The 57,671-nt window shown below is 39.9% G+C and carries 49 protein-coding genes (1 of these 49 running past the window's edge); 39 read left to right on the forward strand and 10 right to left on the reverse strand.

Annotated features, from left to right (window positions below; translation table 11 throughout):
- Positions 1-135: 135 nt before the first annotated feature.
- The 4 genes from HDF25_RS23615 to HDF25_RS23630 all read right to left on the reverse strand — a co-directional run bounded on the left by HDF25_RS23615 (position 136) and on the right by HDF25_RS23630 (position 4,497).
- Positions 136-1,200 (reverse strand): branched-chain amino acid aminotransferase, encoded by a 1,065-nt coding sequence (locus HDF25_RS23615; protein WP_184628878.1) that lies wholly within the window; start codon positions 1,198-1,200, stop codon positions 136-138.
- 63 nt (positions 1,201-1,263) lie between these two features.
- Positions 1,264-2,220, reverse strand: a complete 957-nt coding sequence (locus tag HDF25_RS23620) for a tryptophan 2,3-dioxygenase family protein (RefSeq protein ID WP_184628879.1) — start codon at positions 2,218-2,220, stop codon at positions 1,264-1,266.
- A gap of 8 nt (positions 2,221-2,228) precedes the next feature.
- Positions 2,229-3,527, reverse strand: coding sequence for an HAD-IB family phosphatase (locus tag HDF25_RS23625; protein WP_184628880.1), 1,299 nt, complete (start codon positions 3,525-3,527; stop codon positions 2,229-2,231).
- A gap of 1 nt (position 3,528) precedes the next feature.
- Entirely contained in the window at positions 3,529-4,497 is a 969-nt protein-coding gene (locus tag HDF25_RS23630) for an NAD-dependent epimerase/dehydratase family protein (RefSeq protein ID WP_184628881.1), read from the reverse strand.
- 115 nt (positions 4,498-4,612) lie between these two features.
- Here HDF25_RS23630 and HDF25_RS23635 point away from each other — a divergent pair, with 115 nt between their 5' ends.
- The 25 genes from HDF25_RS23635 to HDF25_RS23755 all read left to right on the forward strand — a co-directional run bounded on the left by HDF25_RS23635 (position 4,613) and on the right by HDF25_RS23755 (position 33,061).
- Positions 4,613-5,797, forward strand: a complete 1,185-nt coding sequence (locus HDF25_RS23635) for a formimidoylglutamase (protein WP_184628882.1) — start codon at positions 4,613-4,615, stop codon at positions 5,795-5,797.
- A 292-nt stretch (positions 5,798-6,089) separates the two neighbouring features.
- The gene (locus tag HDF25_RS23640; protein ID WP_184628883.1) at positions 6,090-6,959 is read left to right on the forward strand and encodes an endonuclease/exonuclease/phosphatase family protein; all 870 of its coding nucleotides are present in this window, start codon (positions 6,090-6,092) and stop codon (positions 6,957-6,959) included.
- Between the two features lie 330 nt (positions 6,960-7,289).
- Positions 7,290-10,739, forward strand: coding sequence for a hypothetical protein (locus HDF25_RS23645; protein ID WP_184628884.1), 3,450 nt, complete (start codon positions 7,290-7,292; stop codon positions 10,737-10,739).
- A gap of 6 nt (positions 10,740-10,745) precedes the next feature.
- Complete coding sequence (locus tag HDF25_RS23650) at positions 10,746-14,207, forward strand: DUF6443 domain-containing protein (protein WP_184628885.1); 3,462 nt, start codon at positions 10,746-10,748, stop codon at positions 14,205-14,207.
- 1 nt (position 14,208) lies between these two features.
- Positions 14,209-14,466, forward strand: a complete 258-nt coding sequence (locus tag HDF25_RS23655; protein ID WP_184628886.1) for a hypothetical protein — start codon at positions 14,209-14,211, stop codon at positions 14,464-14,466.
- Between the two features lie 190 nt (positions 14,467-14,656).
- Positions 14,657-15,073: a type IV pilin protein gene (locus HDF25_RS23660; RefSeq protein WP_184628887.1), complete on the forward strand. Its 417-nt coding sequence runs from the start codon at positions 14,657-14,659 to the stop codon at positions 15,071-15,073.
- Positions 15,073-15,594, forward strand: coding sequence for a prepilin peptidase (locus HDF25_RS23665; protein WP_184628888.1), 522 nt, complete (start codon positions 15,073-15,075; stop codon positions 15,592-15,594). The genes HDF25_RS23660 and HDF25_RS23665 overlap by 1 nt, the downstream gene beginning before the upstream one ends.
- Before the next feature lie 48 nt (positions 15,595-15,642).
- Entirely contained in the window at positions 15,643-16,566 is a 924-nt protein-coding gene (locus tag HDF25_RS23670) for a hypothetical protein (protein WP_184628889.1), read from the forward strand.
- A gap of 26 nt (positions 16,567-16,592) precedes the next feature.
- Positions 16,593-17,543, forward strand: coding sequence for a hypothetical protein (locus tag HDF25_RS23675; RefSeq protein WP_184628890.1), 951 nt, complete (start codon positions 16,593-16,595; stop codon positions 17,541-17,543).
- Positions 17,544-17,561: 18 nt separating this feature from the next.
- Positions 17,562-18,998 carry a GspE/PulE family protein gene (locus HDF25_RS23680; protein ID WP_184628891.1) on the forward strand — a complete coding sequence of 479 codons (1,437 nt, stop codon included), beginning with the start codon at positions 17,562-17,564 and terminating at the stop codon, positions 18,996-18,998.
- Complete coding sequence (locus tag HDF25_RS23685; protein ID WP_184628892.1) at positions 18,999-20,960, forward strand: type II secretion system protein GspD; 1,962 nt, start codon at positions 18,999-19,001, stop codon at positions 20,958-20,960.
- 1 nt (position 20,961) lies between these two features.
- A complete protein-coding gene (locus tag HDF25_RS23690) occupies positions 20,962-22,155 on the forward strand; it encodes a hypothetical protein (protein WP_184628893.1) in 1,194 nt (397 codons plus the stop codon).
- A gap of 3 nt (positions 22,156-22,158) precedes the next feature.
- Entirely contained in the window at positions 22,159-22,701 is a 543-nt protein-coding gene (locus tag HDF25_RS23695; protein ID WP_184628894.1) for a hypothetical protein, read from the forward strand.
- 18 nt (positions 22,702-22,719) lie between these two features.
- Entirely contained in the window at positions 22,720-23,631 is a 912-nt protein-coding gene (locus HDF25_RS23700) for a hypothetical protein (protein ID WP_184628895.1), read from the forward strand.
- A gap of 102 nt (positions 23,632-23,733) precedes the next feature.
- A complete protein-coding gene (locus HDF25_RS23705) occupies positions 23,734-24,666 on the forward strand; it encodes a hypothetical protein (protein WP_184628896.1) in 933 nt (310 codons plus the stop codon).
- 6 nt (positions 24,667-24,672) lie between these two features.
- Positions 24,673-25,173: a hypothetical protein gene (locus HDF25_RS23710; RefSeq protein WP_184628897.1), complete on the forward strand. Its 501-nt coding sequence runs from the start codon at positions 24,673-24,675 to the stop codon at positions 25,171-25,173.
- Positions 25,174-25,198: 25 nt separating this feature from the next.
- Positions 25,199-25,945 (forward strand): toxin-antitoxin system YwqK family antitoxin, encoded by a 747-nt coding sequence (locus HDF25_RS23715; RefSeq protein ID WP_184628898.1) that lies wholly within the window; start codon positions 25,199-25,201, stop codon positions 25,943-25,945.
- Positions 25,946-25,951: 6 nt separating this feature from the next.
- The gene (locus tag HDF25_RS23720) at positions 25,952-26,947 is read left to right on the forward strand and encodes a hypothetical protein (RefSeq protein ID WP_184628899.1); all 996 of its coding nucleotides are present in this window, start codon (positions 25,952-25,954) and stop codon (positions 26,945-26,947) included.
- A gap of 1 nt (position 26,948) precedes the next feature.
- Positions 26,949-28,052, forward strand: coding sequence for a hypothetical protein (locus HDF25_RS23725; RefSeq protein WP_184628900.1), 1,104 nt, complete (start codon positions 26,949-26,951; stop codon positions 28,050-28,052).
- A 6-nt stretch (positions 28,053-28,058) separates the two neighbouring features.
- Complete coding sequence (locus tag HDF25_RS23730; RefSeq protein ID WP_184628901.1) at positions 28,059-28,982, forward strand: hypothetical protein; 924 nt, start codon at positions 28,059-28,061, stop codon at positions 28,980-28,982.
- Positions 28,983-28,991: 9 nt separating this feature from the next.
- A complete protein-coding gene (locus HDF25_RS23735; protein WP_184628902.1) occupies positions 28,992-30,230 on the forward strand; it encodes a hypothetical protein in 1,239 nt (412 codons plus the stop codon).
- The gene (locus tag HDF25_RS23740; RefSeq protein ID WP_184628903.1) at positions 30,218-30,568 is read left to right on the forward strand and encodes a type II secretion system protein; all 351 of its coding nucleotides are present in this window, start codon (positions 30,218-30,220) and stop codon (positions 30,566-30,568) included. The genes HDF25_RS23735 and HDF25_RS23740 overlap by 13 nt, the downstream gene beginning before the upstream one ends.
- A complete protein-coding gene (locus HDF25_RS23745) occupies positions 30,558-31,031 on the forward strand; it encodes a type II secretion system protein J (RefSeq protein ID WP_184628904.1) in 474 nt (157 codons plus the stop codon). The genes HDF25_RS23740 and HDF25_RS23745 overlap by 11 nt, the downstream gene beginning before the upstream one ends.
- Before the next feature lie 2 nt (positions 31,032-31,033).
- A complete protein-coding gene (locus HDF25_RS23750) occupies positions 31,034-32,173 on the forward strand; it encodes a type II secretion system F family protein (protein WP_184628905.1) in 1,140 nt (379 codons plus the stop codon).
- 21 nt (positions 32,174-32,194) lie between these two features.
- Positions 32,195-33,061: a hypothetical protein gene (locus HDF25_RS23755; protein ID WP_184628906.1), complete on the forward strand. Its 867-nt coding sequence runs from the start codon at positions 32,195-32,197 to the stop codon at positions 33,059-33,061.
- Between the two features lie 375 nt (positions 33,062-33,436).
- On the opposite strand, the gene purD is transcribed toward HDF25_RS23755, so the two are convergent.
- Positions 33,437-34,711 (reverse strand): phosphoribosylamine--glycine ligase, encoded by a 1,275-nt coding sequence (gene purD, locus HDF25_RS23760; protein WP_184628907.1) that lies wholly within the window; start codon positions 34,709-34,711, stop codon positions 33,437-33,439.
- Positions 34,712-34,954: 243 nt separating this feature from the next.
- Between purD and secA the strand changes: the two genes are divergently transcribed.
- From secA to HDF25_RS23795, 7 genes are all read left to right on the forward strand, one after another.
- A complete protein-coding gene (secA, locus tag HDF25_RS23765) occupies positions 34,955-38,266 on the forward strand; it encodes a preprotein translocase subunit SecA (RefSeq protein WP_184628908.1) in 3,312 nt (1,103 codons plus the stop codon).
- A gap of 69 nt (positions 38,267-38,335) precedes the next feature.
- Entirely contained in the window at positions 38,336-38,758 is a 423-nt protein-coding gene (locus HDF25_RS23770) for an SPOR domain-containing protein (RefSeq protein WP_260409453.1), read from the forward strand.
- Positions 38,759-38,767: 9 nt separating this feature from the next.
- A complete protein-coding gene (locus tag HDF25_RS23775; RefSeq protein ID WP_184628909.1) occupies positions 38,768-39,955 on the forward strand; it encodes a M20 family metallopeptidase in 1,188 nt (395 codons plus the stop codon).
- A 9-nt stretch (positions 39,956-39,964) separates the two neighbouring features.
- Complete coding sequence (locus HDF25_RS23780; protein ID WP_184628910.1) at positions 39,965-40,906, forward strand: hypothetical protein; 942 nt, start codon at positions 39,965-39,967, stop codon at positions 40,904-40,906.
- 75 nt (positions 40,907-40,981) lie between these two features.
- Positions 40,982-42,964 (forward strand): DNA primase, encoded by a 1,983-nt coding sequence (dnaG, locus tag HDF25_RS23785; RefSeq protein ID WP_184628911.1) that lies wholly within the window; start codon positions 40,982-40,984, stop codon positions 42,962-42,964.
- Positions 42,964-43,326 carry a YraN family protein gene (locus HDF25_RS23790; RefSeq protein WP_184628912.1) on the forward strand — a complete coding sequence of 121 codons (363 nt, stop codon included), beginning with the start codon at positions 42,964-42,966 and terminating at the stop codon, positions 43,324-43,326. The genes dnaG and HDF25_RS23790 overlap by 1 nt, the downstream gene beginning before the upstream one ends.
- A complete protein-coding gene (locus HDF25_RS23795) occupies positions 43,307-44,404 on the forward strand; it encodes a glutaminyl-peptide cyclotransferase (RefSeq protein ID WP_260409454.1) in 1,098 nt (365 codons plus the stop codon). Before HDF25_RS23790 ends, HDF25_RS23795 begins: the two co-directional genes overlap by 20 nt.
- Positions 44,405-44,446: 42 nt before the next feature.
- On the opposite strand, the gene HDF25_RS23800 is transcribed toward HDF25_RS23795, so the two are convergent.
- Positions 44,447-44,983 carry a DUF4251 domain-containing protein gene (locus tag HDF25_RS23800; RefSeq protein ID WP_184628913.1) on the reverse strand — a complete coding sequence of 179 codons (537 nt, stop codon included), beginning with the start codon at positions 44,981-44,983 and terminating at the stop codon, positions 44,447-44,449.
- Between the two features lie 87 nt (positions 44,984-45,070).
- A complete protein-coding gene (gene pgi, locus HDF25_RS23805) occupies positions 45,071-46,717 on the reverse strand; it encodes a glucose-6-phosphate isomerase (protein ID WP_184628914.1) in 1,647 nt (548 codons plus the stop codon).
- A 266-nt stretch (positions 46,718-46,983) separates the two neighbouring features.
- Here pgi and HDF25_RS23810 point away from each other — a divergent pair, with 266 nt between their 5' ends.
- The 3 genes from HDF25_RS23810 to HDF25_RS23820 all read left to right on the forward strand — a co-directional run bounded on the left by HDF25_RS23810 (position 46,984) and on the right by HDF25_RS23820 (position 49,593).
- Positions 46,984-47,496, forward strand: coding sequence for a DUF937 domain-containing protein (locus tag HDF25_RS23810; protein ID WP_184628915.1), 513 nt, complete (start codon positions 46,984-46,986; stop codon positions 47,494-47,496).
- Between the two features lie 96 nt (positions 47,497-47,592).
- Positions 47,593-48,670, forward strand: a protein-coding gene (gene prfB / locus HDF25_RS23815) for a peptide chain release factor 2 (protein WP_184628916.1) whose coding sequence is annotated in 2 segments (ribosomal slippage) — positions 47,593-47,652 and positions 47,654-48,670 — 1,077 coding nt in all. Because the reading frame shifts where the segments join, the coding sequence is not laid out codon by codon here.
- Positions 48,670-49,593, forward strand: a complete 924-nt coding sequence (locus tag HDF25_RS23820) for an alpha/beta hydrolase (RefSeq protein WP_317618248.1) — start codon at positions 48,670-48,672, stop codon at positions 49,591-49,593. The genes prfB and HDF25_RS23820 overlap by 1 nt, the downstream gene beginning before the upstream one ends.
- Positions 49,594-49,598: 5 nt before the next feature.
- On the opposite strand, the gene HDF25_RS23825 is transcribed toward HDF25_RS23820, so the two are convergent.
- Positions 49,599-50,471: a transglutaminase-like domain-containing protein gene (locus HDF25_RS23825; protein WP_184628917.1), complete on the reverse strand. Its 873-nt coding sequence runs from the start codon at positions 50,469-50,471 to the stop codon at positions 49,599-49,601.
- 189 nt (positions 50,472-50,660) lie between these two features.
- Between HDF25_RS23825 and HDF25_RS23830 the strand changes: the two genes are divergently transcribed.
- On the forward strand, positions 50,661-51,443 hold the full coding sequence (locus tag HDF25_RS23830) for an O-methyltransferase (RefSeq protein ID WP_184628918.1): 783 nt from the start codon (positions 50,661-50,663) through the stop codon (positions 51,441-51,443).
- Here the strand turns inward: HDF25_RS23830 and HDF25_RS23835 are convergent.
- Complete coding sequence (locus HDF25_RS23835; protein WP_184628919.1) at positions 51,440-52,570, reverse strand: BamA/TamA family outer membrane protein; 1,131 nt, start codon at positions 52,568-52,570, stop codon at positions 51,440-51,442. The two genes, HDF25_RS23830 and HDF25_RS23835, sit on opposite strands and share 4 nt — an antisense overlap.
- Positions 52,571-52,673: 103 nt before the next feature.
- On the reverse strand, positions 52,674-53,009 hold the full coding sequence (locus HDF25_RS23840) for a DUF6686 family protein (RefSeq protein WP_221451014.1): 336 nt from the start codon (positions 53,007-53,009) through the stop codon (positions 52,674-52,676).
- Positions 53,010-53,246: 237 nt separating this feature from the next.
- Here HDF25_RS23840 and HDF25_RS23845 point away from each other — a divergent pair, with 237 nt between their 5' ends.
- The 3 genes from HDF25_RS23845 to HDF25_RS23855 all read left to right on the forward strand — a co-directional run.
- Positions 53,247-54,227, forward strand: a complete 981-nt coding sequence (locus HDF25_RS23845; protein WP_184628920.1) for a deoxyhypusine synthase family protein — start codon at positions 53,247-53,249, stop codon at positions 54,225-54,227.
- 251 nt (positions 54,228-54,478) lie between these two features.
- Positions 54,479-55,774: a c-type cytochrome gene (locus tag HDF25_RS23850; RefSeq protein WP_184628921.1), complete on the forward strand. Its 1,296-nt coding sequence runs from the start codon at positions 54,479-54,481 to the stop codon at positions 55,772-55,774.
- A gap of 45 nt (positions 55,775-55,819) precedes the next feature.
- Positions 55,820-57,671: the 5' portion of a TAT-variant-translocated molybdopterin oxidoreductase gene (locus HDF25_RS23855; protein WP_184628922.1), read on the forward strand. Its footprint extends 1,181 nt past the window's final position; only the first 1,852 of its 3,033 coding nucleotides appear in the window; it begins with the start codon at positions 55,820-55,822; its stop codon lies off the right edge, out of view.

Below are 57,671 nucleotides of genomic sequence, written 5' to 3' on the forward strand. Positions count from 1 at the left end.
TTACGCAATGAAGCTTGAAATCAAAACTGTGTTTCTTTTTTTTTGTCATAAAAATGCCCCCAGAAAGTGTCTAACTTTTTGGGGGCATTGCAAAAACTATGAACATCCCTTTTTTATTTATTTTGTTAAATGGTATTATACCAGCCAGTTCCAACCAAATTCATCAGCTGTAACCCCGTAACGGATATCATTTAATTTTTTTGCAATTCCTATAGAAACAGTACGTGTTGCCGGATCAGTAAGTTTATAGGTTTTACCCTCATAAGTGATCTCACTGATTTGTGTAACCGTAGCGGCGGTACCTACTGCGAAAGCTTCTGTTAAAGTACCGTTTTCGATATTTTCCAGTACTTCCAGTATTGTAACTCTTCTTTCTTCTACTTCAGTACCCATGCTTTTAGCTAACAGGATAATTGTATCCCTTGTTACACCATCCAGGATAGTTTCACGGACTTCAGGGGTTAAGATTTTTCCGTTTACCACAAACATCAGATTGGCAGCACCAGATTCTTCCAGGTATTTGTGCTCTTTGGCATCCGTCCAGATTAACTGGTCAAAACCTTCAGCCTGTGCTTCGGCAGTAGGAAGCATAGCTCTTGAGTAATTACCCGCTGTTTTTGCAGCACCTACACCACCATCAGCAGAACGTGTATAATGCGTTTCTACTTTAACCTTTAACGGTTTGCTGTAATAGGGTGCACTTGGATTAGCCAGGATAACGAATTTATATGTAGAAGATGGTCTCACGCCCAAAACAGGGTCTGTAGCAAACATCACTGGTCTCAGATATAAAGAATAATTTTCTTCGGATGGAACCCATGCCTTGTCGATATCAATCAGGGCAGCGATACCCTGCATAAATACTTCTTCAGGAATAGTTGCCATCGCCATGCGGGTAGCAGATTTGTTGAAACGTGCAAAGTTTTTGTCAGCTCTGAACACGCTTACGCTTCCATCAGCCTGTTTGTAGGCCTTCAGCCCTTCAAAAATTGCCTGTCCATAGTGTAAAGCAGAAATTGCCGGACTCATAGGAATAGGGCCATAAGGAAGGATTTCGAAGTTCTTCCATTCTCCGTTTTCATAATCTGCCACAAACATATGGTCTGTAAAAACTTTTCCAAAAGGCAAATCAGTATTGTCTGTTTCAGCTAATCTGGAATGACCAGCTTTTGTGGTTTTTATAGTTAATGTATCTATCACGATTTCTAGTTTTTATCAGTACAAAATTACGAATTTTTCGGTTCGTGTAATATTTTATTTTATTTAATGTAATGTTTTCAATACGTTAAGTACCCAGGCCTTTCCCCATTCTTCCAGTTGTTCTGCAGTCCATAAAAATGGATAGAAGATCCTTTTCTGGAAACGCGGAGGCAGATATTTCTGCCAGTTTGTTCCTCCGGTAGCAGCAATATCGACCGGATCTTTTTCCAGGTATCTGACTGCTGATTTATAGTGCGATAGAGGCCACTCCACATTGACAAACAGATCCAGTTTTCTCAATTCTGCAGCAAGTAAACTCACATCCTGTCCTTCATTGAGAAACTTGTTGTACAGGGCTGAAAAATTAGTCAGTTCCCGGTCTTTAGCCAGCTGCAAAAACTGTGCTGCATATTTAGAGATAAATTGTTTTAAAGTCAGGGTTTGTTTTCCGCTGGATAATTCGGTTGCGCCAAATTTCCAGTAGATATGCTCAAACTTTTCAGCTATAGTTGCACTGGCGAGTTCCTCTCTTTTACTTTTATCAACCAGCCTGGTGAAATCTGTGGCACAGATCTCTATCATTCTATACTGACCCGACTGAAAACCGCTGGCAGGCAGCAGGGACATCCGGAATTTAAGAAACTGTTCTTTCTCCATTCCTTCGACCATGACATCAAAAGAACTTGTCAGTGCAGTAAAGTAGGCATTTATACGTTTTACCCTGTCAGTGAAAAACTTCACGGTCAGGTCGGGGTGTTCTGCAATCTGTTTACATTCATGCAGACAAAGCTTAAAGTACAGCTCGGTAATCTGATGATACATGATGAAGATTTCCTCATCAGGAAAAGGTGTTTTCGGACTCTGTAAGCTAAGCAGGGTGTCTAAATGGATATAATCCCAGTAGGTCAGGAAATCAGCATAAAGTAAGCCGTCGAGATAGGCAGCCATATCCTGGCCCATCGCTTCATACTTTTCCTGTAATTTATCCAGCTTGCTTTTTATTTCCGGTGTAAGTTCCATGGTAATAATTAATAAAGTACTCTGAATTTTATCGTTTGTTCAATTTTCTTTAAGGATTTAAACAGGTCCTTATCATATTCTGCATTAATATCTGTAATGGCATAACCGATGGTCGCGTTGGTCATCAGGAACTGACCGACAATATTGATGCTATGTTTGGCAAAAATAGTGTTGATTTGCGCCATGATACCTGGTACGTTACGATGGACGTGAATTAAACGGTGCGAAGATTCAATTCTTGGTAATTGCAGGTTAGGGAAGTTGCTGCTCAGGTAGGTGGTACCTTTGTTCATAAAGTCGAGCATTCTTTTAGGAATGAAATTGGCATTTCTCGGATTGTTCTTAGGATCTTCGAAAACCACAATACCCATATCGGTACAGGTCTGTAAATCGAGTTTACCGGTAGTCTGTCCAAGATAACCTATGGTTTTTAACTTCAGGGCACCTTTTAGTTTTTCGGGGTCCATTTTTTCTCCCTTTGCCAGTAAGATCATATGCACATCTTTCACGTATTTATCTTCAAAAGAAGATTTGTGACGCACAGACATCCCGTCTTTTTTAAGCAGGGTCAGGCATTCTTCGGGAATATCGCCAATGGCCAGGCATAAAATCCTGTTTTTAGGGTAGGAAATAGCTCTTGGTAAATTGTTGACGTATAAAAATTCATCAAAACTAGGCGTAACATGATCGGCACGGCTGACAATACTTTCTCTCGAGATATTTTCTGTGAAGGCATAGAATTTTTTGATCATTCCGCTTTCTCTGAGCTGGAAATCAGAATAGCCATCTCCAATGCCATATAAATCTCCTTCCAGGTTCAGGTGCTGCATCAGTTTTACTTTGCCACCTTCTTCGCTTAGCGGATTGGCGTGATCGTAATCAATGATTTTGCCATCGCCTGTGGTTACAAATGTATTGGCGTAAATGTTTTCTTTTTTAATATGGTACTGGCTGACTACCGGAGTGATAAATTCTTTAAATCCGCCCGATACAATCAGTACCTGGTCAGCGTGTTTTTTAAAGAAAGCAGCATTACGGGAAAAAGATCTGGATACTTTCTTTTTTAAACGGGTGATCAGTTGTTTCAGGTGATCTTCTGAAGCTTCCAGGAGTTTTACTCTTTGTGCAAGGCTCTCGCCGAAGGATAGTTTTCCTTCCATCGCCATGTTGGTCAGGTCTTCAATTTTTTTGAAGATGGCCTCCTTTTCAGGATGTTTTTTAAGAGAAATACGGGCTAGCTCATCTAAAGCTTCCACCTGGGTGAAGGTACTGTCGAAATCAATAATATAAATACTCTTTTGCTTCATTTTAAAGTTTTTTTAACCCTGCACATACTTCCTGAATACTTTGATGCAGGGGCTTGAAAGTGATACCTGTACTGTTCCTTATTTTATCGTTACTGTATAAACTGATATTTAAACTGCTTTTGGCGGCATCGCTGGTTAATGCAGCTGCTTTTCCTGTAAACACAGAGGCTAGTTTTGCTGCCCGCCAGGCCAGACCAAGCATCCAGGGCTTAGCTTCCCTGGCCGGGGCCTTGACGCCCATACCTTTGGCAATTTCCGAAAAAAACTGCTTATAATGATAATTCTCTGCGGATATGGTAAATCTCTCGCCGGTAATTTCACTGTCCATCAAAAGGATCATACTTTTGGCTACATCCTCTACATCTACAATCCCGGTTGCTCCTCTGGTATAATAGGAAAGTCCTTCTTTGACGAGTTTGAAAATGGCACCACTGCCAGTATATCCGGCGTTACTACCTATAATTACCGAAGGGTTAACGATAACAGCATCTAAACCTTCGGCCATGCTGCGCCATACTTCCATTTCGCCTTCGTATTTGGAAATGGCATAAGAATGAACGTTTGCATCGTATTCCCAGAAATCGTCTTCGGTAATCTGTTTTCCTTTTTTAGGTTCGCCCATTGCGGCTACCGAGCTGACATGGAGTAACCGGGCATGATGGTGTACGCATAAATTGGCGACATTACTGGTACCTTCGATGTTGACTTTCAACAAGAGTGCTTTATCCTTTGGATCGAAAGAGACGACGGCTGCGCAATGATATACATGGGTAACTTCCTCAAAAGCATCTTCAAGTGAGGAGAAGTCGTTAATGTCAGCAATGACCCATTCAACCAGCGGGTTGTTTGCCAGTAATGCCGGAATAGCAGAATTTTCCCTTTTCAGGGCGCGTATTTTTTTTCCTTGTCCAGTTAACTGGTTAATGAGCTCAGATCCTAAAAATCCTGTAGCACCGGTAACTAAAATCATGTCATTTTTTTTAGGATGTCCAGGGCCGGAATCAAATTAATTGATAAATTTAAACCAGCTCTTATTAATATATGATCTCAAAAATAGATATTTGATGGCATAGATACCATTAATTATGTCCTTATCCGATTTTTTCTCCCCGCTTGTCCTCGAAAAATTCATGCCTAAACAGGGCTTTTATACCAGCCAGCTGGGAATGAAGACCAGTTTTTACACGGAAAAATTCCCGGAACTGAACGAGAAACTATACGATATCGCTATTGTTGGTGTTAAAGATGACCGTGCTGCGGTGAATAATAGTGGCTGTTCTTTAGGCCCTGATTATTTCAGGGAACAATTTTATCTGTTACATGAAGGTGCATTCAATTGCAGGATCGTGGATCTGGGTAATATCACTGCGGGCGCATCTATTTCAGATACTTATATCGCACTGAAAATGGTAGTCAGTGACCTGATCAGACTGGATATAGTTCCGGTTATCATTGGTGGCGGACAGGATCTGACTTATGCGCAGTACATGGCTTATGAAGCATTGGAGCAGAAAGTAGATCTGGTTGTAGTAGATAATAAATTTGATCTGGATGAGGATGGAAATGACAATATCGCTACACGGTCTGATGCTTATCTGAACAGAATTTTTATGCATCAGCCAAATTACCTGTTCAATTTCAGTAATATAGGTTATCAGACTTATCTGGTTAATCAGGATAGTTTAAAGGTAATGAACAAGTTGTATTTCGACGTTCATCGTTTGGGTGAATTCCTGAATGATGTGAGTTCTGCTGAACCAGTCATCCGGAATGCGAATATGATGAGTTTTGATCTTTCCTCGATCCGTTCTTCGGATTCTTCGGCTAATGGGAATGCTTGTCCGAATGGTTTCTACGGGGAACAGGCTTGTAAAATCGCGCATTATGCGGGATTAAATGATAAGCTGTCTTCTATAGGTTTTTATGAATTCAACCCGGCTTTTGATCAGAGCAGCCAATCGGCTATGCTTCTTGCACAAATGGTATGGTATTTTGTAGATGGCTATTATAACCGGAAAAAAGATTTTCCTTTAAATCCAAAGTCTCAGTATCTGATTTACAGGGCTAGCATCAGTGATGGTTCCGGAGAAATGCTTTTTGTGAAAAGTAAAAAATCAGATCGCTGGTGGATGCAGGTACCTTATCCTAGCGGGGTATCTAAAAATGAGCGTTATCATCTGGTCCCTTGTCGGTATGAAGATTATACCATGGCGGTGAATGGTGAAATGCCTGATCTTTGGTGGCGTACTTATCAGAAGCTACTTTCATAACTATTTCATTTGATTGGATCTGCTGGTCGGGTTGTGCTCAGGCACTAGTCGTAGTGAAGCCAGGATCAACGTAGTACTGGTCTATGCTGAGGCCACGTTTTTCCTAGGGTAAAAGGTGGCCTGAAGGTGGGGTAATGGTGGCCTTATGGTGGCCTCATGTCGAACAGTACCCGGAGATTGTCTTATCCGTCTATACATTATGGTAATGGAAAGATAACGTAAATTTTGGATTGAAAAGAGGGCAGTTTTGAATAAATAATTAGATTTGGCAGTCAATCTAACCGAAATAAATATGTTCAAACAATACATCTGCCGGATCTCAATTATAGCTATCCTGGTTTTACTGAGTGGTAAGGCAGCTATGGCGCAAACACCCGTTAAGATAATTTCCTATAACGTTTACAATTATTTTGAGGGAGAGAAGGATAGAAAACAAAAGTTCATTAACTGGGCAAAATTGCAGCAGGCAGATGTTATCGCTTACCAGGAACTATTGAATATCAGTGCTGCGGAGTTGGAGAGCCTGGGTAAAGCTATTGGCCATCCTTACACGGAGCTGGCTAAGGAACAGGGCTATTCGGTGGGGATTACATCCAGGTTTCCGATCAAAAATGTAAAGAAGATTATCAAAGGAATGCATCATGGTTTTATGTTGGCACAGATTGGTAACCTGCAATTTGCAGTAGTACATTTTTCTCCGTTCAGCTATCAGAAAAGACAACAGGAGGTTGCTATGGTTGTGGATAGTTTGGGAGGATCGTCTAAAAAGACGATAGTTCTGGGAGATATGAACAGTTATGCTGCTTCTGATAGTGCTTATTATAAAAGAAATGACCGTCTGAATCAGCTACTGAAGGGTGATGAATCCAGTCATATTACGAACGTGAATAATGGTAAGCTGGATTACAGTGTGACGGGTTATCTGATGAATAAAGGATTTGTGGATAGCTGGAGGTTGAAACGGATCAATTTTGATAACAGTTATCCTTCAAGGGTATCCGGAACGGTACTTAATTCGGCGCGGGAACGAATTGATTTTATTTTCATTTCTCCGGATCTGCAGGCCAAAGTAGTTAAATCGCTGGTGATTAAGGATCAGATAACTGCTGAACTTTCCGATCATTATCCGGTTAGTATCTGGTTGGATCTGCCAGGTTTATAAGGCTTGTATACCTGATTTTTTCTGGATTTAATTTCACTGTTTTGGTTGACAGGAGGCATTTCTGTGTCTTATTGTTAATGATAAAAACTTGCAAGGTAAGTATAGGCTATTTGTGGTAGAAAATATTTACTTTCGTGCCCTGTCAGTTTTATATAAATGAATATATTTAACTTTTATAGGTGTTTGACAGACTGCCGCTGTTAAATGATTATAAAAATTGATTCTCTCTTGCCCTTTTTGCAACCTGCCATCTTGCTTTTATGGGATTTCATCACAACAAATATTATCACCTAAGCCCCACAGTAAAATCTCTGTGAAAAACCAATGATTATGAAAAAAACATTACTATTCTTTCTATTTTTTTACTGTTGTTTATTTAAGCTATATGCTCAGGTATTACCACAAACGCCAAATGCGGCTGAACTTGGCAGATACGGACAGGTTCCTACTGAGCTTTTTAACGGATTGCCTCAGATTACAATACCGATACACACTGTTAAGGTGAAGGATATTGTAGTACCAATTCAGATGAGCTATTATGCGAGTGGTATTAAGGTGCAGCAGCATCCTACATGGGTTGGTTTGGGCTGGAGCCTTTCTTGCGGAGGATCTATTACAAGGGTAATTCACGGCGCAAAAGATGAAAAAAACAGTGAAGATGTAAAACGCGAGTCCAACTATGGATTTAATGTTTATGGGTTTGGATATTTTTACCGGTCAAATAATTTAGACAGAACCGATTGGTTAAGTTTAGCGAGCTTTACGAATTTTTTTCCTTCAGGGGCAACAACTCAGTCAAATTATGCTGATGGCGAACCTGATGAATTTATTGTCAATGCGCCAGGAGTCAATGCAAGTTTTTATCTGTACCGTGATGTCAATGACTCCATACAGGTAAAGGTGAAATCAAAAGACGGAAGAAAGATAAGGGTGAAAACTGAGATCGCTAACCTTAATGTGGATTTCTTTTCTCCTTCGGGACAAACTAATAACGAGACTAAGGAGACGCTTTACGGGCCTTTCTATAAATTCACTGTCACAGCTGAAGATGGAAAGATCTACACCTTCGGAGGGGCTGTCGATGCAATTGAGTTTAACAGTGCTGTTAACGATAGCTACAGAAATACAATTCCTGTAACCTGGTATCTAACCAGTATTAAGGGGATTTCGGGCGGCCAGGTTAATTTTACTTATCAGCGCGATGGGAATCCTATTGTCTCCAATAGTGTCAAATCGCAGCTTTGTGTCAGTATGAAAGATAAACCGGAGACTTATGCGTGCTCCTTTTCTGGACAAGGAACTTCTATTTCCGTTCAATATCCGATTTATCTGGCTGGTGTGTCCGGATCAGATGGTACACAGATAGATTTTACGAAAAGTCAGACTGTGGAGTTAAAAGACGATACAGACACTATAGCATTTTATCGCTTAACACACATCAACCCTAAAACGTACATGCCCCAGAATCACTGGATGAAACTGGATGGAATACTGATTAACAATAGTAAAAGCGTAAAATTTAATTACACATCAAATGCGAGTGAACGATTAAAACTGAATAGTTTATCGATTAGTGATCTTTATAATAATAATCCAGGGAGCTATAAATTTAGCTATAACCCTACTTTATTGCCAGGATATAATTCGAAAATGGCAGATAACTGGGGTTATTATAATGGGAAAAGTTATGATGGAATAACCGGCGATAAATTATATCAATATAGATCTGCAGATACTTCATTAATGAAGGCAGAAGTGCTTAGGGCAATTAGTTATCCAACTGGAGGTAAAACATTTTTTGAATATGAAGCACATGATTATAGCAAAATTGCTTCCCAGTTACCGGATTTCAACCTGCAGACAGCTAGTGGGATTGCGGGGGGATTACGTATCAGAAGGGTTATTTCAAGGCCTGATGCAAATTCGGCAGAGGGTGCGTTGATTAAAGAGTACTCCTATCTTAATGAGGATAATACTTCCAGCGGTATGCTTTCAGGTATACCTTTGTATTCAGCTACCGGGCATGCACGCGTTGAGTATCATACCGGTGGTTGGTCTGGGCTGACCTATTACAGTACTTCGGCTAAGTATGAACAGAATTATACCATGACATCCGAGAATTTCATGAATTTGCTGGGTAATACAAACGGTAATCATATTACCTATTCAAGGGTTATAGAAAAAACAAGTGGAAATGGGAAAGTAATATATAAATATACCAACCATGATCAGTTTCCGGATCAGGCGCCTTTGTATACGAATACAAATGTCGATCAAAGAACATTGACTGATGACTTTACATCAAGAGAGCTGGAAAGGGGATTATTACTTTCACAGCAAACTTATGATGAGAATAATAAGTTATTGGAGACAGTAACTAATGAGTATAATTCTTCGCCTGATAGATATAATGATTTTGTAAAATCAATATCAAAAATGGTTGTTCCTGGCTTAGGGTCAATGCCATTTATCAGAATGAATGCAAATGTGATTTATACCTTTTACCCTTACTTGCAGAAAAAAACAATAACCAGTTATACCGGATTGTCAATTTCAAAGACGGAACAATATTCCTATGATAGTAAAGACAATACTTTGAGTAGCCTTGTGGCTGTCGATAGTAAAGGGCAGACTTCAACTACTACTTATAGTTATCCTGGTAATATGCGGGATTCTGCTGCTGTCTATAAGGCGATGTATGATGTTAAGCATATAACTTCTCCTGTGATCAAAGAGATTAAAACTATCACTAAAGCTGGAGCAAATACGGTTATACCTTCTTATTTCAAACGCACAAATTATTCCGAAGTTGGGGCCGGAGTATTTATGCCGGGTTCTGTGGATCAGAGTATAGGAAGTTATCCTGTTGAAACTCTTACCAGTTATACATATGACAACAAAGGGAATCTTTCTACTAAATCTACAGGGAATGGGCCGTTTACCAGCTATGTATGGGGATATGCAGACCAGTTTCCGGTTGCGATAATAGAAAATGCAAATGGAGCCAGTTCGGGTGCCGTAACGTCTACAAAATATTTTAATTATGTGCTTCCGGAAAGCAATGGTTCCGGTTCCAGTGGATTTACATCGAATGTATTATCGGATATGAAACTGGATATTAATGCACAGCCAGGATTCACTTATACTTTGCAGTATACTTTATCAGGGGCTGGTGTTTATAAGTCGGGTAACCTATGTATCAGCAGAACTTCAAAGGGATGTAATTTTCCTTCAACTGCTGTATTTAATAATATGCCTCCAGGCAGTTATACGCTTTCTATAGGAACTGTGGGGCCAGATCCAAGCGGGACATACAGGAGTATAACATTGCAATACATGGATAAACAGATTGCAGCAAAAGGTACCAATGAATTCTTTTATGACGGATTTGAGGAAACCGGGAATGTCAATGTAGTTAATGGAAAAGGGCATACAGGTTATAAATACTGGGATGCGAATTATCCCGTAAAGTTCAGTCCTCCGGCTGGCCGTAATTACATCATACAATGGTGGAATTATGCGAATAGTAAGTGGAATTTTAATCAACAGGCATATTCAGCAAACCTTACTTTGACGGGGCCTGTCGATGATGTCCGGATATTTCCGGAAGATGCTAAGATGACCACTTATACTTATGACCCTCAGGTAGGAATGACAAGTCATACTGATGAAAAAGGCCAATCTTTCTATTATGAATACGATGGAATTCAGAGACTTATAAAGGTGAAAGATCAGAATGGAGATCTCATTAGAAGTAACAGTTATCACTTTAAAAACTAAGTCCCGATGAAAAAGTATATCAATCAATCTCTTTATATAATTACTTGTTTAACCTCATTGCTGACGCTTTTATTTCCGGGATCAGGTTATAGCCAATACATTGAACTTTCCGGACCAGCAACTGGAGAATACTCTTCTAATTATACTATTGTATTAAAGCCAGGCTTTAGTACCAGTGGACCTTTTCATGCTTTTATTACCAAAAACTTAAATGCAAAATTAGGATCTGCACCTAGTCAGGATCAGAATTATGTGATTACGAATATATTTAAGAATCCCGGGGTCACAGATCTTAACAGTGCAACTGTCAATGATGTGAGTCAGACTGTTAAATATTTTGATGGCCTGGGTCGCCCTTTGCAAGCTGTCCAGACTAAAGGTAGCCCATTTGGGAATGATATTGTCCAGCCGTTTATATACGATATTTTTGACAGGGAACCTCTGAAATATCTTCCTTATACAGACCAAAGCGGAGATGGGACATATAAGACTAAAGCATTGAGTAATCAGCTGCAATTTTATTCTTCCACCGGGTGGGATGGAGCAGTTACGAAGACTGACGCTGCATATAGCCAGACTGTTTATGAATCTTCACCTTTGAACAGAATTACTGAACTGGGGGCTCCTGGAACCGTATGGCAGCCAGCTGCTGATGGCCAGAGAACTAATGACAGGGGTAGAACTGTTGTAATCGGTTATGGTTCAAATAATAGCTCAGTTAGTTATACCAGTGATGGTTATGCAGTGCGTGTGTGGAACGCGTTATCAGTTACTGGGGAGGTGTATAAGAGGAGTTTAAGTACCGGTGGGTATTATGAAGATGGACAACTTTCCTTAAGGATAAAAAAAGATGAAAACTGGGTAAGTGCGGACGGGAAGGCGGGGACTACGGAAGAGTATGTGGATAAAGAAGGTAATATTATATTAAAACGTGGTTTTAACCGTAAAGATGGTAATATAGAAGTCCTGTCTACTTATTATGTCTACGATGATTTGGGTAACTTGAGTTTTGTGCTTCCTCCGGGATCAAATCCTGATGGTACAGCGATTGAACAAGCGACTTTGGACCTTTATGGTTATCAATATCGTTATGATGGACGAAAAAGACAGATTGAAAAACGTGTTCCCGGAAAAGACTGGGAGTGGCTGGTGTACAATAATCTGAACCAGGTAGTTCTGAGTCAGGATGGTGTTCAACGGAAAAACGGGCAATGGGTTTTTAATAAATACGACGCTCTTGGAAGACCAATAATTACAGGAATATATAATGATTCATCTTTGCGTCCAGCGATGCAGATTACTGTTAGCAAAGAAGATCCTGCGAAGTTATGGGAGATTTTAGCTGCCGGAGATATAGGTTATAGCAATACTGCTTTCCCTCGGAACATTGCTTACTATCATAATATTAATTATTATGATGCTTATAACTTCACTGGTGCAACCACTTATCCCTATTCTGGTAGTATAAAGACGCAGGGTTTGCTTACCGGGAGCAGGATTACCGTATTGGGAACTGGAGATATGCTCACAAATGTCAACTATTATGATGATGAAGGCCGGGTATCAAAAGTATATAAACAACATTATCAGTCGGGTGCAATTGATAACAAAAACTATGATGAGATCAGTTATGGTTATAATTTTGAAGGAGTACTCAAAGTCAGTAACCGGACACATTACAATAAGAAAACAGGGAATACAACTATTACTAACCGTTATGAATATGATCATGTCGGCAGAAGATTAAGAAGTTACGTTCAGATCAATACCGATGCAGAAGTACTATTGGCAGAAAACCAATATAATGAGGTTGGGCAGGTCAAAACGAGAGAGCTGAACGATGGTCAACAAAAAACCACTTATGCTTATAACGAACGTGGCTGGTTAAAAAGCAGTGCTTCTGATCAGTTCAGTCAACAGTTGAAATATCAGGATGGTACGAACCCACAGTTTAACGGGAATATCTCTGATCAATGGTGGGGGGCAGGGAGTACACTGAACAATAATTTTGTATACAGTTATGATAAATTAAACCGATTAAGTAGTGGGATTGGTACAGGAATGAGTGAGACTGTAACTTATGATGTAATGGGTAACATTCAAAGTTTAAAACGTGATGAGGTGACCCGGAATTATTCTTACAATGGCAATCAGCTGAACCAGATAACCGGAGGTACCGAAAAGAGTGCCTATACCTATGATGAAAATGGAAATGCGACAGTGGATGGAAAGAATGGACAGACCATCACCTACAATAATTTAAGCCTCCCGGTTAAAATAGAAGGATTAAAACTTTCTTATTTATATGATGCTTCCGGAAACAAACTGAAGAAAACCAGTGGTGATGTAATTACAGATTATATTAGGGGTATTCAATATAGAGACGGAAACATAGAATTTATACAGACAGAAACCGGGGTTGCCCGTAAAATTGGGACAAGCTTTAGTTATGAATATAACCTAACTGATCATTTAGGGAACGTACGTTATAGTTTCCACAAAAACCCTGTCACGGGGCTGTTGGAGAGATTGCAGAGTGATGATTATTATCCATTAGGGTTACGCAAATCATCTGGAAGTCCTGTATCTTTAGATAATAAATACTTGTATAATGGGAAGGAACTGCAGGATGAGTTAGGCCAATATGATTACGGGGCAAGGTTCTATGATCCAGTGATCGGACGTTGGAACGTAGTAGATCCATTGGCCGAAATGAATAGGAGATGGTCACCTTATAACTATGCATTAAATAATCCAGTCAGATTTATCGATCCTGATGGTATGGCTGTCGAAGAAGTTAATGGCATGACTACTTATACCGAAGAAGATGCCCGAACTAAGTTCAGTGAGATAAAAAGTGAATATTTGTCAAATAAAGGTGTCGATGATGACTGGTTGCAGAAACTTCTTGCGGCATTAGGTGTTGGGCCTAAAAATAGTCCCAGGAGTAGAGAGCAGGCACAAAAGACTTCAGAAAATTGGGAGCCGTTCGATCAGCTTAGTAAGACGGCAGACGAAGCCGATGAAAGGATAACAGAAGTTCCGGTGCTTGGAGGGTTGTATCAGGCCATGAAATATGGAACCGGTACTTTTTCAACTGGTCCGAACTATTTTGCAGCAGGTATGGGATTGCTGTCTGCGGGTTCCGATATAATTGGTGGTATAGAAATTGCCGGTGCTTACAAATCGTTGGCTAAACTTGGGTTAAAAGATGGAGCTAAGCGATCTGCTAGTGAAGTTTTGGAATTAGGGCAGGAGTTCTTAGGTAAAGGGTATAAAGAGACTGTCCCAGGTAGCGGCAGGTTTATATCTTCAGATGGGAAAAGAGTTTTTAGGATGGGAACGAGTGATATAACGGGAGCACATGGGGGAGGACCTCATGTTAATTTTGAGACGCTGGTACCTAATCCTGCTAAGCCTGGTAAGATGATGGTTAAGGATAATTATCACATTTTTTTACATAATTAACATGGAAATAAAACTAACAATACCGGAATACTCGGATAAAGGACTTCAGTATGAATGGGAAAACGGTTTTGAAATTAAGACCAGAATCAATAATGGAGAGATTATAATCTCCGCTAACAAAGCGGGGTTAATCTCTTTAGCAAAGCAGATGTTGACATTAGCTCAGGATAGTGTTCCAATAGGTTATCATATGCATTTTGACGAGTACAATTCTTTAGAAGAGGAATCCGTCGAACTTATAATTGAGAAAAGAGAATAATTTGTTAGCTGCGGATATAATTCGACTGAATTATAGCGTAAAGCCTGGCATTTTATGTCGGGCTTTACTGTTTATCAGGGAGATTCTGCTGAGGTCCAGCCTCATTTCAATTAACACGGACGTAAAAAAACGATTCTGTTATTTCTAATCCGGAAAGGTTTTAGTAATTTTGAGCAATAAAAGGACGCTCATGAAATTACGCCTGAATAGTAAGGTAAAAGCTTATACTCTGACTGAGATACTTGTGGTACTGGTAATTATAGGAATTCTGGTTCTGCTGGCTTTGCCGAACCTGATGCCTTTGATCACTAAAGCAAAAACTACAGAAGCGAAATTGCAGCTTGAGCACCTGACCAAACTCGAACAAACCTATTTTTACGAGCATTCCAAATATACTACCGATCTGAAAGAACTTGGATTTATCCAGGAGAAGTTATCTACAGACGGAAAAGATGGTAAGGCAAATTATAAAATAGAGGTTACTGCAGCGACTAATAACACCTTTACTGCTAAAGCTACAGCTGTAGCTGATTTTAACGGAAATGGGGTTTTTAATGTTTGGCAGATTGACCAGGATAAGAATTTAAAAGAAGTTACCCCTGACTAATGATTTTACTATCAGGGGCTGTACTGATTGTCCTGGCGATTATTGCTTACCAGGATTTTAAATACAGAGCAGTCTACTGGATTTGTTTTCCCGTACTTGCAGTTTTGCTGGGGATACACAAGACAATAGATAACGGATTTCAAAGTTTGTTAACTGAGAGCCTGTTCACTGTAGGGTTTTTATTGATTCAATTCCTGGTTCTATGGCTGTATTTCACCATTAAATATAGAAAGCCAATCAACCTGACCAATGGATATCTGGGCTGGGGGGACATCCTGTTTTTACTGGCGGTCTGTTTTTATTTGTCTCCGCTAAATTATGTGGTGTTTTATGTAGGGAGCTTAATGGCCTCTATTATTTACGCATTGGCTAACAGGTTAATTTCTAAAAAAGATACGCTAACAATTCCGTTGGCTGGAATACAAGCGCTGTTGTTTGCATTGTTGCTGATCATAGCACATATGATGCACCTGAATTTTGATCAGGATAGCTATACGTTGTATAAATTATTGCCCCTATAACGAAGAAATAATACTCTAAATATATAAAAATCTCAAACCAATTTAAAAATGAAAAAAACGTTACTCATCTGCCTTCTTTTTCTCACTAAACTAAGTTTTGGACAGAACAACTCAGAATGGAATGGAACAGTTACCTTTCCTGCTGATTATAAAGTAGGGGACTATATAGAATTTCTACATGTCCAACCCATAAATGTTTCTGCTTCAGGAAATTATGAGGTTTCTATATCCTATACAAGGGGAAATTTAGCAGCTGGTGCTACCTATTTGGCCAGTATTTCACATGGTAATCCAAATATATGGCGGGAAGTAGGCCGGGTTAACAGTAACGGTTATGCTTGGACTAGTTCTGATGGACATGCTTTTACGCTTGATTGTAATACACAATACGGGGATCCTCGTCTCAGAATAAGAGCTATCAGGGTATTAGGTGTTACGAATGAGGTAGTTACAGTCAGCATTAAAGTGAGGTCAATTAGTCAGAATAGTGGTTGGAGGGCTGTGAATGATGTCGGGACTGACCTTACAGTAGACAAGTTTCTGGCGATGACTAATGATTGGAGTTTGTATGTAGGAAATAACTTTGATGCTGTTGATGCCAAACTTGCTATTAAAGCAACTGTAGATGGAAATGTCGGAATTGGTACAGCGAATCCTAAAGAAAGACTTTCAGTTAATGGAAATATCCGCGCCAAGGCTATAAAAGTGGAGACAGCTAATTGGCCGGATTATGTATTCCATCAGGATTATCAGGGTATGAGCCTCCCTCAACTGGAAGAATATATTAAAGTCAATAAACATTTGCCAGAAATGCCATCTGCACAAAAAGCCGAAAAAGAAGGGGTAGATCTCGGAGAAATGAACAAGCTGCTGCTGAAAAAGATTGAGGAAATGACACTTCAGATGATAGAATTGAATAGAAAAGTTGATCAGCAAAATCAAAGGATTAATCAATTATCTCAGAAAGGATAAAGGAAGAGACTATTTATAAATAAAAAATGAAAAAAACGTTACTCATCTGCCTTATCCTTCTTACTAAATTGAGCTTTGGACAGAACAACTCAGAATGGAATGGATCAGTTACCTTTCCGGCAGATTATAAAGTCGGGGATTGTATAGAATTTCTAAATGTCCAGCCTATGAATGCAATGGCTTCAGGGAATTATGAGGTGTCGATCTCTTACGTCAGGGGAAATATAGCGGCTGGCGCAACCTATCTGGCAAGTATTTCACATGCTAATCCGACTATCTGGCGTGAAGTTGGCAGGGTTAACAGTAATGGTTATGCTGGTGGTGGTTCAGATGGACATGCTTTTACACTTGACTGTAATACACAATATGGGTATCCCCGTCTCAGAATAAGAGCTATCAGGGTATTAGGCGTTACCAGTGATATGATTATAGTCAATATTAAAGTAAGGGCAATCAGTCAGAATAGTGGCTGGAACGTTATGAATAATGTTGGGACTGACCTCACGATTCTTCCATTTCTGGCGATGACTAACGACTGGAGCCTGTATGTTGGAGATAATTTTGGGGCTTTGGGAGCTAATCTTGCTATTAAAGCAACTGCAAACGGGAATGTCGGAATTGGTACAACAACTCCCGCAGAAAAACTTTCAGTTAATGGAAATATCCGCGCCAAGGCAATAAAAGTAGAAGCTGCCAATTGGCCGGATTATGTATTTCACCAAGGTTATCAGTTACCCTTGCTACCTGAAATAGAACAATATATTAAACTGCATAATCATTTGCCTGAAGCACCTGCTGCCGCAGAGGTAGAAAAAGATGGATTAAATCTGGGTCAGCACAGTGCCTTGCTCCTGAAAAAAGTAGAAGAACTGACACTCATTTTAATTGAGAAGGATAAACAGCTGCAGAAACAGGGAGAGGAAATTGATCTTTTGAAATTACAGATGCAAAAAATCACCGAAAGGTTGAATAAATAATTTGATAAACATGACGTGATGAGCTCAAACCAGTTAGTAATTAATCCAGTATTTATTCATGCAATAGCGAAGGAACACGCATGGAATTATCGTATCATCCCATTTGAGGTAAATACTTCTGCGATGTCTTTTTATTACGATGAGGCAGACCAGCAGGGGGCATTAAAAGATGAACTGGAAGTAATCTTTGGTAAAGAGATTGTATTAAGCGGTATTAAAGGAGCAGAAATAGACAGGCTTTTATCGACCCATTATTTCGCAGAAGATAATAAACCAGGAGAGGTTGCAAAACAACAGGTTATTTCTGCGAATGAAGACTTTCTGACAGCTTTAATCACGGAGGCCAGACGCTTAAAAAGCAGTGATATACATATTGAATCCTATGAGCAGAAGTGCCGCGTGAGGGTACGTATTGACGGGATGATGGTGGAACGTTATCAGATAGAGCGGGAAGATTATCCAGCACTGATTAATAAGATTAAAATTATGGCCAATCTGGATATCGCTGAGAAAAGGCTGCCTCAGGATGGACGTATTCATTATAAATCCCAGAAAGCGGAAGCCTTCGACATCCGTGTTTCTGTATTACCAACGCTTCATGGTGAAAAAATTGTACTGCGTTTACTCAATAATAGCAGCACGGATATAGACTTAAATAAAATGGGCCTGTCTGAAATCGACATGCATCATTATATGCAGGGAATTCAGCGGCCAAATGGTATTATCCTGATCAGCGGGCCAACAGGTTCAGGTAAAACGACAACGCTTTATGCGACGCTGAAACTGTTAAATAAATCAACCCGTAACATCCTGACTATTGAAGATCCTATTGAATATACTCTGGAAGGGATTAACCAGGTACAGCTTAAAGAGAGTATAGGTCTGGGTTTTGCTTCTGCTTTAAGGACTTTCTTAAGACAGGATCCGGATGTGATTATGGTCGGGGAGATCCGTGATCCTGAAACGGCTAATATGGCCATCAGGGCTGCGCTTACCGGTCACCTGGTCTTGTCAACTATCCACACCAATTCGGCCTGGGGAACAGTGTCACGTTTGATGGATATGGGAATTCCTGGCTTCCTGGTTGCCAACACTTTAAATACTACAGTTGCTCAGCGTCTGGTACGTTTACTTTGTCCACATTGTAAGGCGGAAGAGGATTTTGACGCTAAAAGTTACCCGACTCAGTTTAAACCGACCCATCATGTTGCCAGACATTTTGTGGCTAAAGGCTGTGGAGAATGCTATTATACAGGTTACAAGGGTCGTAAAGCCGTTTATGAGGTAATCCCTGTGGATGCGGAATTAGCCTTTGAAATCAAACAAGGGAATTTGTATATTGACCCCCTATTGAAAACAAGGAAAATTAAGACACTTTCGGAAAACGCTTTTTCTTTGTTTGTCTCTGGGGAAACGTCACTGGAAGAAATTTTTCCTTTATTGCTATCTATCTAAATGAAAAATAACTTTTCTAAACATCACCTCTTTTCTATTCTATTATTGTGTCTTTTTGTCGCCTATAGCGGCCTTGTCAGCGCACAGACTACCAGTGAAGAACGGTTGAAACAAATTGATGAACGCCTTCGTACAGTGTCTGTCACGGTACCTGGTTTAACTCAAAAAGTGCAACTGTCCATGTCCGGGGCTACTGCTCAGGAATTTCTGAGAGCACTCGCGCAGGCCAATAATTTAAATATCAATGTAGATCCGCAACTCAATTTTAAAGTCTATAATAACTTTAGAAACGAAACTGCAATGAATATATTGTTATTCCTTTCGAAAGAATATGATCTGGACATCAATATCATTGGTTCTATTATGTCTGTGACCAAAGCAGTATCACCGCGTGTTGTGATACCACCGAAAGAAATCCGTGTTACTTATAATCCTGCAAATGATAATCTTGGCTTTGAACTGAACGGTGATAGCCTGAGTCTGGTTGCTAAGAAAATCAGCCAGTTATCACAAAAAAATGTGGTAGTACCTGTCAATCTTCTAGGGAAAAAAGTCACTGCTTTTATCGCCGCGGCCCCATTTGAAACGGCACTGGAAAAAATGGCTTATGCGAATGAACTTAAGCTGAATAAGACAAATGATAATGTATTTATTTTTCAGCCATTAGGCGATGGAGAAGAATTATATATCAGTGGTGATAATGCGACCTCAGTGAAGAGAAATAATAAGCCTACTGCAACGGGAAGTGGGGTTGCACAGGGTGGAAACTTTAATCTTTCAGGAAAAAAGGATGCAGGCGGTCAGAAACTGGTTAGCGTTGATGCTTTAAATACACCGATACTGGACCTGATTAAATCGGCATCTACAGAAGCAGGTGTTAATTATTTTATCTATTCAGATATCAAAGGGACTGTAACGACGCATTTAACCAATATCACCTATGATAGCTTTTTAACCGCTCTTTTACAGGGAACTGAGTATACTTTTAAAAAGGATAACGGAATTTATCTGCTCGGTGAACGTAAACTGGAAGGACTGCGTACCACACGTATCTTACAGTTACAGCACCGTTCTATTGATACAGTTGTAGTTATGATTCCTAATGAATGGAAACGCGGTGTGGAGATTAAAGAGTTCAGGGAGCAGAATACACTATTAATGTCAGGTTCGGCGCCGCAGATCAATGAGATCGAAAACTACATTAAACAGATTGATAAAGTTGTACCGATGATCCTGATCGAGGTGACATTAGTCGATGTGCGTAAAAGTAAAACGATTAGTACAGGTATCTCTGCAGGTGTTTCGGATACTTTAAGAAGAACGGGAGGAAGTGTCTTTCCAGGGCTGAATTATACTTTTGGAGCTAAATCGATTAACAGTTTTCTCTCTAGTCTCGGAAGTAATAACTCAGTAAATCTGGGCCGGGTAACCCCTAATTTTTACGTGACACTGAAGGCATTAGAAGCTAACAGTAATGTGGAAATCCGTTCTGTACCGAAACTGTCTACTTTAAATGGACATAAAGCTAATTTAAGTATTGGTAGTTCACGGTATTATAGCCAGAGTACACAAAATGTGATCCCTTCTTTGAATGCGCAGACTGTGGTTACACAACAATTTACAGAAGTGAATGCAAACCTGGAAATTGAGATCAAGCCTATAGTTTCTGGGGATGATCAGGTTACATTGAATATCGGGGTTAACATTTCTGACTTTATTGGAAACCCGCCGTTAAATGCACCGCCGCCAAAATCTACCAGTAAGTTTACGTCAATTATACGGGCGAAAAATGAAGATATGATCGTACTTGGTGGATTGGAGCGAACTGAAAACAGTGAATCAGGATCGGGTGTCCCCATCTTATCCAGAATACCTATACTGAAATGGTTATTCAGTAGCCGTGAAAAAACAAATGCCAAGGTAGTTACGCTGGTCTTTATCAAACCTACAATCATGTATTAAGATGTTGTCAGCTGAATTAACAACCTGCTTAGGTGTAGAACTAAAATGGCTGACTGATACCACCTTCAGTTGCCGCTTTTGTTTATTGACTAAAAACAAGAATGAGATTACAATTACTTCTAAAAAGGTAATTGAGGGTTCTTTGTCAACGGTAATCGAATCCCTGCCAAGAAACTATCCGGTAGCCTTAACCTTATCAGGAAAGGGGACACTGCACAAGATTATCAGTGCAGAAGGAAATACTGATAACGGACAGTTAATCAAACAGGCTTTCCCCGCAGTGGAAGAGAATGATTTTTATAGCCAGGTATTTACGGAAACTAATATAGCTTTCGTCAGTATCATTCGTAAAAGTCAGGCAGACCCGCTTCTGGAAAAACTGGACCGTGCCGGAATAAAAGTATATAATCTGTCTATCGGAGCTGCGGTAACCTCACAGATATGGCCGTTATTAAACATCTCCCAGCTGGAACTTCGGTTTGATGGCCACCTGTTTAGTTTATCGGCAGGTAAAACATTGGTAAACTATAGTTATCAGACTGAAATTAAGAGTGAGCTTCAGCTTAAAATCGGAGATGAAATTATAGCGGAGCATATGATTGTGGCTTATGCTACCGCATTTCAGCTGTTACTTCATGAAAGACTGGTCCTGGTGACGGCAAATGCCGAAAGGATCCATACAGCATTTGAAAAATTTCTCGAACAGGCTAAGCTTAAAAAGCAGTTATTGGCAGTGGTCTTTAGTCTGTTTTTTCTGCTGTTGCTAAGTTTTATATTATTCTCTTATTACAGCAATGAGAACTCCCGCCTTTTGCGTGTGGTGGGTAGTCAGACTGCATCTGTCGATCGTTCTGAGCAGTTGAAGCAGCATATTTCTGAAAATGAATATCTCATGAAACAGATGGGATGGAACGGAGGATATAATTATGGTTATCTGTTAAATGAACTGGGCTCGAGTGCACCAAACAGACTTGTTTTACAAAGTACCTCAATGAATGATTATAAAACCGATGAGGAGAAAAAAAATATGGTGCCGAATATCAGGATTATAGGAACAACGGATAACCTTGCGGCAGTGAATAACTGGATCTTTATTCTAAAGGAGAAATCATGGGTAAAAACAGTTAAGCTGGTACAATATCAGCAGGAAGCGGAAAGTGAACTTTATCAGTTTAATCTATTATTAACTTATTAGGGGATGTTGGATAAATTGGATTTCAAAAAGAAACAAATGCTGCTAATTGCGTTAGCTGTTTTACTGCTTTATATAGCTTATCAGTTTTCTTTTAAACATGCTTTTGAAGCAATGCAGCTTAATGGGCAGTTACAGAAGGATAACAGAGCCGAATCAGGACAAACAGCCTCTTACCCTCAGATTGAAAAAAAGGACGAATTCTGTGCGGCTATTGTTAAAAAATATAAGGTCAGAAAAGAAGACCGGGAAAATCATTTGTGGCAATGTCTCTCGGGAATGGCCATGGCGAATAAGGTAGAAATCAGTTTTGGCCAGGGACCGGCAATACAGGCTGATACAGCTGCATTGTCAAAGGGAACAGTAACAGATCAGTTTACTTTCAGGGGAAAGTATGCAAATATTGTACATCTCCTGGATACGGTAAGTAAAAGTCCGGGGATAGGCAAGATTTATAAGTTTAAACTGGAGAGTCCTAAGAAAATGGATAAGAAAGCGAATGATGATAAACTGACTTTGGTATTGGGATTAAAGGGGTTGGAAGGATAAATTAATAAATCTATTAGAATGAATAAATTTTTTGTGGTTTTATGCCTGACTTTTCTCGGATTTTCATTGAAGAATGATTGCCATAGTCAGGTCTTCAAATTAGGAAATACAGGATTTCAATACGGATGGTATAAACTGGGGAATCTGTATCTGCCGCAATCTGGCTCTGATGCAAAGTTTCGGATTGTTGCTGGTGTTGGTTATAATGCAGTCAAAGAACAATTGTCGGAGTGTTTTATACATTTCCGCACAAGTAATGGTGATTCTCAGAATGGCGGGTTTTATGGTGCAGGAATGTTTTCCAATACCGGCAGAGCTAAAGTAGTCAGCAATATCAGGGTTGTGCAGCTAAGCCCTTCTTCATGGGACTTTTACGCTTTATTACCCGCGTTTACGGGAGACGGAGCTTTCATGACTGTTGAAACAATCCTTGGGACTTGGACAAGCGGGATAGTAAATGGATTGGTCTTAACAGGGCCACCGTCAACCGGAATCTTTAATGACCTGACTGAAGAGCTGGCTTTTCTGAGTCCTGTTTATTTTGATAGTAATGTAGGAATTGGTACTACTACCCCAAAAGAGAAACTTTCGGTAAATGGTAAGATCAGGGCAACTGAGATTAAAGTGGAAACGGCGAACTGGCCGGACTATGTTTTTGACGATAAATACGAAAACAGGTCTTTAACTGAACTTGCTGCCTATATCAAGGAGCATAAACATCTTCCGGAAATTCCCTCAGCGAAAGAGGTGGAAATGAATGGTATTGAGTTGGGTGAAATGAATAAACAATTACTGAAGAAAGTTGAGGAGCTGACTTTGCATGTGATTAGTCAGAATGAAAAAATTATGAAGCAGGAATTGGAACAGGCAGAATTGAAGCGATTGATTCTGGAACTGTCCAAAGAAATCAAAAAGGACGGGAAGCCGTAGTATATCGAGCTTCTGCGAATGATTATAAATGTTTTTTTTCTTTGTTATAAATGATAATCAGTTTTTAACATTGATCGGTTTAAAATAATAATATATTTAACTATGAATAAATTACTGACGTTATTGGTGATTTCTTTTTTTGCGTTAACAGGGTGCAGAGAGTTTATAGAACCTTCTCTGGGAGGGAAAACGGTTGCGCTGTTAGCTCCAGGCGATAAACTGGAAAGTACTATTTATCAACAGACTTTCTGGTGGGAAACCCATGAAGATGCATTGCGTTATCGTGTACAGATTGTGACACCAAAATTTGATAGTGTTGCAAAACTCATTGCAGACAGTGTTGTAGTAGGTAATAAGCTTCTTTATTCGCTTGATCCGGGTAAATATGAATGGCGTGTAAGACCTGAGAACGGGAGCAGTAAGGGAGAATATACGACCAGAAGTTTTACGATTTACCCCTCTTCTATCAAAGATCAGACGGTACTGGTTAATGCACCTGCTACAGGTCTGGTTACCGGAGCTGGAAATATCAGCTTTGAATGGCTTAAATTATTTGGGACACAGAATTACCGTTTGCAAATAGATGATAATAATTTTGCAGATGAGACCAAACTGACTTTAAATGCAGTTACGGCTAATCTGACTTATCTTTTAAAGGCACCGGCAGAAGGGACTTATCAATGGCGTGTACGTGCAGAAGCAGGTGCTGATAATTCTAAATGGTCAACAGTGCGAACCTTCACTTATGATATTACACCGCCCGCCAAGGTTGTATTGACTGCACCAGGCAATAAACAGAGTGTGGCAAAACCGGTTAAAATGTTATGGAATTCGATTACAGATGCGGACAGATATGAGTTAAATGTATTCAAAGGAGATTCTACTATTGCGCCTGTTGTGCAAAGCCTGGCGACCAATACTTACACCTATAATGACGGGGATAGTACTGTGAAAATTTACTGGAAGGTAAGGGCAATTGATAAGGCTGGGAACAAAGGGGCATTCAGTGATCTTTTTAGTTTTATTATTCAATAAACGGTAATGAAAGGAAAGAAGTTCACCTATCTTTTGATTGTCTGCGTTGCAGGGGTCTGGGGTATTATCTTTTATCGTATTTATGCCGGGCTTGACCAGGATGAGGAGATACCTGTCAGTGTAGTAAGTACAGGGAAACCGGAGTACTTTAAACTGGTTAACCATGAAACAGACCGGGTGATACTAAACTTAAATTATCGTGATCCTTTTGCTGAGCTTTCAGTGGGATTGAAAGATGTTGTTCCTAATCCTGTAGTCCCTAATCCAGTTAAATTGCCGGCAATGTCCCCTATGCCAAAACCAATGGTTAACTGGTCTGCTGTTCAGTATACCGGATATATCAATAATCCCACAACCAAAAGCCGGATTGCAATTATCCAGGTTAATGGTAAAGAAGGGATGCTCACAGAAGGGCAAAGTCTGAACGGTCTGAAACTACTCAAACATGCCGGAGACTCTGTTAAAGTTCAGTATCAAAATAGTATAAAATATATTAGCTTAAAATAATATGCGCATTTACCTGCTCACTCTAATGTTTATTTCTCTGTTTGTTCTGCCAGCCGGTGCACAGAAGAAATTTTCAGCCTACCTGGAAAATTATCAGCATACCATTACTTATCCTGATCATAAAGTTACACTGCATGTACAGCCTGATGACAAGACGTTGAGTTATACGGATCTGACGAAGTCTTATTATTGGTATAGTAATAACCAGATTAAAATTACACAGGGTGGTTTTAGTGGGAAATTACTGCATGGGCTTTATAGCAGTTATTACGAAAACAGGAATCTTCAGGAACAGGGCAATTTTAAAATGGGGCTGAAAAACGGAGAATGGAAGAGCTGGGCTGCAGATGGGCTTTTAAAAAATGCGGTTCACTATCAGGATGGCATTTATGATGGAAGTTTCTATCAGTATAATGAACAAGGTAAACTTATCGAACAGGGTAGTTATAAAACAGGTTTGAAAAGTGGAGAATGGAAGAGCTGGGCGGAGGATGGACATTTGAAAAATGCAACCAATTTTCAGAATGGGATACCTGAAGGTGATTTTTATAAATATAATGAGCAAGGTAAGCTGATTGAAAAAGGCTGGAACCATGAGGGTAAACTGAATAGAGAGTTGATCAGATATCAGAGCGATAGTACACTCAAGACTAAATATAAAGATGGGGTTATAGTTCCGCCAAAGGTTAAAACTAAGACTAGCTGGAAGTGGATCGACTGGATCTTTAAGAATAAAACAAAAGAAGGAAATAATACAAAACCAGTTAAATAATATTATATGATTAAGAAAATTATCACACTCAGTTTATGGATTTTACTCTTTTCCTTTCAGGGATTTGCTCAGAATCCAGATGGGAATTTCAATAATTTGACTTTCAGCCAGCTTATTAAAGGAAATGGAGCGAGTGATTACAGTGGCTGGGGATTAAATTATAATAATGCGTTGGATGTTCGTCCGAATCCAGCCTCTCCTGCCATGGTTATTAATCATCATTATGGATTAACTTTTTCTGCTCATTCACAATATGGAGGTATCCGGTTTTACAATCAGGGATATCCCGGTGGGCCTTTCGATGTTGCCAGCGGAGCAGTAATGGTGATGAGTATCAACAATAATGCGGTAGGGGTAGGGACTGTTAGTCCAAGAGTGCCATTAGACGTTGGTGTTAATCTTACTGGAGGAAAACTGGGAACCGTTCTGGGGCGACTTCCAGAAGGAGATGGCATTGGCGAAGGTACATTTTTGGGTGTAAGGGGATACAATACAACAACCGACTACGGATTCAAAAGTTTTGCATTGGAACATAGTTTTTATGGTGTAACCAACAGTTCGATAAATTTTTTTAGAGGTGGATCCACAGTTGGGGGATATATTGTTTTTAATACGGGCCAGAATGTAGAAAGAATGAGGTTGGAGAATAATGGGGATATAAGTATTGTCACGCCAAATGCTAAATTTCTGGTCAATGGTAATATACTGGCAACTTCAATTAAAGTACAAAATCAGGTATGGCCTGATTATGTTTTTGAGCCAGCTTATGAAAAACTAACCTTGCCGGAACTTGAGAAATTCATTCAGACGAACAAACATTTACCTGAAATACCATCAGCCAAAGTAGTTGCTAAGGACGGTGTAGATCTGGGTGATATGAATGCGAAGTTGTTGAAGAAAATAGAAGAGTTGACTTTATATATGATCGAACAGCAGAAGATGATTCAGTCTTTGAAAGACCGTGTTGAAGTAATTGAGAATCCCACAAATAAGAATAATTAACATGATTAAAAAGCTAATGTTACTCGGGATAGGTGGTTTATTTATCTGTTCACAAAGTTATGGTCAGATATTGACCGGTTATAGTTCAATCGGTTTAGGAACAACCAACCCGAGAGCCCTGCTGGATGTCGGCAGTGATATCAGTAATGGAAAATTAGGGTCTGTTTTTGGGAGATTAGTTGAAGGGGATGCTATTTCGGAGGGGACATTTCTGGGCGTAAGAGGGTTCAGTTCTTCACTCGTTCCCGGGACATATGCTATTAAAAGTTTTGCATTGGAGCATAGTTTTTACGGCGTAACCAACAGTTCTATAAATTTTTTTAGAGGTGGCGCTAGTGAAGATGGGTTCTTAGCCTTTAATACAGGTAAAAATGTAGAAAGATTCAGAATTGACAACAAAGGTAATATAGGTTTAGGAACAACTAGCCCAAGGGCCATATTTGATATTGGTGCGGACATTAGCAATGGAAAATTAGGCCCTGTGTTTGGGAGAATGGTTGAAGGTGATGGCACTTTAGAGGGGACATTTCTGGGCGTAAGGGGGTATAGTACTTCACTTGTTCCTGGGACATACGCTGTTAAAAGTTTTGCATTGGAGCATAGTTTCTACGGGGTTACCAATAGCTCAATAAATTTCTTTAGAGGTGGAGGTAGTGAGGATGGGTTTATCGCTTTTAATACAGGCAAGAATGTAGAACGGATGAGGCTGGAGAATAATGGGAATGTAAGTATTGTCACACCAAATGCTAAATTCCTGGTCAATGGTAATATCCTGGCAACTTCGATCAAAGTCCAGAATCAGGTATGGCCAGATTATGTCTTTGAACCTTCCTATGAAAAACTAACCTTGCCGGAACTGGAGAAATTTATTCAGACGAATAAACACTTACCTGAAATACCATCAGCCAAAACGGTGGCTAAAGACGGCATAGACCTGAGTGATATGAACGCGAAATTGTTAAAGAAAATAGAAGAATTGACTTTATATACTATTGATCAGGATAAAAGATTAAACAGGAAAGACAAAGATTTTAGTGAATTAAAGGAAAAGATGGACGGGCTTGAAGCTAAGCTGGAGAAACTGATATCAGCGCAAAAGAACTAACCTTATATGAAAAAAATTACGCTCATTATTTGTTGTTTACTATTTACTGGGTTTGAGTCTGAAGCTCAGTGGCAATTGCCGGTTATGTTGGATGACTTAAATTCATGGTCATCTAAATCGGGATTTATTAGTTATTATAACCATGATAAAAATATTCCGCCTGGAGCCGGTGTTTATGGAAACGGGATACAAATGGTTTTGGGTGGGGATGAAAGATTTGGTACTCAGTTGTTAGCCTCTACCTTCGCTGACGAAATGTACTTTAGAAGGAAGGTCGATGTCAAATGGAGTGACTGGAATAAGCTCTGGCATTCGGGGAATTTAAATCCTGCTGATTTCATGCAAAAGAAAGGAAGTTTTATACAGGATGCAGGAACCGTAAATTCTTTTAGAAATGGATATACATTCGCTTATGCTACCTCTGGTGCGCCCTGGAATGGTGCATTGATGAGTTTTGGTGGGTTGCTCGAACGCTATGATTGTCAGTTTAGTACTGACTATGGGCCAAATGGTGGAGGACATATTTCTTTCCGGACAATGAATGGCGATGCTAACCCTAATGTCTGGAATCCATGGAAGGAGATTTATCATGACGGCAATATTAACAAAGCTGATGTCAGTTTTACCTGTAAAGATCTGCGTGCAGCTGGTAATCTATGGGCTACGGAAATTAAAGTAGCTATGACTAATCCCTGGCCAGATTATGTTTTTGAGCCTTCATATGAGAAGTTATCATTGCCGGAACTGGAGAAATTCATTCAGACAAACAAACATTTGCCTGAAGTACCATCAGCTAAAACAGTTGCTAAAGACGGTGTAGATCTGGGAGATATGAATGCGAAGTTGTTGAAAAAAATAGAGGAATTAACCCTTTATGTTATCGAGTTGAAACATGAAGTGGATAATCTCAAAAAAGATAAAAGTCAGTAAAAATTCGAGATGCTAAAAGCCGGAGCCTTATATTTTGCTATTGTGATGGCTTTTTTTATTGCCATCATTACGGCTTCGCTGATTATGCTGGCTGCACATTTCAGAACTTCTTATCTAAAAGAGGTACGTTATGCCCGGCTTTTGAATAATTTAAATTCGGGTATCGGCTATGTGCTGGCTGATCAGGATACTTCTAAACCGAAACTGGCAGTTGATTTATTTAAAAATCAATCGGATAGTGTTTTGTTAGAACGGAAAAACTGGGGTGTTTATAATCTTGCAGTTGTTAAATCACACATACTCGGGGATACAATAAGTAAGGTTTTTTTTACTGGTATTAAGACGGATAAAGATCCTGATGTATTGTACCTGAGTGATGAAGACCGGCCACTTTCAGTAAGTGGAAATACGCGGTTAACAGGGGATGCGGCTTTACCAAAGGCAGGTATCAAGCAATCTTATGCTGAAGGGAAGCCTTATACTGGGGATAAGAAACTGATCGACGGGAAAAATACCTCTAGTAAACGGACATTGAAAGGCTTAAATAGCAATATGGTTAAGGAAATTCAGGCCAGGTTTAAGCCAGCAGTTAAACCTTTGCAGGTGTTAAATGTATCGAAATTAAGTGTTTCTTTTAAAGACTCAACAAGAACTTTTAAACTGCTTCCTGGTTCAAAAATAGATAGTGAACTGGAAGGTAATATTATCCTGGTATCAGATACTTCGGTTACCATTTCGGCTACGGCCAAGTTGAATCACATACAAATTTATGCACATTCAGTTGCCGTAGAATCGGGTTTCAAAGGTAACTGCCAGATTTTTGCAAGGGATTCTGTAGTCGTTGGTGAAAATGTCCGTTTTGATTATCCTTCTGTGGTAGGGGTGTTACGTACAATCGGAACTGCTAATCAGCCATCGGTTACTTTTGGAAAAGGATTGCAGTTTAATGGCATTGTGTTTACTTATGAGGAGAAACGCAGCGCGATGCAAACGTTAATAAGTTTGAGCAAGGAGAGCCATCTGAATGGCGAAGTGTATAGTACAGGACTGATCAAGGTCCAAAAGGGTGTATCTATTGCGGGGAAGGTATCCTGTAACCGTTTTATTATGCAGACACCGGTCACTCTGTACGAGAATTTTCTGATCGATGTTGTGTTTAACCGTAAAGCCAGAAGTAAATATTATCTGAGTGCTGGTTTATTTGAAGGTCAGGCTAAGGAAAAGGAGGTACTGCAGTGGTTAAGATAAAAGTACAGGCTTCTACACTGATTGAGGTGTTAATCGCAATGGTTATCATTATGATCGTTTTTACGCTTGGCATCAGGATTTTTAATAATGTTTTATACAGTAGTCCTGCTTCAAAGAAAATACAGGTACAGCAGCAGCTGGATGTCTTTTCCAAAGCTGTACAGCAAAAGGGATATCTGGAACAACCGGAGATGGTTGTAGACAGTGTACATTATAAGTTTACTGTTGACAGCAATAGTGCCAGTGGATTAAAGCACATAGAGATTATAGCCAGTCAACATGATCAGCAGTTGGGGCATACGGATGTTTTATATAAGAGTAAAAGCCATGAAGAGTAAGGTATCTGCATTTACACTGATGGAGATTACAGTGGCTATGTTAATTTCGGCTATCTGTATTACGATCTGTTATTCGGCATATGGTCTGATACAGAGCTATTATATTCGGTTTGAGGAGAAAAATAAAACATCTTCACTGGTGATGGATTTAAAGCATGTGCTGGAGAGGGACTTTTTGAAAGCAATACACATTATCAGAACAGAGAATGGACTTGAAGTACAGCAGGATAGTTTAAATATTGATTATTCATTCCAGGATAAACAGATCCTGAGACAAATCAAAAGCTTGCATACCGATACGTTTTCGATGCCAGCACAAAAGATTGATTTTTATTTTGAAGGGCGTGAGGCTCATGTTGCCGATACAGTTGACCAGCTGAACCTGATTTTGCAAATGAATAAAGACGTGCAGGTACCTGTACAAATTAATAAGTATTATAGTTCTGCTGATTTATTTAAGTAATTATGGCATCCATCGATATATCCAATTATAAACAAAAACCAAAGCCATCGGCAGGAAGTTCAAAGTCAGGAATACTGGATTTTCTGAACAAGGATATCTCTTTTGGGAATGGTCAGTTACCTGATAAAAAAAAGGAAGCTTTTTACAATGAACTGGGAACATTGACCAGATCGGGTATTGATATTAAAACGGCACTGGAATTAACCAGTAGCTCTTATACGAAAGCGAAAGATATAGAACTGTTTAAAAGTATTCAGGAGGCAGTTGTTTCGGGACAGTCTTTATCTGAGACTTTACAAAGTCAGGAGAAATTCAGTAGCTATGAGTATTATAGTGTACGTATCGGCGAGGAGACAGGCAGACTGGGCGAAGTACTGAATGAACTGGCTAAGTATTATAAAAGTAAGATCTCGCAGCGACGTAAAATTATCGGGGCTATTACTTATCCACTACTGGTACTGAATACATCCTTCGCGGCTATCTTTTTCATGATCAAGTTTGTGGTACCGATGTTTGCCGACGTGTTTAAACGTTTCGGTGGCAAGCTTCCCTATCTGACGGCTTTAATTGTTAGTTTCTCAGACTGGTTTGACCGTTATATTTATGTTTTACTGTTTGCCATTGTGGCTCTGGTTGTTTTTTACCTGGTTAGTCGCAGGCAGGCCTGGTTTCAGCGTTTTTCGGCAATAGCAGTTCTGAAAATACCACTGGCGGGAGATATTGTCAAGAAAATCTATCTCGCCCGTTTTGCGAATACGATGCGGCTGCTGACAGGTACGAATACACCATTATTGCAGGCTCTGGGGATGGTCAAGCAAATGATCGCTTTTTATCCGATCGTAGAGTCGTTGACTATGGCTGAAAAGGATATCCTGCATGGTAGCAGTTTATCGGAAACACTGGCAAAACATGATTTTTACCCGGTGAAATTTATACAGATGATCAAGATTGCAGAAGAGGTGAATAAACTGGAATATTTCTTTGAGCAGCTGTCAACCCAGTACACAGAAGAAGTAGAGTATAAAACCAACGCGATCAGCGGATTGCTGGAACCTTTGATTATCATCTTCCTGGGAATGGCAGTCGGAATTATTCTGATTGCGATGTACCTGCCGATGTTCCAGATGAGCAATAGTTTTTAAATTAACACAATCCATATAATTATGAAAAAAATAGTACTCTTTTTCCTTTTTTTAGCTGGAGCAATGGCTTCGCAGGCTCAGACACCAACGCAGGTCGTAACCTTTCCGGGTGTCAACTATGTTTATTTGGGGAGCTTAACTCAGTCCGTGGGAAGTACATATAACTCTCAGAAAATAATTGTTAAAATACTGGGAGGATCCTGGTTTGGAGACTCTAATGGAGAAACAGCTTTTTATATCTCAAATAGAAATGGATTAACGATTAATGAAACTAGTTTAGGAAGTAATATGACTAGTAGAGTAACTCTAAAAGTGTACCAGAATGGTGCAAATATCGATTTTTATCTTATGCCTAGTTTAGATGATTATACTTCCTTTGCAGTTAATTCTTATTCTTTTGGCTATCAATTGACCCCTCAATTTGTAAATATTGTGGTACAACAAGCTGTGCCCAATGGAACAGATATAACCTCATCAGTGATCATAAATCCCACTATAATGACGGATGGAGGTGGAAACATCGGAATAGGTACAACAACTCCAAATGGATATAAACTGGCTGTTAATGGAGGAGTTCATGCGAAGAGTGTTAAAGTAGACACCGATAACTGGCCAGATTATGTCTTCCATAAGGATCATGTTTTAATGCCGCTGACTGAAGTCAAAACGTATATAGACGAGAATCATCATTTGCCAGAAATACCTTCTGCAAAAGAAGTAACTGAAAAAGGATTGGACCTGGGTGAGATGAATAAACTCCTGACTAAAAAGGTGGAGGAATTAACACTTTATCTGATCGAAGTAAAAAGTGAAAAAGATAAAGAGAAGAGAGATCAGGAGGATCGTATTAACAGACTCGAGGAACAACTGAAAAAAATAACCCGATGATATCTTGCCTTATCAGTGGGGCATGGGATCGTCAAGGCACCTTGGTAAGCGGGCAGTAGTAAATAAAACAAGAATAATGGGTGAAGATTTTTTTTCTAAGATTTTAGGGGGGACGGCGAGTTTGATGTTAGGAATTACAGTGCTTTTCTATGTGATAGAGGACAGAAAGACTGGCTATAGAGGTACATGGGTAAATAACTTTAGATTATATATTGGATCGATAGGGGGAATAATACTTGGATGTGTTTTAATTTATAAAGCTATTTTCGGATAAACTGGTCCCCTGGGGACAGACAGAAGCAAATGAAGTTTTAATAAAAAGGCAGTATACGGTTTATGGTATACTGCCTTTTTGTTAAAAGATCTTTCTTCAATCTACATCAGGTCGAAACCTATATCTTCTCTAAAATATTTTCCGTCAAAGTAAATCCTGGCTGCATCCGCCGTTGCTGATTGTAAAGCTTCAAACATGTCGTCCTGTAAACTGGTTACGGCTAATACGCGTCCGCCATTGCTTTTAATCACTCCGCCTTCAGCAATAGTGCCGGCGTGGAAAGCTGTTGATTTGCGGATATTATCAATACCTGTCATAACCTTACCTTTTTCATATTCGCCGGGATAACCTCCTGCTACGATCATGACTGTGGCTGCGCTTTTAGGGCTGATCTTTAGTTTAACGTCTTTTAGTTTTTTCTTTGAAGTTGCGATGAACAATTCTACCAGGTCATTCTCAATTCTTGGTAAAACACTTTCCGTTTCAGGGTCTCCCATTCTGCAGTTATATTCAATGATCATTGGTTTGTCACCAACTTTAAATAAACCGAAGAAAATAAAGCCTGTATAATCTATTTTATCTTTCTTTAATCCGTTGATTGTAGGGATGATAATACTGTTTTCCACTTCTTTCAGGAATTTCTCATCAGCAAAAGGAACCGGGGATACTGAACCCATTCCGCCTGTATTTAATCCTGTGTCTCCCTGTCCGATACGTTTGTAATCCTTCGCCTCTGGCAGAATTACATAGTTATCTCCATCGGTCAGTACAAACACAGACAATTCAATACCTGTTAAAAATTCTTCGATGACAACGATCGCTCCGGCATTACCAAATTTGCCCTCACTTAACATCGATTTCAGCTCGGCCTGGGCATCAGCTTTGGTTTCACAGATCAGTACGCCTTTACCAGCGGCTAATCCGTCTGCTTTTAACACAACAGGCAGACTGTGGTTTTCGAGGTAAGCTAAACCAGCTTCCAGCGTATCTTCTGTGAAAGATCTGGACCCAGGATGAGGAATACCATGGCGTGCCATAAATTCTTTAGAGAAATCCTTGCTGCCTTCCAGTATCGCACCTTCTTTTTTAGGGCCGATTACAGGAATTCCTGCCAGTTTTTCATCTTCCAGGAAAAAATCATGAATACCATTTACCAGAGGCTCTTCGGGACCAACTACAACCAGCTCAATTTTCTCCGTTAATACCAGTGTTTTGATAGCTTCAAAATCATTTGGATTAAGGTTTACATTTTTACCATATGCTGCCGTTCCACCGTTACCCGGTGCAATAAATAGTTTGGAGCACTGTTCAGACTGACTCATCTTCCAGGCGAAAGCGCTTTCTCTTCCACCAGAACCTAATAATAAGATATTCATATCAGCAAAGATAACGGCTTTGGTCAAGAGGCTGTTTAAAAATTATCAAATAAATTTCACCCATTATTACCCCAGGATGACAATTTGTACCGATCTGGCTAAATAAAGCCTTGGATCGGCAAGAAATGCGGAGATATTTTGTATTTTTATCGCTCGAAAACTGCCAAAGTGACCTGTCTGCTGATATGGCTTGGTTGTTGTAAAATGATGATTTTAAAACAAATAAAACACTAATTAGAAACGATGCTAGGATTTTTAACCAAAGTTTTTGGAAGCAAATCAGAAAGAGATATTAAGGCAATTCAACCACTTGTCATTAAGATAAATGAAGAGTACGCTAAACTTTCGGCTTTAAGCAATGATGAATTGCGTAACAAAACAGTCTATTTTAAGGACATTATCGCCAAATCTTTAGGTGAAATCGATAATAAAATAAGCACACTGAAAACTGATGCTGAAGCTCAGGATTTGTCATTAGCAGAGAAAACTGCCATTTATGAGCAGATTGATGTGCTGATTAAAGACAGAGATAAAGAACTGGAAGTGGTATTGATGGAAATTTTGCCTGCTGCTTTTGCAGTAGTGAAAGAAACCTCACGCCGTTTCTCTGAAAATACAACACTGGAAGTAACTGCTTCTGCTCATGACAGGGATTATGCTGCACGCAGAAGTAATGTGAAAATTGAAGGAGATAAAGCTTTCTGGGCAAATTCATGGGATGCTGCCGGAAGTACTGTCGTATGGAACATGGTTCACTATGATGTACAGTTAATCGGTGGTATCGTTTTACATAACGGTAAAATTGCTGAGATGGCTACGGGTGAGGGTAAAACATTGGTAAGTACATTACCAGCTTACCTGAATTCACTGGCTGGTCAGGGGGTACACATCGTAACGGTGAATGATTACCTGGCACGACGTGACTCGGAGTGGAATGGTCCTTTGTTTGAATTCCATGGTATTAAGGTTGATTGTATCGATAAACATGAGCCTAACTCTCAGGAACGTAGAAATGCTTACCTGGCGGATATCACTTATGGAACCAATAATGAATTTGGTTTTGATTACCTGCGTGACAATATGGCGCAGGAGCCGGGACAGCTGGTTCAGCGTAAGCTGCACTTTGCGATGGTGGATGAGGTCGATTCAGTATTAATTGATGATGCCCGTACTCCATTGATTATCTCAGGTCCGGTTCCTTTCGGAGATCAGCACGAATTCCATGAGCTGAAACCTAGGATTGAACGTTTGGTGAATGCACAGCGCGAGTATGTGACCAAAGCTTTACAAGAAGCTAAAAAATTAATCAATGATGGTAATACCGGAACCGAAGAAGGTGAAGGTGGTCTGGCTTTATTAAGAGCACACCGTGGTTTACCAAAAAATAAAGCACTGATCAAATTTTTAAGTGAAGGAAATAACAAAAATATCCTGCTTAAAACTGAAAACAGCTATATGGCTGATCAGTCTAAAAATATGCCTAAGGTAGATTCTCATTTGTATTTCTACATTGATGAGAAAAACAACCAGGTAGAATTAACTGAAAAAGGAATTGAGCTGATCACCAAATCTGGTGAGGATGAGCATTTCTTTGTATTGCCGGATGTAGGTACTGAAATTGCTGAAATTGAGAAGTCAGCTCTGGAAAGTGAAGAGAAAATTGCGAAGAAAGATGAACTGATGCGCGATTACTCTATCAAAGCTGAACGTGTTCACTCTGTGAACCAGTTGCTGAAAGCTTATACCTTATTTGAAATGGATGTGGAATATATCATCGATGAAGGTAAGATCAAAATTGTAGATGAGCAGACAGGTCGTATCATGGATGGTCGTCGTTATTCTGACGGATTACACCAGGCGATTGAAGCTAAAGAAAATGTGAAAGTAGAAGATGCTTCACAGACTTATGCGACAGTTACTTTACAGAACTTCTTCAGAATGTACCACAAGTTATGCGGTATGACTGGTACAGCGACAACTGAATCAGGTGAGTTCTGGTCAATTTACAAACTGGATGTGGTAGAAATTCCTACGAACAGAGTATTGTCAAGATTAGATGAGCAGGATTACGTTTACCGTACTGTTCGTGAAAAATATAATGCAGTTGCAGAAGAGATCGTGAAACTGACTGAAGCAGGAAGACCTGTACTGGTGGGTACTACCTCTGTAGAGATCTCCGAGCTGTTAAGCCGTATGCTGAAATTGCGTGGTATTAAACACAACGTACTGAACGCGAAGATGCACCAGAAGGAAGCTGATATTGTAGCTGAAGCTGGTCAGGCAGGTACAGTAACGATTGCGACGAATATGGCGGGTCGTGGTACGGATATTAAACTAGGTGCTGGTGTTAAAGAAGCAGGTGGTTTAGCTATCGTCGGTACAGAGCGTCATGAGTCACGCCGTGTTGACAGACAGTTACGTGGTCGTGCAGGTCGTCAGGGAGATCCGGGTTCATCTCAGTTCTTCGTTTCACTGGAAGATAACTTAATGCGTCTGTTCGGTTCTGAGCGTATTTCTAATATCATGGTTAAAATGGGAATTGAAGATGGTGAAGTGATTCAGCATTCTATGATTACCAAATCTATTGAGCGCGCACAGAAGAAAGTAGAAGAGAACAACTTTGGTATCCGTAAGCGTTTACTGGAATATGATGATGTGATGAACTCTCAACGTTCTGTAATCTATTCAAAACGTAGAAATGCTTTGTTTGGTGACCGTCTGGATGTAGACATGAGCAACATGGTATTTGATGTGGCTGAAGATGTTGTTTCTGAGTATAAGGAAGCGGGTAATTATGAAGGTTTCAAACTGGAAGTCATTAAAAACTTCTCTCTGGATACTGATATTACTGAAGCAGAATTCAGCTCGAGAAGCATTCATATTTTAACTGATAAGTTGTTTGAAGAAGCTACTGTTTTCTATGCCAGAAAATCTGAGAATATTATTCTTCAGGCTATGCCGGTATTAACACAGGTTTATGAAGAACGCGGAGATCATATCGAACAGATTGTAGTTCCTTTCACTGATGGAATCAGAAGCATCCAGGTTCCTGTAGAATTGAAAAAAGCGATTGCCAATCATGGACGTGAAGTAACGAAGTCATTTGAAAAAACTATCGTTCTTGCTTTAATCGATGAGTCATGGAAAGAGCATTTGCGCGAAATGGACGAGTTGAAACAGTCTGTACAGAATGCGGTTTATGAGCAGAAAGATCCATTGATTATTTATAAAATGGAAGCTTTCAATCTGTTCAAAAACATGTTGAACGCAGTCAATAAAGAAGTAGTAAGTTTCTTATATAAAGGCGGTATACCGATGCAGCAGGAAGCTGATGACATCAGGGAAGCACAGGCACCTAAACCTGCTCCAAGCAGATTGAAAATGTCAAAACCTGAATTTGCCTCATCTACAAGTACTGGTGATGTAGAATTCGGTGATACCCGTGAAGCGGTACCACAACAACCTATTCGCAAAGAGGTAACTATTGGCAGAAATGATCCTTGTCCTTGTGGAAGTGGCAAGAAATACAAAAACTGTCATGGTGCCGGATTGTAATTTGTAATACACATAAAGAATGCCGATTTTTGTAAAAAGAAATCGGCATTCTTTTTTTAAGGCCCACCTATGAAATCATTTTTTACATTTATTATCTGTTGTTTCTCTTTAGCTGTCTCGGCACAGAAAAGAGGGGAAGTAATCATTGTCAGAGATCCTATGGTGGACAGCCTGATCGAAAGAAGGATTGCTTTAAGCAAAAAAACAGCACCGGTAACCACGCGCAGAAACGGAGCTATTGTTTCGCAAATGGGCTTTCGGGTACAAGTCTTTTACGGGTCGGACAGAAGACAGACTTTTAATGAGCAGGCACGTTTCAAATCGGCTTATCCAAAGCTGAATACTTATATCACTTATAAAGAACCAAATTATTATTTACGTGTGGGTGATTTCAGAACACGTCTGGAAGCCCAGAGACTAATGAATGAACTCAGGTCAACGTTTCCGACTTTGTTCATCTTCAGGGAAAAAATCAATGCACCTAGTTTATAACCAATCACAATGATCAACAAAGAGCAGATTCAAAATTTAGCCAATACTATATTTCAGGATGTTGTAGGTTATCGCCGTCATCTTCATATGAATCCGGAACTTTCTTTTGAAGAGTTCCAGACCTCTGCATTTATTAAGGAGAAACTGACAGAATGGGGAATCCCGTTCAGCAGTATGGCTAATACTGGTGTAGTGGGTTTAATTACCGGAGATCTGCCTTCTGAGCAGGTTATAGCCCTTAGGGGTGATATTGACGCGCTGCCAATCATTGAAGCGAATGAGAAGCCTTATACGTCGCAGAATCCGGGGGTAATGCATGCCTGTGGGCATGACGTACATACATCGTCTCTTTTGGGTGCCGCTTATATCCTGAATCAGTTAAAGGCTGAATTCGGGGGGACGATTAAACTGATCTTTCAGCCAGGAGAAGAAATGCTTCCGGGTGGGGCAAGTCTGATGATTAAAGAAGGGGTACTGGAGAACCCAAAACCTCAGCATATTATCGGGCAGCATGTCATGCCGTTTATTGAAGTAGGTAAAGTTGGTTTCCGTTCGGGTATTTACATGGCTTCGGCTGATGAATTATATGTAACTGTCCGTGGTAAAGGTGGTCACGGGGCGCAACCTCAGCATAATATCGATCCGGTATTGATTACTTCGCACATTATTGTTGCGCTACAGCAGATCGTAAGCCGTAATGCTGATCCAAGATTACCTTCGGTACTTTCTTTTGGAAAGGTGATTGCGAATGGGGCGACGAATATTATTCCGAACGAAGTGAAACTGGAAGGGACATTCCGTACACTGAATGAGGAATGGCGTGCAGAGGCCAAACGATTGATGAAGAAAATGGCTGAAGGCATTGCCGAAAGTATGGGAGGAAGCTGTGAGTTCAATATTATGCATGGTTATCCGTTCCTGGTTAATGAAGAAAAACTGACAGCCAGTGCCAGGGCTTTTGCAGAAGATTATCTGGGTGCTGAAAATGTGGTTGACCTGGATATCTGGATGGCAGCTGAAGATTTTGCTTATTATTCTCAGGTTACTGATGCTTGTTTCTATCGTTTAGGAACAGGAAATAAAGCTAAGGATACAACTTATTCAGTGCATCATCCTAATTTCGATGTGGATGAAGATGCGTTGAAAATATCAACGGGCCTGATGGCTTATATGGCTTTAAAGCAGCTGGGAAATTAAAGATTGAAGATGAAGAGAGTATTGCTTGCTGCAGTTCTGGTTTTGTGTGGTGCTGTGGGGTTTGCGCAGCAGATTCCTCGTTTTAATCCTGATACAATCAAAACGATCCAGCTGGATTCTAATGTTAATATTGTCGCGCAGAAGCTGAATGTAGAGACTTTTATCAGGGCAATTACTACTGATACGACTTTCTATGCTGCTTTCCGTAAAATGAAAAAATACAGTTTCATTGCGGAGAACAGAATTTATACTTACGACAAGAAAAATAAGGTAAACGGGAAGATTTACCGTAAGATCAGACATCATAATTCGGGTCCTGTCAAAATGGAATACCTGGTTAAACAGGATACAGGAAAGGTGTTTAAAAAGAATGGTAAATATCAGCTGTATACCGTTGAGATGTTTGATTATATCTTTATGAATGCTTATAAAACAGATTTTGCCGAAGGGCCGGCTGCGGGTGGCAAAGCGGGCGCAAATGAAGGGTATAAGGATAAGCTGAAAACACTGATCTTTAATCCCGGTAAACCGGTGAAAGGGATCCCTTTTATTGGCAGTAAAACAGAAATTTTTACGGCGAATATGCGCCAGTATTACGATTATGGTTTTCAGAGCGGAACTTATCTGGATTCTATTCCGGTCTACCGTTTCAGGGTAAGTGTAAAGGATGATTTAAGCAGCTGGACCAAGGACGGCCTGATGATCAAGGAACTGGTGACTATTTTTGATAAACGGGATTTTGCCATTCTGGGACGTTATGTAGATATGAAATACAGCAACATGCTGTTCGATTTTAACGTCCAGATGAATATCGAAATGAGTTATTTCGGAGAGGATAAATTACCGACGAAAATTACTTACCAGGGAAACTGGAATGTACCTTTAAAAAAGGAAGAACGGGCAAGTTTTCTGATCCTGCATAAGGATTATCAGCTGGGTAAGGGGAAATAGGCTAACCTAAAGAATTCTAAATTGGTTACCTTTGAATTGTTGGGGGTTAATACCCCTTTTCGATAATTTGTTTGAATGATATATCAGGATACTATTAACAAAATCATGGATACCGCCCGTATAGAGGAGGTAGTTGGTGATTTTGTGTCTTTAAAAAAGCGTGGGACAAGCTTAATTGGTAATTGCCCCTTTCATAATGAAAAGACACCTTCCTTTCACGTCTCGGTAACTAAAGGTATTTATAAGTGCTTTGGTTGCGGTAAGGGAGGTGATTCTGTACGTTTCATTATGGATCACGAGAAATACTCCTATCCGGAAGCTTTAAAGTACCTGGCCGTAAAGTATAATATCGAAGTCGAGGAAAAGGAAGAGAGCCCTCAGGTTGTTGAAGCTAATAATGCCCGTGAGAGTCTATATGTAGTTTCTTTATTTGCGGCAAATTTCTTTTCGAATGAACTCTGGACTGGTGAGCAGGGACGGGCAATCGGACTGAGTTACTTTAAAGAGCGTGGTTTCAGGGAAGATATCATTAAGAAATTTGAACTGGGCTATTCTCCTGATCAATGGGATGCTTTGATTCTGAGTGCTGCTTCGGCAGGACATAAAGAAGAATACCTGGAAAAAACCGGGCTGGCTATCCGTAATGATAAAGGAAAGGTTTATGACCGTTTCCGGGGCAGGGTAATGTTCCCTATTCACAATTTTACGGGCAGGGTTATCGGTTTTGGTGGAAGAACACTGAAAACAGATAAAAATGTCCCGAAATATGTCAACTCTCCTGAAAGTGATATTTACCATAAGTCAAATGTGCTTTATGGGTTGTTTCAGGCTAAAAAGGCTATTCGTGATGCGGATAACTGTTACCTGGTTGAAGGTTATGCGGATGTGCTTTCTGTGCATCAGGCGGGCGTTGAAAATGTTGTCGCTTCATCAGGTACTTCATTAACGATTGAGCAGATCAGATTGATCGGACGTTTTACCCAGAATGTAACGATTTTGTATGACGGGGATGCGGCAGGGATCAAAGCTTCACTGCGTGGACTGGATATGATCCTGGAAGAAGGACTGAATGTGAAGGTTGTTAACTTTCCGGATGGCCATGACCCGGATTCCTATATGCACAAGGTTGGCGCTGGTGCCTTCAAAAATTATATAGAAAATAACCGTAAGGATTTTATTCTTTACAAAGCGGATACTTTGCTGAAGGAAGCAGGTACTGATCCGATCAAACGGGCAGGTATCATCAGGGATATTGTAGAAAGTATTGCTAAAATACCGGACGATATTAAAGCTTCTGTATTCATCAGGGAATGTAGCCATTTGCTCCAGGTTGAGGAACGGATGCTGATGACCGAGCTGAATAAGATGCGGTCGGCCAAGTTTAAAAAAGGGGGCCAGGGACAGCAGCAGTATCAGCAAAGATCATCTGGTTCATCGCAATCTCCTTCTCCATACCCGGAAGGCCCTCCTGATAATCTCTTTGATGATGATGCAGGTCCTGATCTTCCTGGAATGGAAGTCGCAGCTGATGATGACTTACTACAGGAACATGAGATTATACGGCTTTTATTAGCTTTCGGGCACGAACTGGTTAGCTGGGATAATATAGATAATATGTATATCGGATCGTTTATTATGCAAAACCTGTCTGATGTAACTTTTGAAAATGAAATCTGTCAGCTGATTATTCAGAACTATAAGGAAGAAATAGAGAACGGACATTTGCCTGTAGCGAATCAGTTCATCAAAAATGATAACCGTCAAATTGCAGATTTAGCTATAACTTTATCTACATCTCCCTATTCATTGAGTGAGAACTGGTATAATAAGCATCAGATTTACGTCAGGGATGAAACGGTGAATTTAAAGGCTACGATCCTGGGAGGGCTGTATCACCTGAAAAAGAAAAAGGTGGAACGTCTCTTATTAGGGTTGTTGCAGGAAATAAAGCAGGAACCAGACCCTGCCAATCAGGATATCCTGATGAGTAAATATGCTTATATGAAAAACGTAGAGCGTGAAATATCAAAATTCTTGGGCTCTGTAGTTATTAAATAATGGCTGCGCATAACGAACTGGGAAGGAAAGGAGAGCTGCTTGCTGCAGATTACCTTTTGACCCTTGGTTATCGTATTCTGGAAAAGAACTGGGTTTACGGCAGGGCAGAAATAGATCTGATTGCACTGCATGAAGGCAGGCTGATTTTTGTAGAGGTGAAAACCAGGAGATCAGTACTTCATGGTGAACCCGAAGATTTTGTGAACTGGAAGAAAGAGAAGCAAATGGAATTCGCTTCTGCTGTTTATATCGAAAGGAGGAACCATCAGGGGGAGATTCGGTTCGATATTGTTGCAATTGTTTTTGAAAATGAACAACTTTATAAAATTAATCATATTGAAGATGCATTCTGGCCAAACTAATACGCTCATTACGTTACCTAAATTAATATTACTGATCTGTATGTTTACTGGTATCACTTTGGTGATTTCCTGTAAAAGCGGGACCAACAAAGCTGAAGTTCTGGGATTCAAAGCTCCGGAGCAGGGACAAAGTTATGGCCTGGGAGAAGATGTTAAAGTACAACTGGATGTGCCTGCTGATAGTAAGATCAGTAGTGTAAACTATCTGCTGGATGGTAAACCGGTGGGTGCCAAAAATAACGGGGATGCACTGGTACTGAAAACCGGAGATCTATCTCTTGGTTATAAACTGATTACAGCAATTGTAGATAATGGATCAAAGAAAGATACACTGACGATTAATATCGTCCTGAAATCTGCTGTTAAACCATTAACGCAAGGGTACAAGGTCATCAATACATTTCCTCATGATACCAGTTCTTATACACAGGGACTGGAATATCACAATGGCCGTTTCCTGGAGAGCAGTGGGGAATATGGTTTTTCTACACTGAAATGGGTCAATCTTCAGACAGGTAAGGATATTCAAAAAATTGATCTGGATAAAAAGTATTTTGGTGAGGGATCAACACTGGTTGGAGATAAAATTATCCTGCTGACCTGGAAAGAGGATGTAGGGTTTGTTTACGATGCTAAATCCCTGAAACAGGTTGGGACTTTCCCATATCAGAACAGTAGAGAGGGGTGGGGATTAACTTACGATGGACAGCGTATTATCAAATCTGACGGGACAAACCGGATCTGGTTTCTGAACGCAGCAAATTATAAAGAAGAAAGTTATATCGATGTCTATGATAACAATGGACAGGTAGATCAGCTGAATGAACTGGAGTATATTGACGGTAAAATTTATGCGAACATCTATCAGACGGATAAAATTGCTGTAATTGACCCTAAAAACGGCTCTGTATTGAGTTATATTGATCTGACCGGCATATTGCCTACCAAAGACAGATACCCTAATACAGACGTGCTGAATGGCATCGCCTGGGATGCTGCCGGTAAACGTCTTTTTGTAACGGGCAAGAAGTTTAGTAAACTGTTCCAGATCCAGCTGGTTCCGGCAGTTTCAAAATAAAAGCCTGTTTGATTTAAACAGGCTCTTAAACAGGCTCCTGGTTTATTTCGTCTTTTTTATTTTGGGCTCATTGATGGTTCCATTAAAGGTAATTGCCTGCTGACTGTTGCTGGTAACAGTGAGGGTAGCGTACCCGCTTTTGGTAACGGAAAGGGTCAGGTTATAATTGTCTTTGACATCATTGGGATTCATCGTAATCGTCCATCCACCCTTTTTGGTTTGCGTGCTTTTATATTTGAAATCTTTAGAGGTAAACTTAATGCCGCTATCGTTAGGATCTCCCATTTTTGGGGTATAGGATCTTCCGAAATAGGGCAGATAAGCAACCAGGCTGTCTGGCGTTATGGAAAGCGTGTAATTTGAAGTACTCAGGTTAATATTACCTCCGCCGGTATATCCGGGCATTTTGCGCATTACCCTGTCAATATCTGCCGAGTTCAAAGGATTTGCACTGTTGGCTGCAAAGACAAAGTTCTGTGCGGTAATAATTTTAGTCAGGGTGGCCTGATCGGTTTGTGCGCTTAACCGCGTAGCAGAAAACAGCAGCACCAATAGTAAAATGTTTTTAAGCGTCTTCATTTGCATATTATTTAATTATGTGTAAAAATAAGATTGGTTTTTTATACAAAGGTTTAATATACAAACGAAAACGCTTATATATTGAACCTATCTCCAGTTTTTATACTGGTTAATCAGTCCATTGGTTGAAACGTCATGAGAAGAAACTGCTTCGTCATTTTTCAGTTCCGGAAGGATGCTCTTAGCGAGTTGTTTTCCTAGTTCAACACCCCATTGATCAAAGCTGAAAATATTCCATACAATACCCTGCACAAAAATCTTATGTTCATAAATAGCAATCAGACTACCCAGACTACGTGGGGTTACTTTTTTCAATAAAATAGAGTTGGTTGGGCGGTTACCTTCGAAAACTTTAAAAGGAGCCAGTTTTTTGATCTCTGCTTCTGTTTTACCTTCTTTTCTTAATTCAGCTTCAACCTGCTCTTCGGTTTTACCGTTCATCAGGGCCTCAGTCTGTGCAAAAAAATTGGATAACAGAATCGGATGATGCTCACCGATAGGGTTCAGGCTTTGTGCTGGTGCAATAAAATCGCATGGAATGATGCGTGTTCCCTGGTGGATCAGCTGATAAAATGCATGCTGTCCATTCGTTCCCGGTTCACCCCAGATAATTGGTCCGGTTTCGTAGGTTACGTCATTTCCATTACGGTCTACGTGTTTTCCGTTACTTTCCATATCTCCCTGCTGGAAATAAGCAGCAAAACGGTGCAGGTACTGATCATAAGGCAGGATAGCCTCTGTTTCTGCATCAAAGAAATTAATATACCAGATACCTATCAAGGCCAGGATTACAGGAACATTATTTTCAAATGGAGTATGTTCAAAATGCTCATCGGCAGCATGGGCACCAGCCAGTAATTCTTTAAAATTAGCAAAACCTACACTCAGCGCGATTGGCAAACCGATAGCACTCCATAAAGAGTATCTTCCGCCTACCCAATCCCAGAAACCGAACATGTTTTCGGTATCGATACCAAAAGCCGAAACGTCTTTTGCATTCGTAGATAAGGCCGCAAAGTGTTTGGCTACATCCCCTTGTTTTGCACCTTTACTCAGGAACCAGTCTCTTGCCGTATTGGCATTGGTCATGGTCTCTTGTGTAGTGAATGTTTTAGAAGCAATCAGAAACAGGGTTGTTTCAGGATCAACGGTCTTTAATGTTTCTACGATATGTGTGCCATCAATATTGGACACGAAATGCATCGTTAAATGATTCTTGTAAGCTTTTAAAGCTTCTGTAACCATTACCGGGCCTAAATCTGAGCCACCTATACCTATATTTACTACATCTGTAATCGCTTTGCCGGTATATCCTTTCCAGGCTCCTGAAATAATCGCTTCACTGAATTTCTCCATTTTAGCCAATACTTCATTTACTTCTTCCATTACATTCTTACCATCAGCATAAACTGGTTTATTGCTTTGGTTACGTAAGGCAGTGTGTAAAACGGCACGATCTTCTGTCTGGTTGATTTTTTCTCCACTAAACATCGCTTTAATAGCCTCATCCAGTTTGCATTCCCGGGCTAACTGCATCAGCAGGGCAAGCGTAGTATCATTAATCCTGTTTTTAGAATAATCCAGCAGGATATCTTCGAAAATCAGGGAAAACTTCTCAAAACGCTTTTCATCTTCTGCAAACAGTTGTTTTAGGTTTTTCTCATTGATGTCAATGAAGTGATCAGCCAGGTATTTGTAGGCCGAAGTCTCTGTGAAATTTATGGTTGGTAGCATATTATTGATGTTTTTGTAAATGTAAAAATAAATGTCGTCAGATTGGATTGTAATTAATAACGTATAAGGTTGTGTTTATATTTTTTTTACGTTGAACTGTTGATTAAGGCCTCAAACCACCGATTTTTTAGGCGCTGGTTAATGTATTCTATTTTGATGCCTAATGACCTGATTTATAAGAAATAGCACAATATTATGGTGTATTTATGGTTTTATTTATATTATATTTAATAAACAAATAAGTTTTCACCTATAAAAATCAGACTATGTTAGACAATTTAAATCAACTTGTTCAGGACGGCGCCCAGGAAGCAATTGCAAATAACAGCGATATCCCTGATGAGCATAATGAAGCTGCTGTTTCGGCCGCTTCGAGTTCTATTTTTGATGCACTTAAGGATCATTTGACTTCAGGAAACATCAGTGGGCTAGTAGACTCTTTCAAGGGTGGAAATGTAGCCGGAAGTTCTCTTGTACAGGATGCTTCTGCTGGTTTTGTGGATAAACTGGCTGGTTTAGGCATAGACTCGGAAGCAGCCAAAGGAATTGCGGCTTCGGTGATCCCTGGTCTGGTGAGTAAGTTTGTGGATAAAACCAATGACCCTAATGATAGTTCTTTCGATATTAAAGATATCGTGAGTAAGGTAGCCGGGGGAGCAGGCGGGAACTTTGATATTTCATCGGTGCTGGGAATGTTTACCGGAGGAGCTGCTAAAGAAGGAGAAGCCGGCGCAGAAGGTGGTGGTATTATGGATAAACTTAAAGGGCTTTTTAACTAAGTACTCCTATATAAAAACACAAAAGGCTATCTGAACATTGTTCAGATAGCCTTTTGTATTTGAAGCCTTTTGAATTTATATTATATATTTGTGATTATGACAAAAGAACAAATACAGGATTTAAGGGACAGAGTAGCGTCGCTGAGGAGGCATCTTTGACGTCGAAACCCGACTCGAAGCTATTTATATAGAACAGGAGCTTACCTTACAAACAGATTTTTGGGATGATCCCAAAAAGGCTGAAAAGCATTTGGCAGAAATAAACGCTAAAAAGGTATGGACAGATGCCTGGCAAAAAGTGAATGCCGAATTTGAAGACACACAGGTATTATTTGATTTTCTGCAAACAGGGGATGCGACTAATGAAGAGATGGAAGAGCAGTATGCAAAATGTTTGCAGCTGATCGAAGATCTGGAATTAAAAAACATGCTCAGCAGTAAGGAAGACCAGCTGAATGCTGTCATGCAGATTACTGCTGGCGCAGGCGGAACGGAAAGTTGTGACTGGGCTGCCATGCTGATGCGGATGTATATCATGTGGGGTGAAAAAAATGGATATAAGGTGACTGAACAGGATTTTCAGGCTGGGGAGGTAACAGGTGTTAAGTCGGTTACGTTACAATTTGCCGGAGAATTCTCGTACGGGTATCTGAAAGGAGAAAACGGGGTACACCGTCTGGTGCGTATTTCACCTTTTGATTCCAATGCACGCCGTCATACTTCATTTGCATCGGTTTATGTCTATCCTCTGGTGGATGATACGATTGAGATTGAGATTAAGGATGCGGATATAGAATTTGAGACCTTCCGTTCTGGTGGAGCTGGTGGACAAAATGTAAATAAAGTGGAAACGGCGGTTCGTTTGTATCACAAGCCTTCGGGTATTGTAATCAAAAATCAGGAGTCACGTTCGCAATTGCAAAATAAGGAGAATGCATTGAGGCTCCTGAAGTCACAGTTGTACGAGGCAGTTATGCGCGAAAGAATGCTGGCTTCTGCTGCGGTTGAAGGATCGAAAATGAAGATTGAATGGGGGTCACAAATCAGAAATTATGTTTTGCATCCGTATAAACTGGTGAAAGATCTGAGAACAAATTATGAAACTTCGAATGCGCAGGCGGTGCTTGACGGAGAGTTGAATGATTTCTTGAAAGCTTACTTAATGGAATTCTAATGATGAAGAACTGGTTGTTACTTTTAATAATGGGATTAGTCGGTACACAAACTGTTATAGCCCAGGAAGTCCTGGAGTTATATCCTGGAAAAATACCGGGGGCGAAAACCGCACCGGCTTCTTATAAAGAAATTGAAACAATCAAAAATGGAAAAGTTTTTGGACTGAGCAAGGTATTTCATCCTACGCTCAGTCTTTATAAAGCTGATCCTGCTAAAGCCAATGGCACAGCGGTTATTATTTGCCCCGGAGGCGGTTATGCTTTTCTGGCTACAGACCATGAAGGGGAAGAAGTTGCCAGAAAGTTTGCAGCATCGGGCGTAACGGCTTTTGTGCTGAAGTATAGGCTGCCTAATGATACGATTATGGTAGATAAAGCTTTCGGGCCTTTACAGGATGCTGAACAGGCAATTTACCAGGTAAGAAAAAATGCTGCGGCCTGGAAAATTAACCCTGCGAAAATAGGGATTATGGGTTTCTCTGCCGGAGGGCATGTCGCTTCTTCTCTTGCTGTACATTATATGGACAGTAAAATAAAAAATACTGAAGGACTGAGCTTAAGACCTGACTTTGCGGTTTTAATTTATCCTGTGATCAGTTTTATTGCATCCCCGCATACCGGGTCCCTCAAAAATCTGATTGGCCGTGATGCAAGTCAGGCGCAAAAAGAATATTTTTCCAATGAACTGCATGTCAATGCTCAGACACCCATAAGTTTTCTGGCACAGGCCAATGATGATCATACCGTTCCTGTTGAAAACAGTATCCTGTTTAATCAGGCGATGGTCAAAAACAATGTTCCGGTTGAAACTCATCTTTACCAGGCAGGAGGACATGGTTTTGGCCTGCACAATAAAACCACCACAGATGAGTGGTTCGACCGTTTAACGGAGTGGATGCAGGCAAATAACTTGTTAAAATAAAGTGGTTAGATAATCTCGTTATTGGACAGGATCTCCTGTAATTGTTTTAATTCATCTACTTTATCAGCTGAACCCAGATTCTCATAAGCGGAAATCAGGTTACGGATTATCCGGCGTATAATTTCTACATTACTGCATGGGGCATAGAAACCGGGTAAAGGCTGAAGATTTAGCTGACGGAGAAACTGGTCTACATCGTGTTTGCCAAAGATTGCCCCTTTATTAAAAGCGTTAATATAGAATAAGACACCGAACTCATTTTCCTCTCTTTTTCCTTCATCGATATAACCCAGAATGAAATGCTGGGGAAGATTAACGCCATATACTGGAATATCCAGCTTCTGGGCAATAGTCGAATAGATAATCGCCAGTGAAATCTGATTCCCTTTTTTGGTTTCCAGCACCTGGTTTATGTAAGAATTCTGTGGGTCGTGATGATTTTTGGTGTTTCCTCGAAAACCATGGATATTATAAAAGACGTGATTAATGAGTTTAATTTTCTCCACGGAACTCATTTCGTATTGCAAACCAAGCCATATTTCTCTTTTGATCTCTTCGATCTGAAGGATCACTTTCTGCTCATCCAGATCGGGGTACTGATAACGGTTCATGACCAGCGCTCCCTGGAGTAAATCAAAGGCGCCACTCTGATACCAGAGGTTAAGGTCCTCTTTTACAGTATTAAACTGGATCTGATGAACAATGTTTTCAATTCTCTCCTGAAGTAAGGTGTCTAATGATTTCTCCCATTCTGTTTCCAGGAAATGAATCACAGAAGTTCCATGTTCGAGCAGGCGTTTAGCGACCTGTTCGAAAACTTCCGGATCAGGATCATCCAGTAATTTTACCAGTGCGTTTATTTCTGTACTATTTTCCATCAGAGTGCATATTATTGATCTGCATTGATATTTTTATTTGTATCAATGAACTCGCAAGCTCGGTTTGCTCTTTATCGGTGATGGAGCTATCATGATTTTACACTCATTTTGTTATGTAATTTGAAAAATCATGATGGTTCCATTAAAAAAATGCCAATTACAATGCTTCGTTTACCTATTTTTGCATTTATGGCATTACAATTTATCAGCGATTATCTGAAGCATCGTTTAACCTCTAAAAGCAGGCATGGTACCCATTCGCCCTTTGTTTACCATTTGGTGGATGAGGTAATTTACGATTTTAACTCTAAAACTGAATATAAAGGCATCGAGGAACAAAGAAAAAAACTTTTAAATGACGATGCATTAATCACCGTTACAGATCTTGGTGCAGGTTCTCACCTAAATAAAAACCGGACAAAGAAGGTAAAAGAGATCGCGAAAAATGCATTAAAATCTCCAAAACTTGCTCAGTTGATTTATCGTCTGGCTAAAAATAATAAGCCTGCTAACCTGATTGAACTAGGAACCTGTCTGGGGCTAACGACTGCTTATTTATCCAAAGCCCGTCCTGATGCTGATATCATTACGATTGAGGGTTGTCCTGAAACAGCTAAAAAGGCTTATGCGAACTTCCAGGACCTTGGTCTGGAGAATATCGAATTGCAGGTTGGCAATTTTGATGAATTATTACCGGGAGTTATTGAACATTCGCCAAAACTGGATTTCGTCTATATCGACGGGAACCACCGTAAGGATGCTACTATAAATTATTTTAACTGGTGTTTGCCTAAAGTACATGAAGATTCTTTACTGATCTTTGATGATATCTATTGGAGCAAAGGAATGAAAGAAGCCTGGGAGGAAATCAAAAATCACCCGGATGTAACTGTAACCGTTGACCTTTTCTGGATAGGTTTAGTCTATTTCAAAAAAGGGCAGGTTAAAGAACACTTCAAAATCAAGTTTTAAAATGCTTCGGCCAGGCTCAGGTAGAAACCTGACTGCCTGGCTTCACCAGGATTTTTCTCGCCAACTGCATAATCTGCTCTTACGCTAAGTCCTTTAGCCGGATCGTAGAAGTATCTTATACCTCCTCCGACTGATGGTTTAAACTGACTGAAGGCGAAACCTCCGTTAGCAAAAACCTGTCCGCCTCCACCAAATACAACTAATCCGAAACGATTGCTTAAGCGGTAACGGAGTTCTGTTTGTGCAGCTAGTAAATTTGCATCTCTGTATCTGCCTGAATAATATCCACGCATGATTTCATCATTACCCAATTGTGGTAAAAGATAGAATGGGGTATTTTTGCTCTGTATGGTGTAGTAAATGCCGTTAACGCCCAGAACAAGTCTTTTGGCCAGTGGCCAGAAGTTACGGACAACTACTTTAATCTGGCTTCCGTTAAAATCATTTTTACCGAAAATATTAGGGGCATACTGGTAGGAAACCCGTCCGAAAAACCCTTTGGTCGGGTAGTTGTTTGAATTCCTGGTATCGTAAGTCTGTGAGACACCGATAAACAATACTGATCCGCCATCTTTGCCTAACACAGCTGGGTCAGTGGAATAAATTCCACCTGGGTCCTTATCTGTGAAGTGATAGTTTTCGTACCCCAATGATACGCCAGTATAAGCAAAAGGAAGTATGTTTTTCTCAGCATCAAAGAAGGTTCTGATCTGACGTTGTACCAATCTGTCCTTATTGGCTTCCAAAGTCTGGTTACCGATTCCGAAGAAGTCAAAGGGCATACTTCTGAATCGAAGTTCGCTGATCAGATGATAGTCGTTGTGTTTAGTCCATACATCACCTTTCAGGCTGACGTTATATTGTTTCTTGGTGGAGAAGGAAAGTACAGTAGAAAAATTAGAGCTACGGTTCAGGGTATCGGTTTTATCGACGTAAGTTGAATATAATCCACCGACACCAAACTCCAGGCCTACTTCCTGTGAATATCTCAGTAAGGGAAGTGGCATAAAGCTCGCTTTACGCGTGCTGTCCACATCTTCTGATAACATCCGTTTGATCAGTTTCATTTGTCCGAATCCATGAAGCGTTGAGAGCAGGAGGGTGGTGCAAATTAAAAATTTTCTCATTATGCGGGTCTGGCGCGTAGCTAATCTTATAAAATAAAGGCGCTAAAGTAAACATTTTATAAGAGCCAGTTTGAATTTAGGGAGAAAATTATTATTGGCCCGCTTATCTTGTCCCCGGTTCGGTTCCCATAAGGGTATAGACTTCTTTCATAAATACGGCTTCAGCCAGCAGAGCCCTGAAGGATTCAAGTTCTGAGTAGGTAAAAGCGAAGCTGATATCTTCGTTTGGTGTACGGAGAAGTATCCTCTCTTGTTTGTCAGGGAAGGGAAGACTGGTTTCCGCAAATGAGAAGTTTTCAATAATATCTTTGAAATTCAGAAAATCATGATGAGTGAAATTCAGTAGTAAATTGTTATGCCAGATGTAGAATACATCGCAGCCTGGGCAATGTGAAATTGCAGTGTCTTTTCCGGAACTTAAAACTATAGTTTTACACATAAGTATTGCGTTTTTAAGCTTTCAGCTATGTTTAATTCAAATGTAGTATATTATTTATAATTATTCTAAATAAAAGAATTTATTGTCCTGATAACCTGAACTTCATGCGGATGATTTTTATACCTATATATAATAGGTATAATGTCTTCTCCAGAGGTCAAAATATAGCATGCCCATTTTTTAAAAAGATATACCTATTTTTGCGCCCATTATACAAAACAGAATAATCTTACTAAAATGAGTGTAACAAGAGGACCAATATCAAAATTCATGGAAGGGCATTACCTTCATTTCAATGCAGCAGCGATGATGGATGCGGCTAAAGGCTATGAGACGCATCTTGATGAAGGCGGTAAAATGATGATAACCCTTGCTGGTGCAATGAGTACTGCAGAATTGGGTATTTCATTAGCTGAAATGATCCGTCAGGATAAAGTTTCGATAATCTCCTGTACAGGTGCAAATCTGGAAGAAGATATCATGAACCTTGTTGCGCATTCACATTATAAACGTGTACCTAATTACCGTGACCTGAGCCCACAGGATGAATGGGATTTGTTAGAGAACCATTATAACCGTGTAACTGATACTTGTATTCCTGAAGAGGAAGCCTTCAGACGTTTACAGAAACACATTCATGAAATCTGGTCAAATGCTGAAAAAGCAGGCGAACGCTATTTTCCGCATGAGTACATGTACAAAATGTTATTGAGTGGCGTACTGGAACAATATTATGAAATCGATCCTAAAAATTCATGGATGCTTGCAGCGGCAGAAAAAAATCTTCCGATTGTAGTTCCGGGATGGGAAGATTCAACAATGGGAAATATCTTTGCTTCTTATGTGATGAAAAGCGAACTGAAAGCTTCGACCATGAAAAGCGGAATTGAATATATGGGTTACCTTGCTGACTGGTATATTAAAAACAGTGCAGGTAAGGGAATCGGTTTCTTCCAGATTGGTGGCGGTATTGCAGGTGACTTCCCTATTTGTGTTGTACCAATGTTATATCAGGATATGGAAATGGAGAATATCCCGTTCTGGAGTTACTTCTGCCAGATATCTGATTCAACAACTTCTTATGGTTCTTATTCGGGTGCTGTACCTAATGAAAAGATCACCTGGGGTAAACTGGACATCAATACACCGAAGTTTATTGTAGAGTCTGACGCGACTATTGTAGCCCCGTTAATCTTTGCCTGGATATTAAAAATGTAAATTAAAAATCCAAATCCAATTCTGGATTTTGAGCGTACCGAAAATCAGCAAGTTGAAAAATTTGCTGATTTTCTTCGTTTAAAGCATCAAAAACGCGAAGTTTAGAATGATTATAAATTGTATTTACTGTCATTTCTTTGTCATTGGTAACTTAATAAATTTTACTTTTGTGGACGTTTTGGTGTAGAACAAGAGTTTAAACATCATTTCGTTCATTACAGTTTTTTAAAATAAAGCATAAAATACTCATTATGAGGAATATCTCATTGATCATTAGAAGAGTTTGGAAGTCGGCATTTATGTTTACGGCTCTATCTGTTTTAATCGTTTCTGGTACACAAGCACAAGACCCAGTAGAAGGCAGAAAGATCTTCAAGGAAAAATGTACTTCATGTCATGCACTGGACCGCGATTTAATCGGCCCTGCATTACAAAAGATTGTACCTACCAAAAGCGAAGCGTTTTTGTTAAGATGGATTAACAATGCTCCGGCATTTATCGCATCTGGTGACAAAGAAGCTGTAGAGGCTTCGAAATTTAATCCTAATGCGGATATGACGGCTTTCCCTTCATTGACGCCTGAGCAGATTAAAAGCATCCTTGCTTATGTTAAAGTAGGTGAGCCAAAGAAAGCTGAAGTTGCTGGCGCTGCCAAAGGTTCTGATGAAGTTTCAAACTTCTCTATCGTTGGGGTGATCGCGGTTATCCTGATCTCTATTATTGTATTAGTGATCCTGGCCAGAGCAATTAAAATGCTGGAACGCCTGATCCTTAAAAAACAAGGTGTAGAGATTGAAGAAGACGAAGAGAAAGCTTCGATGGTAGCTGGTATTGGTCAGTTATTCAAAAACAAGAAATTTGTTTTCTTCGTGATCCTGTGCCTAGTCATAAGTTTAGGTTCATTCGGATGGATGGGAATGTGGAACACTGGTGTTGCTACTGGTTACCAGCCAACTCAGCCAATTAAATTCTCTCACGAATTACACGCTGGTGTTAACCAGATTGATTGTCAGTACTGTCACGCTGGTGCATTTGAATCTAAAAATGCAACGATACCTTCACTTAACGTTTGTATGAACTGTCACAAACAGGTGCAGGCTAGAGACAGCCATGATGGAAACATCTCTCCTGAGATTCAGAAAATCTACAATGCATTGGGTTACGATGCAGATAAAATGACTTATGACAAGTCTAAAGAAAAACCAATTGAATGGGTACGTGTTCACAACCTTCAGGATTTCGCTTACTTCAACCACTCTCAACACGTAGTTGTAGCTGCTGATGCGATCCGTAAGGAAAAAGGCTTGAAACCAAACGAACCAGTTTGTTTCGCTTGTCACGGACCGGTTAATACCATGGAAGAGATTTATCAGTATTCTCCTCTGACTATGAAATGGTGTATTAACTGTCATAAAGACACCAAGTTAGAAGTTAAAGACAACGCATTCTACACCAAAATTATTGAGGCTCATGAGAAAATCAAAAAAGGTGAGAAAATTACACCAGCAGCATTAGGTGGAATTGAGTGTGGTAAATGTCACTATTAATAGAGTTTAGTAAAAGAACGTTCGATAAACAGTAATATAGCTTAAATGGAAAGCAATAAAAAATACTGGAAAGGCTTAGAGGAATTTAACAAGACCTCCGATTTTGTTGAGAACAACAAAAACGAATTCGCAGAGCCGCTTCCAATAGAAGATGTTTTAAATGAAGCAGGATTAAGTACAGTAACTCCTCGCCGTGACTTTTTAAAAGCCTTAGGCTTTGGTCTTGGTGCGGTAACACTTGCTGCTTGTCAGCCTGCTCCGATTCACAAATCAATACCTTATCTGGTTAAACCTGAAGAAGTAATCCCGGGCATCCCGAATTACTATGTTTCAAGTTATAACGGTCAGAGTGTTCTGGTGAAAACCAGAGAAGGACGTCCTATCAAGATTGAACCAAATCCTAATGCAGGATTATTCAACTGTGGTACTGACGCTCAGGCTCAGGCTTCGGTATTGGACTTATACGATGTTTCGAAACTTAAAGCACCTGTATTAAAGAATGATGAAACTACCTGGACCAAGGTGGATGCTTTTGTAACTGCAGAGTTAGCTAAAGCAAAAGCTTCAGGTAAGAAAATTCGTATCGTCTCTTCTTCTGTGTACAGTCCTTCGACTAAATCAGTAGTAGCAGATTTTACAGCTGCATATCCTTCTACCAAACATATACAGTATGATGCAGTTTCTTATACTGGTATCATCAAGGCAAATGAAAATAGCTTTGGTAAAGCTGTAGTCCCTAAATATAACTTTGACAAAGCTGACTTAATCGTGAGTTTTGCTGCTGACTTTTTAGGTACATGGATCAGTGGAGAAGAATTCACTGCTCAATATGTTTCTAACAGAAACAACAAATCACTGGCTAAAGGTAAAATGTCACGTCACTTCCAGTTCGAAGCTGGAATGAGTCTGACAGGTACCAATGCTGATACACGTGTTCCAATTAAATTATCAGAACAGGGACCTGCACTGATAACTTTATACAATGCAATTACCGGTGGCAATTTAGCAGGTGGTTCTTTACCTAAGAATGCGACTGCTGAAAAAGCACTGAAACTGGTAGCTAAGGAATTAACTCAGCAAAAGGGTAAAGCTTTAGTCGTATGTGGTTCGAACGATGTTTCTACACAGATACTGGTAAATGCAATTAACTCGGCTATTGGTAGTTATGGTACAACGATTGATCTGGACAATCCAAACAAACGTTATGCTGGTAACGATGCTGAATTTGCAGAATTCTTAAATGAGATGAACAGGGGCGAAGTTGCTGCTGTATTCTTCTTAGACAGTAACCCTGCTTATGATGTAACCAATGTGAAATCATTTACTGATGGATTAAGCAAAGTTCCACTGAAAGTTTCTTTCTCAGACCGTAAGGATGAGACTTCAACTTTATGTGATGTGATTGCTATCAATCAGAACTATTTAGAATCATGGGGTGATGCAAACAGCTACGAAGGATCTTACTCGATCATTCAGCCAACGATCAACCCGGTATTCAACTCACGTCAGGCGGAACAGAGTTTACTGATCTGGTCTAACGCACCTGTTAAAGATTACTACCAGTATGTACGTAACAACTGGGAGAAAAACATACTTCCTGCATTAGGTAAAAACTGGAATGAATTATTACAGACTGGTGTTTTTGCTTCGGCTCCTAAAGCAGCAGGATCTTATAGTTTCAAACTTTCTTTAGATGCAGTTGCTCCTTCAGTATTGAAAAGCAGTGCAGCTTTAGCAAAAGACATCGAACTTCAGGTTTATGAAAGTATCGCAATGCGCGATGGTAGCCATGCAAACAATGCATTTTTACAGGAATTACCTGATCCGGTTTCTAAAGTAACCTGGGACAACTATATCGCCCTTGCGCCTAAATTTGCAGAATCACAAGGATTGAAAG

The organism is Pedobacter cryoconitis (assembly GCF_014207135.1).
Classification (GTDB): domain Bacteria; phylum Bacteroidota; class Bacteroidia; order Sphingobacteriales; family Sphingobacteriaceae; genus Pedobacter; species Pedobacter cryoconitis_D.

What these genes read in the sequence shown, in the direction of transcription:
- HDF25_RS23660 (WP_184628887.1), top strand. Translation starts at nt 14,657, where the DNA reads ATGAAATTACGCCTGAATAGTAAGGTAAAAGCTTATACTCTGACTGAG.
- HDF25_RS23810 (WP_184628915.1), top strand. Translation starts at nt 46,984, where the DNA reads ATGTTAGACAATTTAAATCAACTTGTTCAGGACGGCGCCCAGGAAGCA.
- HDF25_RS23640 (WP_184628883.1), top strand. Translation starts at nt 6,090, where the DNA reads ATGTTCAAACAATACATCTGCCGGATCTCAATTATAGCTATCCTGGTT.
- HDF25_RS23800 (WP_184628913.1), bottom strand. Translation starts at nt 44,983, where the DNA reads ATGAAGACGCTTAAAAACATTTTACTATTGGTGCTGCTGTTTTCTGCT.
- HDF25_RS23790 (WP_184628912.1), top strand. Translation starts at nt 42,964, where the DNA reads ATGGCTGCGCATAACGAACTGGGAAGGAAAGGAGAGCTGCTTGCTGCA.
- HDF25_RS23755 (WP_184628906.1), top strand. Translation starts at nt 32,195, where the DNA reads ATGAAAAAAATAGTACTCTTTTTCCTTTTTTTAGCTGGAGCAATGGCT.
- HDF25_RS23780 (WP_184628910.1), top strand. Translation starts at nt 39,965, where the DNA reads ATGAAGAGAGTATTGCTTGCTGCAGTTCTGGTTTTGTGTGGTGCTGTG.
- pgi (WP_184628914.1), bottom strand. Translation starts at nt 46,717, where the DNA reads ATGCTACCAACCATAAATTTCACAGAGACTTCGGCCTACAAATACCTG.
- HDF25_RS23725 (WP_184628900.1), top strand. Translation starts at nt 26,949, where the DNA reads ATGATTAAAAAGCTAATGTTACTCGGGATAGGTGGTTTATTTATCTGT.
- HDF25_RS23655 (WP_184628886.1), top strand. Translation starts at nt 14,209, where the DNA reads ATGGAAATAAAACTAACAATACCGGAATACTCGGATAAAGGACTTCAG.
- HDF25_RS23665 (WP_184628888.1), top strand. Translation starts at nt 15,073, where the DNA reads ATGATTTTACTATCAGGGGCTGTACTGATTGTCCTGGCGATTATTGCT.
- HDF25_RS23645 (WP_184628884.1), top strand. Translation starts at nt 7,290, where the DNA reads ATGAAAAAAACATTACTATTCTTTCTATTTTTTTACTGTTGTTTATTT.
- HDF25_RS23775 (WP_184628909.1), top strand. Translation starts at nt 38,768, where the DNA reads ATGATCAACAAAGAGCAGATTCAAAATTTAGCCAATACTATATTTCAG.
- HDF25_RS23770 (WP_260409453.1), top strand. Translation starts at nt 38,336, where the DNA reads ATGAAATCATTTTTTACATTTATTATCTGTTGTTTCTCTTTAGCTGTC.
- HDF25_RS23690 (WP_184628893.1), top strand. Translation starts at nt 20,962, where the DNA reads ATGTTGTCAGCTGAATTAACAACCTGCTTAGGTGTAGAACTAAAATGG.
- HDF25_RS23830 (WP_184628918.1), top strand. Translation starts at nt 50,661, where the DNA reads ATGGCATTACAATTTATCAGCGATTATCTGAAGCATCGTTTAACCTCT.
- HDF25_RS23700 (WP_184628895.1), top strand. Translation starts at nt 22,720, where the DNA reads ATGAATAAATTTTTTGTGGTTTTATGCCTGACTTTTCTCGGATTTTCA.
- HDF25_RS23850 (WP_184628921.1), top strand. Translation starts at nt 54,479, where the DNA reads ATGAGGAATATCTCATTGATCATTAGAAGAGTTTGGAAGTCGGCATTT.
- HDF25_RS23675 (WP_184628890.1), top strand. Translation starts at nt 16,593, where the DNA reads ATGAAAAAAACGTTACTCATCTGCCTTATCCTTCTTACTAAATTGAGC.
- HDF25_RS23745 (WP_184628904.1), top strand. Translation starts at nt 30,558, where the DNA reads ATGAAGAGTAAGGTATCTGCATTTACACTGATGGAGATTACAGTGGCT.
- HDF25_RS23685 (WP_184628892.1), top strand. Translation starts at nt 18,999, where the DNA reads ATGAAAAATAACTTTTCTAAACATCACCTCTTTTCTATTCTATTATTG.
- purD (WP_184628907.1), bottom strand. Translation starts at nt 34,711, where the DNA reads ATGAATATCTTATTATTAGGTTCTGGTGGAAGAGAAAGCGCTTTCGCC.
- HDF25_RS23825 (WP_184628917.1), bottom strand. Translation starts at nt 50,471, where the DNA reads ATGGAAAATAGTACAGAAATAAACGCACTGGTAAAATTACTGGATGAT.
- HDF25_RS23625 (WP_184628880.1), bottom strand. Translation starts at nt 3,527, where the DNA reads ATGAAGCAAAAGAGTATTTATATTATTGATTTCGACAGTACCTTCACC.
- HDF25_RS23635 (WP_184628882.1), top strand. Translation starts at nt 4,613, where the DNA reads ATGTCCTTATCCGATTTTTTCTCCCCGCTTGTCCTCGAAAAATTCATG.
- HDF25_RS23650 (WP_184628885.1), top strand. Translation starts at nt 10,746, where the DNA reads ATGAAAAAGTATATCAATCAATCTCTTTATATAATTACTTGTTTAACC.
- HDF25_RS23630 (WP_184628881.1), bottom strand. Translation starts at nt 4,497, where the DNA reads ATGATTTTAGTTACCGGTGCTACAGGATTTTTAGGATCTGAGCTCATT.
- HDF25_RS23705 (WP_184628896.1), top strand. Translation starts at nt 23,734, where the DNA reads ATGAATAAATTACTGACGTTATTGGTGATTTCTTTTTTTGCGTTAACA.
- HDF25_RS23730 (WP_184628901.1), top strand. Translation starts at nt 28,059, where the DNA reads ATGAAAAAAATTACGCTCATTATTTGTTGTTTACTATTTACTGGGTTT.
- HDF25_RS23710 (WP_184628897.1), top strand. Translation starts at nt 24,673, where the DNA reads ATGAAAGGAAAGAAGTTCACCTATCTTTTGATTGTCTGCGTTGCAGGG.
- HDF25_RS23715 (WP_184628898.1), top strand. Translation starts at nt 25,199, where the DNA reads ATGTTTATTTCTCTGTTTGTTCTGCCAGCCGGTGCACAGAAGAAATTT.
- HDF25_RS23835 (WP_184628919.1), bottom strand. Translation starts at nt 52,570, where the DNA reads ATGAGAAAATTTTTAATTTGCACCACCCTCCTGCTCTCAACGCTTCAT.
- HDF25_RS23750 (WP_184628905.1), top strand. Translation starts at nt 31,034, where the DNA reads ATGGCATCCATCGATATATCCAATTATAAACAAAAACCAAAGCCATCG.
- HDF25_RS23720 (WP_184628899.1), top strand. Translation starts at nt 25,952, where the DNA reads ATGATTAAGAAAATTATCACACTCAGTTTATGGATTTTACTCTTTTCC.
- HDF25_RS23670 (WP_184628889.1), top strand. Translation starts at nt 15,643, where the DNA reads ATGAAAAAAACGTTACTCATCTGCCTTCTTTTTCTCACTAAACTAAGT.
- HDF25_RS23620 (WP_184628879.1), bottom strand. Translation starts at nt 2,220, where the DNA reads ATGGAACTTACACCGGAAATAAAAAGCAAGCTGGATAAATTACAGGAA.
- HDF25_RS23845 (WP_184628920.1), top strand. Translation starts at nt 53,247, where the DNA reads ATGAGTGTAACAAGAGGACCAATATCAAAATTCATGGAAGGGCATTAC.
- HDF25_RS23680 (WP_184628891.1), top strand. Translation starts at nt 17,562, where the DNA reads ATGAGCTCAAACCAGTTAGTAATTAATCCAGTATTTATTCATGCAATA.
- HDF25_RS23695 (WP_184628894.1), top strand. Translation starts at nt 22,159, where the DNA reads ATGTTGGATAAATTGGATTTCAAAAAGAAACAAATGCTGCTAATTGCG.
- dnaG (WP_184628911.1), top strand. Translation starts at nt 40,982, where the DNA reads ATGATATATCAGGATACTATTAACAAAATCATGGATACCGCCCGTATA.
- HDF25_RS23840 (WP_221451014.1), bottom strand. Translation starts at nt 53,009, where the DNA reads ATGTGTAAAACTATAGTTTTAAGTTCCGGAAAAGACACTGCAATTTCA.
- HDF25_RS23820 (WP_317618248.1), top strand. Translation starts at nt 48,670, where the DNA reads ATGATGAAGAACTGGTTGTTACTTTTAATAATGGGATTAGTCGGTACA.
- secA (WP_184628908.1), top strand. Translation starts at nt 34,955, where the DNA reads ATGCTAGGATTTTTAACCAAAGTTTTTGGAAGCAAATCAGAAAGAGAT.
- HDF25_RS23735 (WP_184628902.1), top strand. Translation starts at nt 28,992, where the DNA reads ATGCTAAAAGCCGGAGCCTTATATTTTGCTATTGTGATGGCTTTTTTT.
- HDF25_RS23795 (WP_260409454.1), top strand. Translation starts at nt 43,307, where the DNA reads ATGCATTCTGGCCAAACTAATACGCTCATTACGTTACCTAAATTAATA.